Origin of the sequence: Filifactor villosus, assembly GCF_042652965.1 — a bacterium.
Taxonomy (GTDB): Bacteria; Bacillota; Clostridia; order Peptostreptococcales; family Filifactoraceae; genus Filifactor; species Filifactor villosus.
Genome location: NZ_JBHSHL010000005.1, coordinates 1 through 57671 on the forward strand (window position 1 = coordinate 1; position 57671 = coordinate 57671).

Here is a 57671-nt window from a genome sequence, read left to right on the forward strand (position 1 = left end):
GAGCAGTTCATTTGGCATCGATCGTTTTATGGTTAAGATGCCTTGTTTAATTTGTGTAGACACGCTCTAGATCGATTCAGGAATATTTGACGTATGCTACTCAACTTTTTGATCAGTATCAAGAAAAATATCCCCTGGAGAATTACGCACGAAATACATCTCCGGGAAAGATCAATATCAAAATTCGAATCGATCCTTATGACTTCCACCGGATCGAGGAGATCTGTATTAAAGAAAAAATTACGTTATCGCAGTTTATTATTTCCTGCATCAACAAGAAGAAAACTTCTTATAAAATGCTTTCTTTTTTTGAAGAAACGTTCACACAAATTCTTATCCAGTTGCAATTCTTTTTAAGAAGAATCAATTTGTTTGATCAGGAAGAAGAGACCCTCCGGGAGTATATGAAGTTGAAAAATAAATTGCAACTGGAAGTGCAACGATATAAAAAATATGTACTGTAAAAGAGGATCAGGAGGGAGAATATGGCAGTTGTTATTTTGACTCCCAACAAAAAGCCGATGACAAAAAGTAAGTCGTTCGGCATCGGATATATTACAAGAGAAGATAAGGCCTATAAGAGTTTGTTTTTAAATTGCACGAAAGAAAATTACGCTCAAGAGTTCCAGGATCTTTTTGCACTTCGTGAAGTGCAAAGAAAAGATTCAAGGACGTTTTATCACATCAAACAATCTTTTGACGATTCGGATCATGTCGATTATGAAACGGCTTTTTCCATCGCCAAAGAGCTTGCGAAAAAATATTATGAGGAAGGATACCAGGTCGTATGTGCTACACACAAGGATACGGATCATGTGCATAATCATATTATTTTTTCGGCAGTTAATTCCAATACGCTTAAATCTTTTCCGGATACCAAAGAAAATTTAAAAGAGCTTCTGGATCTTCACGATTCGATCATGAAGCGTTATGATTTTAAAACGCAGGAAGACTTGGCCAAGGAAAAACTCCTCTCAAGAAAGGAAGGTATGGAGGAGAATAAATTAAAGGACAGAGGAGTTTTTACAAATAAGGAGCTGATCACGTATGCGATCGATGCCGTGATTGCAGACAAGGAAAAGGTAAAGAATATCTATGATTTTGTAAAGGAGATCAACAAACGTTATAAGATTCACTGCTACTTCCGGGGAAGTTTTATCAATTTCCAGCTTGGAGCAAAAAAATATCGAGGAAAGACACTTGGAGAATCGTATTCCTTGGCTGCCATTAAACGGCGGTGCAGTGGGTCTTATACGAAAAAAGAAGAGATGGAAGATAAGATCAAAACCTTCCTGAAGGAAGCATCCACCAAGGAAGACTTTCTTCAAAAACTCCGGGAGGAAGGGATCGGATTCAAGGAAACTTCTTCCGGATATTACAGGGTCAATCTCAAGTTTTTAGATGATGTTCTAAAAGAAAATGCCCTGAAAAACGATTTCTTTTCGTCGTTAAAAGAATCTTTGACTACGCATCCTTTGAAGAGGGTTTGAAGCGTAGAGGCCGAATTTTCGAAGAAAAATAGGGATCGATTCTTTTAGACGGGATCGACTTTACCGAAAAGGAGATCATAAACGAATTTGGGACAAATTTGTTCTCAAAAGATTACATCGAGGAGAGAATCAAAGAAAATTACGATCATGAATATAAGACAACCACTTCTTTGAAATATCAGTTCAAAGAAGTGTATTTGAATACGCTGAAGGAGAGTCATTCTCTCCAGGAGTTTCAAACAAAACTCCTGGAGAACGATCAGTTTGATTTTAAGTTCGCAGAAGATGCGATTCTTTTCAAAAAAGAGGGGAAGGGCTGGACAAATTCGAAGGAGTATAATTATTATAATTCGAATTTTTATAGTCTTTCTTCCGCAAAGGAATGGATCGAGAAAAGAAATGATTTCGAAAGAAAACAGATGCTTCAGGAGTTTTTCTTCGCATTAAGTCAGTTCTTTCGCCAGGATGACCGCAAACAACAACACCGAAAGGTCAATACGCAAAGTGCAAGCTACTTCAAATATCTTAGGATCCACAGAGAGATGGAGGAGAAGTTCAGACTTTAAAAAAGAACCCGTGAGGTTCTACGGGTTCTTTTACATAGGAGGAGGTTCTACAATTTCATTTGATTTTTTTGAGACTGCACAAAGGGGATCAAGACATCGATCTTCTCTTCGATCTCATCAGGAAGCTTGATGTTATAAAAATCCAGCTTTTTTGCCAAGTACGTGATAGTTTGATATTGCTTTTCCGCCATCGACTTGCTTAAAGTCGCAAGGATTCGTTTAGGAGATTCGCTCGACAAGTTTCTACAGTCTTCCTTCAAGGCTGTGTTAGGAATATAGTAATCATTTACCTTCACAAATCCCATTATAGCAACAGTATTGCCAACTATTTTTTCGGATTGTAATAGAAATCCACTGTTGTTAAAGTCTCCAATCATCTTTGCAGTAGATGCAATATCCATTAGTTGAGGAAGAACGGATAATTTTTTCTCTGTAGTACCATCTTCGTAAATAGAAATATGGTTTTCATTTAATTTTCTATCCAAACAAAGTTCATAGAATTGAGTACTTTTTATAGATGTTTTACTGGCTCCTGTCAAGTGCATAAAGTTATAAGGAAAAAAAGCAGCCTCTATAAATTTCGGATTTCTTGCTTCTCCAAACAAAAAAAGAAGGTTTTTATTGTTCAATTGATTCTCATATTTTTTTGTACATTCATAGATTATTTTAATAGCTTTTTTCTTGTTCATTATATTCCTCCAAGAAGATAGAAATTTAAAGAGGGAGCCTAGACCACCGCAGTGAATCGTACCCCCTCTTAGTGATTGATTTATTATGTTGTCCGCCAACCTGCCGGCTCATTCGTCCGACTGTGCTTTCAAGTTTTTATGTTGCTTGCCAACCTGCCGGCTCATTCGTCCGGCTATGCTTTCGGATTTTAGGTGTCAATCCACCAATAAAAGCAACGGCTTTTATTAATTATAAGCATAGCATATAAAATCGGCATTGTCAATGATATACACCTCTTTGAGGAAATGGAAGAAAAGTTCAGACTTTAAAAAAGAACCCGTGAGGCTCTACGGGTTCTTTTACATAGTGAGGAAATTCTACAATTTCATTTGATTTTTTTGAGACTGCACAAAGGGGATCAAGACATCGATCTTCTCTTCGATCTCATCAGGAAGTTTGATGTTATAAAAATCCAGCTTTTTTGCCAAGTACGTGATAGTTTGATATCGTTCCTCTGTCATTGACTTGCTTAAAATCGCAAGGATTCGTTTGGGAGATTCGCTCGATAAATTTCTACAGTCTTCCTTCAAGGCTGTGTTTGGAATATAGTAACCCTTGTCTTCTACAAATCCGAGGGTAGCTACAGTATTTCCTATCAACTTGTCGGTATGTAGTACCAGTCCACTTTTATTAAACTCTCCGATCATCCTTGCATTAAACGGAATGTCCATCAGTTGAGGAAGGATGGATAGCTTCATAGGTGTAGCTCCATTTTCATAAAGAGAAATGTTCTCTTCATTTAATTTTTTATCTAAACATAGTTTATAGAATCGATTACTGTCTACGGAAACTGAACCAGATCCGGTTAAATGCATAAAGTTACGAGACAAGAAGGCTGTTTCTATATATTGGGGTCTCTTTGTTTCCCCAAACAAAAAAAGAAAGTTCTTGTTGTTTAATTGTCTGTCGTATTTTTCAGCACATTCGGTAATGATTTTAATTGCTTGTCTTTTATCCATTAAACCCTCCAGATATACAATTTAAAGAGGGAGCCTAGACCACCGCAGTGAATCGTACCCCCTCTTAGTGATTGATTTTTCTGTTGTCCGCCAACCGTCCGGCACATTCGTCCGGCAAGGCTTCAAGTTTTTCTGTTGCTTGCCAACCGTCCGGCACATTCGTCCGGCAAGAATTTCGGATTTTAGGTGTCAATCCACCAATAAAAGCAACGGCTTTTATTAATTATAAGTATAGCATATAAAATCGGTGTTGTCAATGATATACACCTCTTTGAGGAAATGGAAGAAAAGTTCAGACTTTAAAAAAAGAATCCGTGAGGCTCTACGGGTTCTTTTACATAGTGAGGAAATTCTACAATTTCATTATATTCCTCCAAGAAGATAGAAATTTAAAGAGGGAGCCTAGACCACCGCAGTGAATCGTACTCCCTCTTAGTGATTGATTTTTCTGTTGTCCGCCAACTTTCGGCACATTCGTCCGAGAACGCTCCAGAGTTTTTCTGTTGCCTGGCAACTTCCGGCACATTCGTCCGGGAACAATTTCGGATTTTAGGTGTCAATCCACCAATAAAAGCAACGGCTTTTATTATTTAAAGCGTAGCATATAAAACCGGTATTGTCAATTTGAGATAAACGATACAGTATTAGCTATTTGCGATAGACTTCTTTTCGATGTCCGACAGTCAAAGCAAGGATAATAAGTGTATCATCATTTATCATACATATAAGGCGGTAGTCTCCTATTCGGTATCTCCATTGACCACTTCTGTTGGATGTCAATCCTTTTCCATGTATACGAGGATCGGATGTATCTACAAGATTCTTATCGATCCATCCTCGTAGGATCTTCTGTGTGTACTTGTCCAGTCGCTTAAATTCTTTCTTAAAACGTTCAGACAGTTCAACCTTATACATTTTCATCCAACTCTCTCCAGAAATCGGCTACAGCAGTAGATTTGTATCCGCTGTCCACATAGTCTTTATAAGCTTCTTCTGCCAGGACAAGGTCATATTCGTCCTCTATACGATCAAATAAAGCCTTCTTAAAAGCCTCTCCTAAGGAAATTGCGTGGACTTTTGCATAACTCTCTGCAAGAGCTTTTTCTTCGCTTGTTAATCGGATGGAAAATGCCATAAGCTCATCTCCTTTCTTAATATAGTACATTGTACTATATTTGGTTCGATCTGTCAATATCTTCGCGGTGGGTTTTAAAACTCCTCTCTAAATTTTGCTCTTCTTCATATTGCCTGATTTTTTCATAAAGCGAAGTTCTGCTTTTATAGCCTGCTAATTGACAAAACTCCGTTGCTTTGATTTCCTTGTTTTTCCATCTTCCATAAAGTTTCCCGAAGTTCGAAGGAAGTTCCTTCTTCTTTCCGCCTTGGTACTTTCCTTTCCTCTTTGCTATTGCGATCCCTTCCGCCTGTCGTTTTTTGATTTTAGCAAGCTCGGTCTCGGCTTGAGTCGATAGCACTTCGATCAAGATATTATTTACCATCTCCATAATCGATTTTTGGAGTTCTCCAAACTCCGAAAAATCCATCATCGTAGTTGGAATATCAAGAATACGAACAAGGATTCCTGCTTGTTTCAATTTCTCCAGCTCCTCCTTGACCTCTTTCTTATTTCGGCCAAGGCGATCGAGCTCGTGAATGTAAAGCTCGTCTCCTTCTCGAAGCTTGTACTTCAACAAAATATAATTCTTTTTCTCCTCCACAGTGCCGGAGATTTTATCCAGGAAGATGTTCCTTCGATCAACCTCATGCTTGAGTAGTTCGTTGATCTGTCTTTCTTCGTTTTGTTCTTCCGTACTTACTCTAATATATCCGAATTTCATCTCATTTCCTTTCTAAAAGTGTTCACTGTTCATATATTTTTTGTGTTCATTTCAAGTATACCCTGTTACGAACAATAAAAAAACCTTTTTTCAGGCTTTTTTATGCTTTTTTATGCAAAAAAAGTGTTCATTTTTAGAAACGACCCTGAATGAACACTTTTAAGCCTAGTTTTCAAACCCACAAAAGGGCGATAGCTCCAAAAGCTACCGTTGTCCAAGTTATAAGCAACAATGGCATCGGCATATCTTGTATCATAAAACTCCTGCTTTTTATTGATCAACCCCGAATTTGTCATTGTTTATGCTTGAGTGTTTCTTTGAATCAATGTGATTAGAGTAAGAAGAAGGTTTTTCATATCATTTCTTCTTTGAGTGAACGATGCTACACCTATAAAAAAAACAAAACTTGATAAGGCAACAAGCATTTCCCCGGATTTTGAATCCAAAAACAAAGCGTTTAGTACCAAAAACAAAAACGGTAGAATAACATTGACAACAGAGAAATTGTAATTATAGTCATAATAGCTATTCATCTCATCTTCAATTTCTTTTATGAGGAACCTTGCTTGTTTTTCAAGAAATAAAGTCTCTGTTTCAAACATAGAAGGACAATGATTTTTAAAAAATTCCATTTTTTCCCGGTAAGTTCTCCTTCCTCCGAAAAATTTCTTTATCTCCTTTTTTTCTTGGATCAACTGATCTAAAAGACCCCGGATCTCGTTTTGAATACGTTCATAGGTTTCTTGATTCATCCTCAGCCTCCTCCATTTGCTTTTTAATCTCTCTCATTTTTTCTCTCACGAAAATTTTTTTATTCTCAAAGAAAAAATAAAAGATTCCGTGTTCTTCCTTGATTTCAAATCCCATCTTTTTTAGAATCTGACAGTTATTTTCTACACTCTTTAAATTCCAATTAAAGAGCTTTTCGTTTCTATGAAGGAGCCAGGTTTTACCGAATTTCTTCGAGGACAAAACCGTTCCCCTTAGGCATCTGCATCGTACTGTAGATGGCTTGACATTATGGATCCTACAGTAATCCTCTATGCTCATAAAATGATTGATGTTCCACATGATCTTTCCTCCTATCGTTTTAATGGGATCCTCATTCCTTCGAGATATTTCCTACAAGTGTTTTTTTCTAAAAATATATTTTGTTCTAACATCAAATCATAACGATCGTCCATCTCTCGTCTCCTTTTCCTATAATTTAAAATGTGTTTGCCGAAACGAGAACAGCTCCGGTTGGATCTCCATCGCCTTATCTAAAATGCGTTCTTTTCGATATCGGAGCATCGTTTTTAAAAACTCTCGATGTAGTTCTGTCGTATAGGGGGTCGAGTCGATGATATGATCGATCTTCTTCATATCAATCTTTTTTGTGATGTTGTGTAACGACTTCAAACATTCCGGGTTCGTTGTGTTGCATAGAAAATGAAAGTAGTTGATCTTTACATGTTCAGAGCGAATGGCAGATGTCGGGAATTTGTAAAGGCGATCGGTAATCTTGTCTTGATCTGTTAAAATCAACCTCATATCCTCATCTGAACTTTGAGGGTAGAGACAAGAGCCACAATCATATACGGGAGCCAATCGTACATCTTGCGTGTCTTCGTTGACTAAAAATCCCCAGTTCCCGTTATGTCGATCAAAGTTGCCAAGAAGTGTATCGACAATAAACATGTCCCAGAATCTTCGTTGCAGCACCTTTTTATCCATGATGTGTTGAGATTCGATGGTCTCTAAAATATCCTCCAGCTCTGTTCCGTATCCGTTTTGTTCGCTATCGATGATTGTGTTTTTCAAAAAGGCGAAATCTTTTAACCGATACCCATCGACTTCAAAATCCTTGCATGCGACCACCACTTTATCCTGATACGTCCCAAGCATCGTGTCTTGAGCTTCAATTCCCAGGGACTTGTAAATCTTACAACTGATGTCTTCGCTGATACAGCTATTTGCATAACTCATCAACGGGTTTAATTTTGCATACGGAGGAAACTTTAACATATAGGTTTCTCCGTTAAAAGAAATCCCTATCTTATTCCCATTTACTCCTCCATACATTTTCAAACGGTTTATCGGACAAGTTGAAAAATCCATAACATCCTCCTATTTTAGACCTAAATATTTTCTTCGCAAATAATCGGCCACTTCTTTTGTAATCTCGTAGCTGTATTGGGCCGAATTGATCGAACCGTATACCTTGCACCACAGTTCATTTGCATCCAAACGATTATTATTTTCCAAGGCTTTCTTTAACTCTTCAATATCCTTTTGAAGATAAGTCGGAAGGGTCCTTTCATCCAAATACATCTTTCCCATCCTTTCCGTGGGGGCAACTTGCCCCCCATCTTTTTATAATTTTTCCATCTTTGAGCCAATCGCTTCTTATCTTCCATAATATAACGATATCGCTGGAATTGCAATGCGAAAATAAGAAAAAACATTGAAATTTCAACAAAAAATCCCCTCATTTTTATTTTCTGGAAGTAATCATATTACTTAATAAAAAAAGTGCTTCAGCACTTTTTCTCCTGTCATACTATTCTCCAATAGAAATATGGATATATTTATTCTGCGATCACGAAAATCCGTTTTATCTTTTATCGGCTACACAACATTTATATCCATAACCCAAAGGAAGAATAGTATGAACCGTAAAACGATCGATGCCAAATGAATTGCTCCAACAAAGCAGGAAACGCACTTTGCATAACGGGTAGCGATCCCTCGAAACTGTTTTAACTTCAAAAAGGTGTTCTCAACAAGGTGGGATACTCATAAAGAGCCTTATCGTACTCCCGTTTCTTCTTTCGATTTCTCTTCGGAGGAATGACCGCTTGAGCCTCCTGTTGATGTAGGTACTCCATAAGGGCATTTGTATCATAAGCACGGTCCGCCATCAGATGTTCCACAGGGATTCCTTCGATCAATTCGATTGCCATTTTGCAATCTGCTCTTGTACCCTCTGTGACAAGAGTTCGCAGTGGCATACCATGCGCATCCACCGCAAGGTGAATCTTGGTATTGAGCCCCCTTTTGTCCTCCCGATTGCTTCGTTTCCTCCCCTTGCTCCGCAAGCATGAGGGTGAACGTTGCAATGGGAGGCATCGATCATCAGCCACTCATAGTCGGGTTCCGTTATGAGTTCTGCAAGGATATATTCCCAAATATGGTTGTCACACCATCGTTTATATCTGCGATGGACCGCATTGAACTTTCCGTATTGAGGAGGGAGATCTCTCCAAGGAGAGCCGGTTCTTACGATCCATAGGCAGGCGTTGATAAACACCCTGTTGTCATTGGCGTTTGATCCACCTCGTTTAGCTTCTTTTTTATCCATCGAATCCTCCAAAGAAGATAAAAATTTAAAGAGGGAGCCTAGACCACCGCAGTGAATCGTACCCCCTCTTAGTGATTGATTTTTCTGTTGTCCGCCAACCGGCCGGCTCATTCGTCCGGCTGTGCTTTCAAGTTTTTCTGTTGCTTGCCAACTGGCCGGCTCATTCGTCCGGCTGTGCTTTCGGATTTTAGGTGTCAATCCACCAACAAAAGCAACGGCTTTTATTGCTTATAAGTATAGCATATTAAGGGGTGTTGTCAATCATATACATATCTTTGACATAATTACAGGATCAACGATACAGTATTAGCTATTTGCGATAGATTTCTTTTCGATGTCCGACAGTCAAAGCAAGGATAATAAGTGTATCATCCTTTATCATACATATAATACTATTTTTCAATAGAAGTATAGATATATCTGTTTTTCAAACCACGAAAAGTCGGTTTATCTTCTATGGGTCACAGATTATTTATATCCATAACTCAAAAGAATAATAGTATAAGGCGGTAGTCTCCTATTCGGTATCTCCATTGACCGCTTCTGTTGGATGTCAATCCTTTTCCATGTATACGAGGATCGGATGTATCTACAAGATTCTTATCGATCCATCCTCGTAGGATCTTCTGTGTGTACTTGTCCAGTCGCTTAAATTCTTTCTTAAAACGTTCAGACAGTTCAACCTTATACATTTTTTTCATCCAACTCTCTCCAGAAATCGGCTACAGCGGTAGATTTGTATCCGCTGTCCACATAGTCTTTATAAGCTTCTTCTGCCAGGACAAGGTCATATTCGTCCTCTATACGGTCAAATAAAGCCTTCTTAAAGGCCTCTCCTAAGGAAATCGCGTGGACTTTTGCATAACTCATCAACGGATTTAATTTTGCATACAGGGGAAACTTTAACATATAGGTTTCTCCGTTAAAAGAAATCCCTATCTTATTTCCATTTACTCCTCCAGACAATTTCAAACGGTTTATCGGACAAGTTGAAAAATCCATAACATCCTTCCTACTCAAGACCCAAGTATTTCTTTCTCAGATAATCGGCCACTTCTTTTGTGATCTCATACCCGTGTTGTGCCGAGTTGATCGAACCGTACACCTCGCACCAAAGTTCATTTGCATCCAAACGATTGTTATTCTTCAACGCCTTTTGATATTCTTCAATATCCCTTTGAAGGTAGGTCGGAAGGGTTCTTTCATCTAAATACATCATTATCTCTCCTTTCTATGGGGCAAGTTGCCTCCGGTGTATTGACATATTGATAGTTATCTTTATTTCTTATCTTGGTTATGAACCAAAAGAGTTTATATCACAGTCGAAATTACTATGAATTTCAACGTGCCGTTGCACCGGCCGTTTAAAAAATGTCCATACTTTTTTTCGATTCGATGATACGACGATAGCAACCAACACAAACAGATAACAGTATAGCTCAGGCAAGCACAAAGCTGAATTTTGATCTCGCTGTTGTCTTATATAGTACAAAAATCTCGTAAAATGAACAATTTCAACAGTTTTATTTTTTGTATGAAAGCGATTGCGCTCTGCTTGTTAGGGGAAACATTGCACAAAGTCCAACTCCTGATCTTCCTTTGAGTTGATAAAATACGAAAATTTGTCATAACAATACTTTCATTCTTTTCATAAAATCTTACGCTGATCTTCCGAATTATGCAACCTTTCCTCGTATAATAAAAGTAAAGTATAACAACATACGTTCTTATCGGATTTCAGGTTCTGTCTGAAACTGTAAAATAAAATTAAAGAACCTTCCCGTCTCTGCCTTATTGATGGATGGCGGACACATAGAAAAACTGGTGATCCGATGTTTGGATCCTCCAACTGGGGAAGGCTCTTGCACGCTCCGTAAGCAGGAGGTCGGAGTCGTTTTCGGGACGGTAGTAGTAGACAAGCTCCACCTGGATGATATGAGAGCCCGGCGCCATCTGAGAGACCACCTGAGAGACAGCCTTGATAGGTGAAGACACCGAGTGTTCTTCGACCGAGGATTTTCGAGGCTGAATATTGATCTTGGTAATATTTAATGCATGGAAGGTATCGTCAAACTGAAAGGTCAAAAAGGCCTCTTCCAGGGGTCTACCCTTATAGAGGGGAGTATAGTAATAAAATTCTCCGTGTTCATCCCTTGAATTGTATTTTAAGGTCATATCCTCATCGGGAAAATACCGTTTAATAAATTTTTCGGTGTATTCAAGATGGTCGGTATCTTCGGTCATTATCATGGCCAGAGGAATAGCCATGGTAAGCTTCTTTCCCTTTTGGACACGGATGTAAGGCCTGAAATCATAGAAGAGATGCGGATAAAGTGTCTCACTGATGTTGAGATAGTTGACTTCGATGGGAGAAATCATATCCTTTTCTTCTACCAAGGTCGTATCCAGCGAAATTTCATGTTGTTTGAGGTAGTTGTGAAAATGCCTGATCATCTCCTCGGAGTAGGTATTGCGAGGTTTGTTTGCCTGAATCTCCATATAGATGCTGTATCCCAAGAGAATATTTACAAGCAGAAGGGCGAGGATCAGGTAGGTCTTAGCTCGGTTCCAGTTCATTTGCGATCACCTCCCCTGTGTAAATATCAATGTAATAATTGCGTCTGTCTATGGTTATCTTATAGCAGGGCAACAGGTCCTTGTTTTCGTTCATAAAATAGGAAACCGTGAAGTCGGCGATCGAGTTGAAGTATGAAGTTGCATCCAGAGAAGGGTTTTTCTTCTTGGAATAGATATAAAGACTTTCCAAGGCATTGAGACCCGGAATGGTCTGAGAGTCGTACTTCAGGTCCAGACCGGAAAAATTGCGTGCCTGGCCGCGGAATTTGTAGACGTCTTCACCGACCAAAGTAACTTCGATGTTGCAGGAGTTGCCTGAGGAGTCGATCTCAAGACCGTTGAACATCCGTTTGAAAATAAATTTCGTGGCATCATTTCCGTGCACTTTGACATACCTGTGTCCGTAAAGGCGTAGAGAAGGGATGTCATAGTTGAGCATCTTGAGAAAATCTACTGCCACATGAAACTGCTCTTTCAGGTCGTATTTTGCCACCTTGAAGTTTTCGTTGGTATATTCCATCATACCGTTCGGAGTTGTCTTAAAGACTTTTTTTCCATAGTTGTAAGAGTAGATATAACGTCCGTCTGTCTCGGTGATCTCACTGAGGAAGTCGAATTGCTGCCCGAACAATCGACGTGCAATTTCCTCGCGGCTGTCGTGACCCAAGGAGCTCTTGGTATTGTAGACGGGGAAGTGGCCGATCTCATCCTGGTTTACAAAGGCGGGGCTGCTGCTTTCAAAGAGGTAGTTTAAGCTGTAATATCCGACGTAGGGAGAACTCTGAATGTTTTCCAGAAGCTGATTGATCTCCCGTTTTTGAATCGAAAACTCGATCAAGCCTTCATCGCCTTCAAAGAAAAGAGGTTTGTTTTGGATGGAGGAGAGGTAGATCCTGGAGACCGTTCTCAGACCTCTCAGCCGCTCCGTATCGTTGAAGATACTCCCCGAGAGAAGTTTGGCATCGACGGAGGGCCGGAAGAGGATCTCTATCCCACGTTCATTTTTGGAAGAAGAAAGCGTTTCTCCCGGATGGAAACTTCCTTTTTCCGAAGAAGAGATGTTTTCACGGATAAGACTGCGAAGTTTGCCGTACGACTCCGCCTTGGTGTCGAACATTTTGGTAATTTTGTTTCCGCCCAGATAACAGATGATGTAGTTGGGTTCCACGGTGTTTTCCCAAGCGTAGTCCAGAGTAATGCTGCGATAAGAGGTGGAACTCTCCATCAGATGAGGGAGATAGTAAAACTTTGTCAACAGCAGAGCAAAGGAGAGGGCGAACAAAAACATCGTGATGAGAGATTTTACAGGTTCTATCGAAAGTTTCATAATATTCACCGATAAGTAGTTTATAATAAAAATATCATGATAAATCTACCATGATATTTTGTTCATACATATATTAGTATATTACGGTTTTCTGATATTTTCCAATGATTTTTTAATATCGGAAATATCGGAATACACCATCTTGCGTGCATCGACGATCCACTCGTTCTTCCTCTGTATCTTCACCAACACAAAAAGCTCTTTGGTAGAGGAACCGAAGGAATTTTTTATAGCGACTTCTTTTGAGAATACGCCTAAAGGACCTAGGGTTACTTCTATAGGTTGCTTATCAAAAACATAATCGTCTTTTACTTTATAATAAAGTTCGATAATGACTTTTTCTTTTTCGCGACCTTTGCCGGAGATAACTATGGTATTGGAAGTTGTGGAAACGTTTAATTCTTCAGGTTTCTTTATAATAGGGCTGTTTTCGGTATCGATATTCTCCAAAATCTGCACAACTTCTTTTTGTGAAAGTGTTTCATTACTTGAAGGATTCGCATAAGAAACGGAAACGGATACAAGCATTAGAGAGAGCAGAAAAACACTGACAAATTTTTTCACCAAATGACACCTCCTTCTTCATAAAATGTCGGTACATTTCCATACAAAACAAGTATGGTTACACCTAAACTCATTATATCCTTCTTATATTACAAAATGATTACATCGCAATTAAATGTAGCTTACATTTCGGACTTATGCACAGGTAAGCTGATCGTGAAACAGGTACCCTGATCCAACTTTGAGACTACCTCGATCGTTCCCTTGTGAGCCTCGATGATGTTCTTGGCTATGGACAGGCCTAACCCTGTTCCTCCCTGCTCTCTGGAGCGTCCCTTATCAACACGGTAGAAGCGTTCAAAGATGTGTGCGAGGTCTTTTTCGGGAATTCCCATCCCCGTATCTTCGATCGAAATATAGACCATGTTATCCACAAGCTTCAGAGAGATATCCACAGTTCCCGATTCCGGAGTATACTTGATCGCATTGGAGAGGATATTGATGATGACCTGTTCCAATTTGGATCGATCCGCCCAGATCAAAAACAAGTTTTCCGGAGCTTCGAGGCGGATGAGCTGGTGCTTTTCTTCATAGAAGAGTTTCATCTTCTCAATGGCATCAGTCAAAAGAGAGTGAATGTCTGTGTATTCGAAGTTCCAAGTCATTTTATTAAAGTCGATGTGAGACAACTGCAGGAGATCGCGGATCAAAGAGGTCATACGATCGGCTTCCTTGACCATGACATTGAGAAAGCTCTTTGCAAGTTCCGGCTCTTCCAAGGCGCCGCTCAACAAGGTCTCGGAATAGCTCTTTATCGTGGTGATTGGAGTTTTGAGCTCATGGGACACGTTGGCGACGAATTCCTTTCGCATATTGTCCAGGTGTTCTCTCTCCGTAATATCCTGAAATAAGATGACATAACCCTTTAGAATTTTTTTGTCATCGCTGAAAAAGGCGGAAGAGAGTTTCAGTGCCTTGTTATTCACCGTGATGACGGGGAGTTTGTTTGTACTTCCCGGGGTGTCCGACATAATCTCTTCGGGAGTCAACTCGTTGTTCTCCAAGGGAAAGATTTCCTGAACGTATTCCTTGTTTCCGACAGGCAGATTCAAAAGAACCTCTGCCGAGGAGTTGTAGTGGATGATTTTTCCGACTTCGTCGACGGCGATCAGGGCATCGTCCATATGTTCGATGATCGCATTGAGTTTATTCTGCTCGGAGGAGATCTCAATCAGGGTCTCGTTGAGCCGTTCCGTCAGGAAGTTGAAGGCGGAAGCAAGCTGACCGATCTCGTCATGAGATTGGATCTGCACTCTTTGGGAGAAATCTCCCTGGGACATCTTCAAGGCCTTGTTTCTCAAATCGTTGATGGGAACCGTGATCGAAATCGCGATTGCATATCCCAGGACGATGGTGACCGCCAACGCGATGAAGGTGGCGTTGAGGAAGATCCCCTTTGCATGGCTGAGGGATTCATCGACCGCCTCCAGAGAAGCCCTGGAGTAGATGATATAGCCTGTATTTTTTTCGCTTCCGTCATCGTAGGTAAAGGCCATATGTTGATACCTTGTTTTGTAAGGACCTTCTTCGACGATGATTTTGTCGATGACGTTGTTTTCACTCGTTTCGAGCATCATCTCAACGCTGAACACATCCATACCCGGTTTGTCGAAAAGGTTGGTATTGGTCGAGGCGACGATGGTACCCGTCGACAGGTCGATGACCGAGATCTCATAGCCTTCGGGAAGGGTTGTCGTATCTAAGATTCTTTGGATGTCGAACCGTTGTTCGGTCACATTGACATGGGAGTCGATGCTTTGGTTGATCAGGTTGTTGGAGACATCCGAAAGTGTCCTCTTGACCGTAGAGAGGTTGTAGCTCTCCAACTGCTGTGTGATAAAGAGACCGACAATCGCCATGGCGACAAACACCAGGATAAAATAAAGGGAGATCAGCTTCCAACGAATACTTTTAAACAAGGATTATTCCCCCTTAAAGAAGTAACCGACGCCCCTCTTGGTCATGATGTAGGAGGGGTTGGACGAGTCATCCTCCACCTTTTCTCTCAATCTTCGCACCGTGACATCCACGGTGCGGATATCCCCATAGTATTCGTATCCCCATACTTGCTTGAGGAGCTGTTCTCGCGAAAAAACCTGATCCTGTTGCATTGCAAGAAACTTGAGCAGTTCATACTCCCGAACCGTCAACTCCAAAGGAACTTCGTTTTTGGTGACTTCGTACTTTACGATGTCGATCATAAGACTCTTGCAACGGATGATGTCTTTTTCGGTCGAATTTTGGCTGGGCATACTGGTCCTTCTTAAGTTCGCTTTTACCCTTGCAATCAATTCACGAAGGCTGAAGGGCTTTGTGATATAGTCATCCGCACCCAATTCAAGGCCCAGGATCTTGTCGACCTCTTCTTCCTTCGCCGTTACCATAATGATGGGAACGGCGGATTTTTCGCGGATCTTTCTGCAAACCTCAAAACCGTCCATGGAAGGCAACATAATGTCGAGAAGGATCAGATCAATGTTTTCGTCCAGACCCTTTTGATAACCGTCGGGACCGTCAAAGGCCGTTACAATATCGTAACCCTCTCTTTCCAAATTGAATTTTACAATGTCGGAGATAGGTTTTTCATCTTCTACGATCAAAATAGTATGTTTCATAGAACATCCTCCTTTTTTGTCTTCGGTCGAAAGATCGAATGAAGTATCTTTTTGCATATCGCAGATCAAAGCGGTATGTATGAAAGGAACAGATGCGATAGAGATTTTCTTTTGAAATTTTCCATCACAGAAAGACAACTTATCTAAGAACTGCACCGCTCTTTGCTGCTAATACATCCATTATACTATGTATTGCACTAAAATGATATCATATAAGGAGAATTTTGTTGATTGGGAAGAGAAACGATATCGGAGGAGACATATCTCATACTTGAAAGATGCGGTATAAAATCGATGTTTCTCCGATCAAAATATTTTCAAAAGTATGGGTTTGCGCGAGCTGTATATCGCAGATACATCTCTTGGATAAAAATACCATCTTCCAAAACCTAAGGACATACCGTATAATTCAAAAAAAACGGCATAAAACCGATGTTATATATGGAGGATAAACGTCTTGAAAATGTTGATGTGACAAACCTTTATCTTTCGTAAACCCAAAGGAAAATCAGGAGTTTGGATTTGGGCGGTGTTTCCCATTGCTGAAACAGATAATAGGATGAAAAGGTAGAAAGAGCCGGTTTGCGTTTATATCGTAATTTTTGTAGTTGTGCAGGCACAAGTGTACGGAGAAGTTTGGACGAGGTAGTTGAAAAATCGTGGAATTATCAAATCACTTATGATATGATAGGGGAAAGTAAACAATAAGGAGGGGAGCGACTTTGAGCAAAAGATATCATCCAGAGAGGACCCTTGTAATCGCAATCGCAAATTCCAAGGGTGGCTCCGGTAAGAGTACGACCGCATCCATGTTGGCGATCGCTCTTGGAGAGCAGGGGTATAAGGCACTGGCTATCGACTGTGACTCACAGATGGATCTTACCAACACCTTGGGGTTCACTGTAGATGAGTCCCTGACGGAATTCGGTCTTCAACTGATCGATTTTAACAAGACAATCTACCAGGCGATTCGACAGAAGCAGGATTTGAGTCATTTTATCACTCCAACGAGGTATGAAAATCTCGACCTTGTCTCCGGAGATGATTATATCAGCAAGATTGAATACGACCTCCATCATGAGTTTCAAAGAGAGTTCCTGCTAAAGAGGATCATCACCCCTCTTTTGGAGAGCAGGAAGTATGATTTTGTCATCTTCGACACATCGACCTATCTCGGAGACTTGGCGGCAAATATTCTCAATGTCTCGGACTATGTGATCATTCCCGTGCCGATGGCAATGTTCGGAATAAGAGGAATCAGAACCTTCCTCGACTTCTATCACCAGTTTTTATCCATGAATGAAAGGCTTGAGATCCTAGGTATCCTGACAACCTTATATAAGCCGAACAACAAGATCATGAATCAGAGAGGGCAGACCTTGATCGAGAATATCTTCGGAAGAGAGATCCTGTTTGAGACGAAAATCAATCTGGATACTTCAGTGGAAAAGGCGCAGTGGAACAGCATAGCGGTGCTGGAATACTCCCCGAACAGCAGGGCGGCGATGCAGTACAAGGAGTTTGCCAAGGAGGTGATCGAGCGTGTCTCAAAGAAAGGTTAAGAACATCGACATAGGCTCCATGACAAGCTTTAAGAACGCTGCGACAAGGGACTATTCCCTGTCACAACAAAAATCAGAACTCCGTGAGATCCCACAGGAGCAGATCGTCAAGATAGAGATCGACAAACTTGAAGCGGCACCTTCGGATTGGAACTTTTATCCTCCTTTGGAAGGAGACGAGTTTGAAAGATTGGTGCGGTCCATCCTGGTCCACGGACTGCTTCATCCCATCGTCGTGGAGCATATCGAGGGAAGAAACAGGATCTTGTCGGGGCATAATCGGGTAAGAGCCTATCGTTATATCCGTGAAGAACTGCAAAAATTGGAACGGGAAGAAGGCAGCAGTCTGGGTGAACTCGAACTCTCGGATGTAAAGAGCGAAGACTTCAGAGAGATCTTCGCCATTGTTAAGGAGAACCTCTCGGACTCGGATGCCAGGGAGATCATCATCGATGCGAACTATGCCCAACGTCAACTCGGCCCGAAGCTTTTGACAAAAAGCATTATAGAGAAGTACAAGATCATCAGAGAAAAAAGAAGAGGAGGATTTGAGGGCTACAAGAACAGAAAGACAAGAGAGATTGTTGCCGAGAGCTTTGAGATGAGCGGAAGGCACATCGACCGCTACCGAAAACTGGAAAGCCTCCGTCCGGAATTGTTGGAGCTCTTCTATAACGGAAAGATCTCTTTGGAGACCGGAGCGAAACTCGCCGTGATGAAACCCGAGATCCAAGAAGAGATTGAAAAAAATTATTTGGACCTTCTCTTGAAATACCCGACGCAGTCGATGAGCTATTTTAAACCGGGGATGACAAAGAGAGACCTTGTCAAGATGAAGGCGGAGATCACACAGGAGAAGCAGAGTTGCAAGGTAAGTTTTTTCCACGAGGGAGTCATGCAGCACGTAGTCTTTCATAAGGAGGAAGAAATTAAAGAATTGATCGACCTTGTACTGAAACTTCAGAAGAGAGAAAAGTAAAAAGGTGGACATCATGTCCACTTTTTCGATAAGAAGTGATTGCAGAAAAAACTCCACAATCCTTCGATCGAAATCCGGAAATATTCGTTTGACTTACCATAAAACAATTAGTTGGAGGTATATAAAAGCACAAATCATCGGGATAATGACGAGATAGAGCATAGCGTAGAAAAAAATATATACCTTGACGGTTAATACTATTACTTGTTTGAAAGGTCAGGTGGATGGAATATACCATTTTCGAAAAACAATTCGGAGGATGACATTCTTCAAGCCGATCAATCTGTCAATGGGAATAGGTTATAATATAATACTATTATTCTTTTGAGTTATGGATATAAACAATCTATCACCCGTAGAGGATAAAGCGAATTTTTGTGGTTGAAAAAAATAGATAGATTCATACTTTTATTGGAGGATAGTACAAAAAAGTATCTTGGAAATTTCTCGGGTCGGGACTTGGGAGTTGCCTTCAAAAAAAGTGAGAACCTTCTGCTGTGCGGGAGTTTTTTAAACAAAGAGATTTTTGATTGAGAACACAAAGGTGGACGTGATGTCCACCTTGAAGAAAGGATAGAATATGAAACTGATTTCTTGGAATGTAAACGGGATAAGAGCAGCCGTCAAAAAGGGCTTTATGGATTTTTTTAAGGAAGTGGATGCGGATGCCTTCTGCCTTCAGGAAACCAAGTTGCAAGAGGGTCAAATTGATCTGGAACTTGAGGGATATCATCAATACTGGAACTATGCAAAGAAGAAGGGCTATTCCGGAACTGCTATCTTCACGAAGAAGGAGCCTTTGTCCGTGTATTACGGGATCGGCATAGAGGAGCATGATCAGGAGGGCAGGGTGATTACCCTGGAGTACGAAGACTACTATCTGATCACAGTATATACGCCCAACTCCAAGACGGAGTTGGAACGTTTGGATTATCGGATGGTTTGGGAAGATGAGTTCAGAGCTTACCTGCTCAAATTGAGAGGGAACAAGCCGGTCATCGTATGCGGAGACCTGAATGTGGCACATACGGAAATCGATCTCAAAAATCCCAAGACCAATACGAAAAACGCAGGCTTTACGATCGAGGAGAGGACAAAGATGACAGCTCTGCTCGACAGCGGGTTTATTGACACCTTCCGATATTTTTATCCCGATACGACCGGGGTTTACAGTTGGTGGTCTTATCGTTTTAAGGCACGAGAGAAAAATGCGGGCTGGAGGATCGATTATTTTGTTGTGTCCGAAGAATTGGAGAAGAACCTCGAAGATGCCAAGATCCATACACAGATCCACGGTTCGGATCATTGTCCCGTAGAGTTGACCGTCAAGGACTTGAGGGCATAGAAGAAGATGAAGATCCGTGTGATAGCGGTAGGAAGACTCAAGGAGGATTACCTGAGGGAGGCGCAGAGGCATTTTTTTCGAAAAATTTCTTTGAAAGTGCCCTTTGATATCGTAGAAGTTGAGGATGAAAAAACCTCCGAGAGAGCTTCTCTCAAGGAAAATGAAAAGACCAAACAGCGAGAAGGCGAAAAAATCCTGGCTTGTCTTCAAAAGAATGAGGAAGTGATTTTGCTTGATGTCGGTGCCAAACAGATGGACAGTAAGCAGTTTACGGAGTTTTTGAAGAAGAGTTGCGACGCAGACAAGCACCTTGCCTTTGTTATAGGCGGAAGTTTGGGCATTGGACAAAATGTGAGGAAGAAGGCCTCGATGTCCATCGGTTTTTCGAACCTGACCTTTCCTCATCAACTCTTTCGGATCGCACTTCTGGAGCAGATCTGCGAGGCGTTCTCAAGGATAAGACCCTAGTTTGGTGTAATAAAGCAGGGAGATGGAAGGCTGTGAATGTAAAGAAGTTGAAAAAACACTTTTCCTGTGCTTGAAACAAAGGTGCTATAGTGGTAAGATAAGAAGTCGTATAGGAACGGAAAGTTTAGAAACCATCATTTGTCAAACTTGGGACTGAGAGTTGAGTTTGAGGAGGTTTTTCTTGACGATATCCGGGATACGTATAGTGTAAACGAGGTTGTATACAAGCCATAGGAGGCTGATTCGAACAGATCCTATGGTTTTGGTTTTGTAAATGAAAGTCGCGGGATCTTGGGGGAAGAAAGACCGCCGATATCGTGCAGATCGGCTTCGAAAGAAGACAGAGAGTTTTATAAGGTGGAGAAGAAAATGAGAATCGTAATAGTTGGAGCAGGAAAAGCGGGAGAGGCATTGATTGAGAATCTCTCCAAAGAAAATCATGATATCGTTGTGATCGATCAAAATTCCAACCTGGTGGAGAAATTGGTTGACAGTTATGACATCATAGGTACCGTGGGGAACGGAGCAGCCTACGATGTACAGATGAATGCGGGAATCAAGGGCTCCGATATGATCATTGCCGTTACCAATGCGGATGAAGTCAATATTTTGTGTTGTATCTTGGCAAAAAGGCTCGGGGTCGAATACACGATAGCAAGGGTGAGAAATCCCGAATATTCGACACAGATGGAGTTTATGAGGGATCAAATCGGTATCAATATGATTATCAATCCCGAGTTTGAGGCTGCAAACGATATGTTCAGGATGTTGCAGTTTCCTGTTGCGGCAAATATAGAAACCTTTGCAAAGGGGAGGGTAAACCTTGTCGAGATAAGGGTTTCACAGGAAAGTGATCTTCAAGGTCTGCCTCTGATGGAGCTTCAAAAAAAGAAGGGGTTGCATATCTTGATCTGTGCGGTGGTTCGCGACGAGGAACTCTTTATTCCCAGAGGAGACTTCGTCCTTCAGGCGGAGGATCGCCTCTTTGTTACAGGAACGACCAAGCAGGTGATGAAGATGATTAAGTACCAGGGTCTGTCTCAAAAAAGGATGAAGGATGTACTGATGATCGGAGGAGGAAGGATCTCTTACTATCTGGCTCAAAAGCTTTTGAAGCACAATATCAATGTGAAGATTATCGAACTTGACAAGGAGAGGTGTAAGGAGCTCAGCAAGAAGCTTCCGAAGGCGAGTATCATCAACAGTGACGGGACTTTGCAGGATGTGCTCGATGAAGAGAGGATTTCTTACTTCGATGCCTGTGTCTCCTTGACCGGAATTGATGAAGAAAATATCATCGTATCGATGCATGCGGCGTCGAAGGGAGTAGCAAAAACCATTACTAAAATCAGTCGGCGAAATCTTCTGGCGATCTTGGAGAGGGTCGGTTTGGAAAGTTGTGTAATCCCCAAGGATATTATGGCAACGAGGATCGTTCGCTATGTGAGAGCCAAGCAAAATTCACAGGGAAGTAATGTGGAGACCTTGTACCGTATCTTGGAAAACCGCGTAGAAGCTTTGGAATTTAATGTGTGTGCGAACTTTTCTCAGCTTGGCGTCACCCTTGAAGAAATGCCGATAAAAAAGAATATTTTGATCGCCTATATCTTGAGGGGCAATGAATTGATCTATCCCAGAGGCATGGATACCATCCGGGAGAAGGACAGGGTGATCGTTGTTACGACACAGAAGTATCTGCGAGATCTAAATGATATTTTGGAAGGGTAGGCGCTATGAACCATAAAATGATTCGTTATATTATAGGTCTGATCGTAAAACTCGAAGGCTTGCTTATGCTTGTGCCGGGATTTGTATCGCTGTTCTATCGCGAAAGGGTCGGATATGTTTTGTTCGGGGTAGCCGTGGCCCTTATTTTGACAGGTTTCCTGCTCTCATATAAGAGACCGGAAGATGCAAGTTTTTATGCGAAGGAAGGGATGGTCATCGTATCGATGGCGTGGATCGTTCTGTCTCTGTTCGGTGCCTTGCCCTTCTATATCAGCAGGGAGATCCCTTCTTATGTCGATGCGTTTTTTGAGACGGTATCGGGGTTTACTACAACGGGTTCGACCATTTTGACCGACATCGAAGTAATGTCCAACGGTCTCCTGTTTTGGAGGAGCTTTACTCACTGGATAGGAGGAATGGGTGTTTTGGTTTTCGCCTTTGCCGTTCTTCCTCAGAATCACAACAACAATATGTATCTGATGAAGGCGGAGGTGCCCGGACATAAGGTGGGAAAGCTGGTATCCAAGATGTCATCGACAGCGAGGATACTCTATGGAATCTACATTACCTTGACGATCATCGAAGTCATCCTCTTAAAAGCGGGGGGAATGAGTTTCTTCGACTCGTGGATCCATGCTTTTTCGACGGCGGGAACGGGAGGTTTTTCCTCCAGAAATGCGAGTATAGCTTATTATAACAGTGCATATATCGAAGGGGTTATCACGGTATTTATGATTTTGTTCGGAGTAAACTTCCAACTCTACTACTTTATTCTGATAGGAAATGTCAAAGAGTTTTTTTCCAGTGAGGAACTTAGGACCTATCTGTTGATCATAGGTGCTGCAATTGCCGTGATCACCTTCAACATCATAGATGTGGTCGGAGGCGTATGGCCCGCCTTTCGGGCATCGGCCTTCCAAGTTGCTTCAATTATTACCACGACGGGCTTTGTCACCGAGAACTATGAGCAGTGGCCTTACCTTTCACAGGGCATCCTTCTGTTGCTGATGTTTATCGGCGCCATGGCGGGCTCTACCGGCGGAGGGATGAAGGTGTCCCGTATCATCCTCTTGGTCAAAAACGCTTATGGAGGAATGAGAAAGATGCTCTCTCCCAACCGTGTAATCAGCATGAGGTTTGAGGAAGGGGTCGTCAGGAAGAAGGTCATTGAAGAAGTCCATGTATATATGAATATCTATGCCTTGGTGTTTGCGGCATCTACCCTTATCCTTCTGAGTCAGGACTTGGATCTGATTACGAGTTTTGCATCGGTATCCTGTTGTTTGAACAATGTGGGGCCGGGTTTGGGAGTAACCAACCCCGTGAGCAACTTCAGCAGTTTGACGGCAATCACCAAGATCGTGCTTTCCTTCAATATGCTCGCAGGAAGGTTGGAATTGTTTCCCGTAGCCGTGATCTTTCTTCCTTCCACCTGGTTTCAGAACTAGAATGAGGGTGGACAAAACGAAAAAATGCGGAGTTGTTTGAGATATCCGCTTGTATGGAACAATAATGTTTCACGTGAAACAATGAGCCTTATTCACTACTTGTGATAAGGCTCATTGTTTTGGATCCGAAAAGCGCGGTAGATCTGTTCCAAGAGAAGTATAGTACGAAGTTCGGGAGAAATGTCAAACGAAGAGAGGTTCAGCTCACAAGCAAAATCTTCGTGGACTTTGTCTGTCAGAAAAACCAGATGGCTGATTCCCTCTCTGTTGTACTTTTCCATCTCTTCGGAGAACTCTTCCGAGGAAGGAGTCTTTTTGCCTGTGCACAGCTGAAGGATCAAACAGTCTTTCTTATTTCTCAAAGAGGGGGAAAGATCTGTAGTAAACGAGAGGTTTGCATAGCGCGAGATCCTCTTTTGGTATTCGGCGATGGCATCCTTGCAAAAAGAAGGGGGCTTTTTGAGTTTTGAGACAATCGTAATTTTCATAGGGGTCCTCCTGTTGGGAAACTGTCTAAAAAAGAGAAGTTGGTGTTATACGCTTCCCCTCTTATACTAAAACCTAAGGTACGGTATACAAAGGAAAACGTTAGGTTTTTTTGAATGTATAAAGCTCGAGAGCTTGTCATAGTAAGATTTGTAGTAATTTCATCCTTCGTATAACACCGATTTTGTGTTGTTTTTTTGAATTATACGGTATCACCCCGGTGCAGTCACATATTGATGCCTATCATTATTTCATCTCTCTGTCATAACACAGACGAGTTTACATCGTAGTTGAAATCAGCGTGAATATCAAAGCGTCAAAACTCCGGATAATATAACGGGTAGTAGTATAGGATGTTTCATCAGCTTCCATTTTTGATTGCAATTAAGATATTTGAACTTATGAAAATCATAGCATAAAAAACGCGGAATTACAAAAAGATGATGCTATAATATAAAAAGGGGATAAGGCTCTGTTGGAAGAAGATGGGCATGAGAGACAAGAATTTTGCCCTTGTAAGAGGAAAGAAGGATTTAAGTATAAAACCCTTAAGATGGAGCATAAAACGAAAAATAAGGGGAAAATTTAAGGACGAAAATTGGAGGTCGGGTATGAAAAAAAAGATAGGGATTGCAGGTTTTTTGGTTGGAACGGCTCAAGATGAAAACGCTCTGACAGGGGTGAGCGTCATCCTTGCACCGGAGGGAGCAACGGCGGGTTGTGATGTCAGAGGCAACGCTCCCGGCACAAGGGAGACGGACTTGCTCAAGAGTGAAAAGACGGTAGATAAGATTCACGCCGTCGTACTTTCCGGGGGTTCGGCCTTCGGTTTGGAAAGTGCTTGTGGAGTCATGGATTATTTGGAAGAAGAAGGGATCGGTTTCGATGTACAGGTGGCAAAGGTACCCATCGTAGCGGGTGCAGTTCTCTTTGATTTGGCGGTGGGGGATCCCAAGGTACGTCCCGACAAGGAGATGGGATATCGTGCGGCGAAGAGTGCAAATACCGAGATCGAGATTGGAAACGTGGGAGGAGGCTGCGGAGCCACTGTCGGAAAACTGAGGGGTTTCGGCTCAGTGATGAAGGGCGGTACGGGCTACTATGAGTTGGAGACGGAAGAGGGCCTTAGGGTTGGAGCTTACGTCTGTGTCAATGCTTGTGGCGAAGTCTATGAAGGCGAGGAAATCTTGGCGGGAGTCTTGAATAAGGAAGGGACAAAAATCCTTCCGGCGAGGGAGCTGATGATGGGGCAGGAGAGGGCTTCTCTGCAGGGAGCCAATACCACGATTGGCTGTATCATCACCAATGCTTGCCTTGCAAAGGCACAGTGCAATAGGGTTGCCCAAACGGCACATAACGGCTACGCCCTCTCCATTCGTCCCGTTCACACGGGCATGGATGGAGATACCATCTTTTGTATGGCGTCCGGAGAAGTCCCGGCGGATGCCGACAAGGTCTCTTATCTTGCACAGGAGGCTATGAAGGAGGCTGTTTTGTCCGCAATCTTATCTGCAGAGAAGGTCGCAGACATAGAGAGCTGCTCCTCGTTAAGACAGAAAAAAGTACGGGGATAAATAAGGCTTTGTCTGTGAAAACAGCACACAAAAACGAGAAACTGTTTTTTCTTTGAAGCTGCAAAATATGGAAGTTTGTCGCACCTCTTGTTTTAATAATTGCACCTCTCATACTATTATCTATTAAGGCGATACCGCAAAATTCGAAAAATCGGCACAAGATCGATTTTGTACAAAAGATGAAATTCTTAAAAAGATTGATATGACAGACTTTTGTGTTTTATAAAATCGAAGAAAAGTCGGAAGTTTGCCTTTGTGCGGTGTTTCCTTAACATTGTCCGGTCGTGAAGTTTGAATTCTACGAGGACTCAAAACGTTTCCGAAAAACATCTATTCTGTTTACCTGATATTTTAAACGGAGAATAGTATCATATAACATTAAGCCCTTGCCGATTTTTGAACCGGTCGACATCAATGATGCGTATCCTATGGTTTTCGAAATGACTTTTTATATTTATAGAGAAAGATATTATCCGCTCTTCGATGGGAGGACAGTGTTTTATACTGTTATTCCCTTGAGTTGTGGATATCCACAATCTGTGCCCCGTAGAAGACACAACAATTTTTCGTGGTCATAAAACAGAGATAACCAGACTTTTATTGGAGAATAGTATAAAACCGGAATTGACTGCATTGTTGAAATCGTAGGTTTGGACTCTATAGAAGATGGAACAAATTCTTGTAGTTACAGATTTTACAGCTCCACATTTCTATCGGAGATAATATCATTATGGGCAGAGCGGAAGTCACATCTTTTAAAGAGTAAATAAGTAACAAAAAAGTAAAACTTTTTAAAAAAAGTGGAATTTTGTATCAAAGAGGAGTATAATGATAACCGGTAAAACAAAATAGGAAGAACGGTATCTCATTGTGAGAACCGGAACAAAGGAGAATAACATGATACAACAGAGAATTCAGCGAAGAGGAATGTCCACAGGTCAGCTTACCTTGGTCGGTATGCTTGGGGCAATTTCAGCGGTACTGGGTTTTACACCCATCGGTTTTATTACCATCGGAGCGATTTCGGTAACGACGATGCATATTCCCGTCATTATCGGAGCGGTTCTTGAAGGTCCTATGATAGGAATGATGACGGGTTTGTTGTTCGGCATCATATCGATGGTCCGGGCATTTATAATACCGCTACCGACATCTTTTATCTTTTGGAATCCGATCGTTGCGATCGTACCGAGAGTGTTATTGGGCTACATCAGTTATCAGGTCTACTACCTTGTAAGGACCAAGCTTAAGAAGGAGAATACGGCAGTTGTCCTGGCAGCCTTTCTGGCAACCTTGGCTCATACCGTAATGGTGCTTGGAAGCGCCTATCTTATCTATCATGATAAGTTGGCTGAAAAGCTGACCTTGTCGGTACAGGGAGTGAAGCTACTGTTTACGGGAATCGCGATCCAGAACGGGATCCCCGAAGCGATCCTTTCCGTTTTTGTGACCGTGGCGGTGTATAAGGCGGCAAAAAAAGTAAGACGAGTCAGATAGCTTATAGATTATAGAAAAAGAACATCGGAGCCGATGTTCTTTTTCTTGTTATACGTATAGGACAGGTAAAAGCACTGATTTTCTACATATTGCCTGTTTCATTGGCCGATGAAACTGTTATCCCTTTAATACTATTCTACGATAGAAGTGCGGTTATGTCTGTCTTGCAACCCACGGAAATTCGTTTTCTCTACTATGGGGTACAAATCGTTGATACCCGTTATTCAAATTGTCCGGTCGTGAAGTTTGCATTCTGGGACTACTCAAAACATTTCCGGTAAATATATATTCTGTATACCTCATATTTAATACTCTTCTACGATAGAAGTGTCGATATATCTATTTATCGATGACAAAAAACCATGTTGTCTTCTATGGGCCACAGATTGTTTATATCCAGTATTCATACTATTCTTCGATAGAAGTATGGTTATATCTGTTTTGCAACCACGAAAATTCGTTTTCTCTTCTATGGAGTGTAAATCGTTGATATCCATTATTCAAAGGAATAATAGTATTAGACGTGTGGCTCCAAAAATATTACACATTTGAACAAGACATAAACACTTGTGTTATACTATTCTCCGTTTGATACTATTTTTCAATAGAAGTGTGGATATATCTATTTTTCGATGACGAAAAACTATGTTGTCTCCTATGGGTCACAGATTGTTTATATCCACTATTCAAAAGAATAGTAGTATCAAAAGAATAGTAGTATAAAAGATAGAATCGTATAAGTTATGGGAATCAAATATCTGTGTTTCACGGTATCCGGAACTGATTTTTGTAGTTGCGGAGAGGGGATTACAAGCGTTCTATCGAAAAATAGTATGAGCTGTGGATATACAGAGTACATCATTTGCAAAAAACAACTTGGATAATGATATGATTCAAAACTCCAACAGGATATAACGGTATTAGTCATCCTGTCAAATCTTTCGGGAGGCTGCTTCTTCCCGGTAAGGGGTGGGGTGTCTTTTTAATAAAGGCAAAAGGATTGCAAGGGCGAGGAGCAAGGTGGTTACTTCAGAGAAGAAGGCGGACAGCCATAGAAGTTTTGGATTTTTGGTCAGAGAAGTTATAAACAATGCAAACCAAATAAAGCCGAAACCTCGGGCCACCGAAATCACAAAGGCCTCCTTTGCTCTTCCTACGGAAGCGAAGTATCCGCTGATTACGGTATTAAACCCGATAAACAGGAACGACGGTGCAAACCAAAATAGAGCTTCCTTGGTATCTCGAAATAAAGAAACCTCGTTGGCGGAAATAAACAAAGAAATAACAGGGTCCGAAATAAAGATGGAACCTCCGTAGAAGAGCAGGGATAGGAACGCGACACCTACAACCGAAAACAGAAGAAACTTGCGATAAATCGCCTGTTCTTTTTTGCCGTAGTAATAACTGACCAGAGGCTGCATTCCTTGAGTCAACCCCACCATTGTCATAAAGACAAACAAGTTGATATAGGATACCACCGTGTAAGAGATAAGTGCTTTTTGGCTCAAAATCTTCAAAATATAATGATTGTACAAAAAGATGGTAAATCCCGTCGAAAATTCCGAAATAAAACTTCCGAATCCGATGGAAAAAATTTTGGGGAATGTTGAAAAAGACCATCTTGTTCGCTTAAAATTCAGTTTGGAATTTCCAAAGATAAAGTGATACAGAAACAACAGAGTAGAAAACATCTGCGCAATCCCTGTTGCCCAGGCGGCACCCGCGATCCCAAAATCGAAAACACCGACAAAAAGATAGTCCAAAACGATGTTGGTAACAGCGCTCGATACGACTCCCAAGGTTGCAAGCTTCGGAAAACCGTCCACCTTGATAAGGACTTCAAAGTGGTAGGATAAGATAAAAAACGGAGAAAACCAAACGATGATATGCAGGTAAGTGTAAACATCCTTAAACAAATAAGTGGTTGCACCCAAAAAGTAGACGATCTCTTCCAAAAAAAGACTGCAAAAGATGGAGAGAAGAACGGATGAGATCAGCTCTGCGGCAACGGTAAGATTGAACAATTCCTCCGCCCGTTCGTAATTCTTTTCTCCCAGGGCGATCCCGACCAGGGTCGAGGTTCCGGTGGCAAATAAGATTGAAATTGCAAACAAAGTGTTTACAAAGGGTAGAGCAAGATTGACCGCGGAGAGAGAACTCTCACCTACATACTTGGATACAAAAAAACCGTCCACCATCGTATAAATGGAAAAAACCCACATTGCGACAATGGAAGGGATGACAAAACTTAAAAACTTCTTCTTTACGGGTGTAATGCTAAAACCTCCTTATAACAATGGACACCGTGCAGGGCAGAAAACGGAAGGAAGAAGATGAAACTGTTTCAAACCATCCTGTTTCATCAACTTCATCAAGTCGGTTTTCCTGCAATGAGAAGTTGTCCAAACAGCTTGGACAACACATCGACCTATAAAACGATTATAGAGGATTTTTTAAGAATTTGCAAACAATTTCTCCTCTATAGCGTCTTTCTGCGTTTCCCCGGAACAAAAAAAGTGGACGTAATGTCCACTTTTTTTAAAGATCTTATTTTTTCCCCAGATACGCTTCCTGAATGGAAGGATCTTTGATCAAGTCGCTTGCCAAACCTTCTTTCGTGATCTGACCTTGCTCCAATACATAAGCCTTGTCAGCGATCGAAAGCGCCTTGAATGCATTTTGCTCAACCAGGAGGATGGTCTTACCCATCTTTTTGATTTCGATAATGATTTCGAAAATCGTATTGATAAGAAGAGGGGCCAGTCCCAAGGAAGGCTCATCCAAAAGGATGATTTCGGGGCGGCACATCAGTCCTCTTCCCATAGCAAGCATCTGTTGCTCTCCTCCGGAAAGCGTTCCGGCAATCTGTTTTTCACGTTCCTTCAAACGAGGAAACAGCTTGTATACATAGTCCATATCATCGGCGATCTTCTTATCGTTTCTGAGGTAGGCACCCATTCTCAAATTCTCGTCAACGGTGAGGTTTGCAAAGATCAGACGTCCTTCGGGAACTTGAACCACTCCCGCTTGAACGACCTTGTGAGACTGTTTTGAGAGAGGCTCACCCTTGAAACGAATATCTCCGGATTGGTACTTGACCGTGCCCGAAATCGAATTCAAAAGAGAAGATTTGCCCGCACCATTGGAGCCGATGATGGTAACGATCTTACCTTGTTCAACATCGATGGATACACCTCTGAGAGCATGAATACCACCGTAATAAACGTTTAGATTTTCTACTTTAAGCATCATGTTCATCATCCACCTTTCCAAGATAAGCTTCCACAACGTGAGGATCGTTCTGGATCTGTTCGGGAGTACCCTCCGCAAGAGGTTTACCGAAGTTCAAAACATAGATCCTGTCACAGACTCCCATAATCAAATCCATATGATGTTCAATGACGAGAACGGTCAGGTTGAAGCGATCCCTTATCTCCCGAATAAGCTCCATCAAACTTATGGTTTCTTCCGGATTCATCCCTGCTGCCGGCTCATCCAAAAGGAGGAGGGCGGGATCCAACGCCAAGGCACGAGCGATTTCAAGTTTACGTTGCAGTCCGTAGGGAAGGTTGGAGGAGACCATATCACGGTACTCCCACAGCCCCATAAGTTCGAGCAAAGAACGGGTCTTTTCTCGAAGCTCCTTCTCCTGAGCACGGAACTTTTTATTTCGAACCAAGGTATCGAAGAAGCCGTAGTTTGCCGAACGATGGCAGGCGGTCAAAACGTTATCGTAAGTCGTCAACTTCTTAAACAAACGAATATTTTGGAAGGTACGGGTAACTCCGAGTTCTGCGATTTGGAAAGGTTTTTTCCCATTCAAGACCTTGTCATGAAACTTGATTTCTCCCTCCGTAATATCATATACACCTGTGATCAGGTTGAAGATCGTTGTTTTTCCGGCACCGTTGGGACCGATCAAGCCGTAGATCTCTCCCTGTTGAATTTCAAAATTTACGGTATCCACCGCCGTCAAACCGCCGAAGCGCTTTGTTACATTTTTAAGAGAAAGTACGGAACTCATTGTGCTTTAACCTCCCCTTTGGATTTGTTTTTCTTCTTGAAGAAATCAGTGATCTCTTTTCCACCCATCAGACCTTGAGGACGGCTGATCATAATAAAGATAACGGCCGCACCGTAGATGACCAAACGCCATTGAGCAAACTGTCTGAGCAACTCCGGAAGAGATTTCAGCAAGATTGCACCGATGACACTGCCGCTGATACTTCCGAGTCCACCGAAGATAACGATGATAGTAAGCTCTTGGGATACCAGCAACTGGAACATAAGAGGACGGATGTAGGTCAGATAGTGAGCCAGAAGACCTCCGGAAATACCGGCGTAGATCGCACTGATTCCCAAAGAAATCATCTTGTACTTGAATGTGTTGATACCGATTGCTTGAGATGCCAACTCTTCTTCGCGGATTGCCACGAAGTTTCTTCCATGTCTGGAATGGATCAGGAAGGCAAGAGCAATTACTCCGATCACATTGACGATAACAACATTCCAGAAGTTTGTATAATAACCGCAGGCCATACCGCGCGCTCCACCGAACCACTGGACGTTATCCAAAAGCAAACGGATAGCTTCCCCGAAACCGAGGGTCGCGATACAGAAGTAGTCTCCCTTCAGATTCAAGGTCAACCTACCGATGATCAAACTTGTCAAACCTGCCGCAATCCCTCCGCACAGAAGTGCCGCGTAGAAGTTGACTCCGCTGTTGGTAAGCATTGCCGCAGTATAGGCTCCGATCGCCATAAAACCTGCGTGTCCGAACGAGAACAGACCGGTGAAGCCCGTCAATAAAGATAGTCCCAAAACAGTCATCAAAAAGATACCGGCAAGGGTCATGATACCAAGTACATATTCTACACTCCACATAATCCAATTCCCCCTTTCTATGCCTTATCTTCAGTGACTTTACCCATCAAACCGGACGGTTTTACAACGAGGATAAAGATCAATAATGTGAACGAAAACAAATCTCTGTACTGAGATGAAAAATAACCCGAGGTAAAGGTCTCGATCAAACCGAGCAGGACCGAACCGATTACGGCACCGGGAAGGGATCCCAGACCGCCAAATACCGCAGCGATAAAAGACTTCAACGTGATAACCCCGATCTGAGGATAAACCGTGTACTTCATTCCGAACAATACACCGGCGATACCCGCCAAAACTCCCCCTATCATAAAGATGGTAAAGATGATGCGGTCAACATTGACACCCATCAAAGTACTCGCGCGACCATTGTAAGAGGTAGCACGAATAGCAAGTCCGACTTTTGTTTTTTCGATTATGTAGACCAGGATGGATAGGCTTATCGCAGAGATAACAAACATCAACAGATCCAATCTTCCGAGAGCGACATTACCCAACATGATCGGCTCTGTCGAGAAGATCGGAGGATAGGTACGAAATGTCGGTCCAATCGTTGCAACAACGATATTTTCCAAAAAGATGGAAGCTCCCATTGCAGAGATAATAAAGTAAAGGAAGGGAGCGTTTCTCTTTCTCAAAGGTCGATATGCGATTCTCTCGCAGGCAACTGCAACCAAACCTGCACCCACTGCCGCCAGAATAAACGACGGGATAAAGGGAAGATGAAGCAGTGTCAATGCGAAGAAGCCGAAATATGCCCCCAACATGATAACCCCTCCGTGAGCAAAGTTGGAGAAGTTTAAGATAGAATAAACCAACGAATAACCAACCGCCATCAAAGCATAAACGCTTCCGATGGAAAGACCGTTGATCAATTGTTGAAGAAACTTGGTCATAGTGTTGTCCTCCATTTCATTGAGAAATAAGTGAAATTTTAGGATCCGCCTCAAAGAGACAAAATCCACGGGAAAATCTTCGGCAAGCAGTCCCCAAAACGGAAGTGCTTCAAACTATAAAAACGATCCTTCAGATCTTCCGACTGTTGTTCATAAAATTGGAATAGGAGCCTTGTGCAAGGCTCCTATTTAATTTCTTAAACATATCCATTTATACTACTGTCTGTTTGAATTGACAGGATAAATGCTTTAAAGTATATGGACTTTCAAACTTTTTTCTGTTCAGCATATACTTGTGCACCTGACATTTCAAACGGAGAATAGTATTAACAAAATACTAGTCGACCTTGATACCGTATTTCTCCTGGAATATATATTGGTCGCCCTCGATTTTTACGATAGCGGCTTCTTTTCCATCAGGGTTGTGGGTTTCGGGATCAATCTTGATATTACCTGTGACCCCTTTAACGGTAACTTCGTTAAGAGCCTGTGTAACTTTAACGGAATTAGGTTCTCCGGCTTTTTCGATTGCAGCCTTCAACAAGAGGAAAGCATCGTTGGCCATATAGGTGTTAAGCTCGGTAGGAGTACCGAATTTCGCTTCATAAGCTTCTTTCAAAGGAACTGCTTCAGGATCAGCATAATCCAAGTGGTTTACAATGATACTTCCCTGAACTGCATTTTGAGCCATTTCCATCAACTGCTCGGACGGCCATCCGTCTCCACCCATCAATACAGCTGTGATTCCAAGATCTCTTGCCTGGTTTGCGGTCAAAGCAACCTCTTTGTAGAAGTAAGGCATAAGAATCACTTCGGGATTTGTTTCTTTGATCTTGCTCAACTGAGGTCTGAAGTCCACGTCTCCGGTCTTGAAACCTTCTTTTGCCACGATGGTTCCGCCGAGTTTGGTGAATGTCTCTTCAAAGTACTGAGTAAATCCCTGAGAATAGTCGGAAGCTACGTCGTACAAGATAGCAGCGGACTTGAAGCCCAACTTCTCATAAGCGTAACCTGCAGCGACCGCCCCTTGGTAGGGGTCGATGAAACATACACGGAAGTTGTAATCTTTTACCTTTCCGCTGTCGTCTACCGTAACCTTCGGGTTCGTAGCAACCGTTGCAATATCGGGAACTTTCGCCTGCTCCAATGTACCTGCGATCGCAATCGCCTGGTCGCTGGCATTGGGTCCGATAATACCGATAACGTTATCCTGAGTAGTCAAACGCTTGGTCGCATTCACCGCCTCGGTAACATCCCCGCGGGTGTCATAAGCAACCAATTCCACTTGCTTTCCAAGGATACCTCCATCCGCGTTCGTTTGCTCAATCAACATCTCGAGAGTTTGTTTTTCAGCAGTTCCCCAAACGGCCTGATCGCCTGTAACGGCACCGATCCAACCGATTTTGATGGTATCTGCACTCGTATTTCCTTCTCCGCCGCCGGGAGCTGCAGCACCGCCGCCGTCGCCGTTTCCACAACCGCTCAACAAAGTGGCAGCGAGCATGGTCGTAGCCACAATCGTTGCAAAAATCTTCTTCATAATAGTCCCTCCTATGTATTTTAGATATGCTCCTTTCTTCAAAGAACACTGTTATTATACCACAAGAAAAAAAATAAGGGAATAGCAATTTTCAGTAAATAAAATAAAATCAAAAAACGAGTAAATGCAAATTGACAAAAAAATAAATAAAGATAACGTTGAAAAGCGTCAAAAAATATGAAAAGAATTCGGCAGAGAAGACGAATAATAGACCGACGAATAGGGATGAAGAGGTTTTTCAAAAAGGCAAACAGGGAAGAAGAAACAAAAAGCGACAGAGGAAGATCACAAAAATGTACATGTAAGGATTTTTTTACAAGGTGAGGTTTAAGCGATGGATAAGGGGGGTAATATAATTGACCGTTGGAAAAAATTTCGGCATTCATATCATTTCTTTAGGTGGAATTTTTATCGAAAACCGCTATTATCGCCGTACACCGCTCTCAAAAAGAGCAAACTGAAAGGACATGGGATTGAAACAAAAACAACACATTTTTCACATAAAAAATAATTGTATAGAATCTGTTTAAATGAGTGGAAAATAAGGAATAAATTTAAAATAGAGAGAAAAAAACGGTATCCGTTCCTATGGGAAAAGGAAGAATTTTCAACAAACAAAAGCAATACTTAATTTTTTAACGGCGATGATCAAAATCGCAGATGATCACGATATGGTTCACTTCGGCGGGTTTATGAAAGTTTACAATTTTGTTACGAAAGGCGGAAAGCCTTTGGAATTTGTAGACACGAACCGTGGATAGTGATACTATATAGACGGGGGATTTTACATGAGTTTAGGTATTTTTACACTTCAAGTGTAAAAATACAGACAGGAAAAAGACAAAAAACTTTTCTATTTTCGATGTGATGGAGTTAAGAAAGGAGGGGAAGCAAAAGAGTCAAAACGAAGGATATCCCGAAACTGCAATTATAGGCAAAATCAATCAAACAGGGAATATCGTTCGGGTTTTAAACTATGACATCACTTGACAGTTCCGAACCTTTCTTATTTTTCGCATGGTATTTCAGCCAAATTATCGACAGGGTTTTCATTTTTGCAAGCCGGAGGGCGTGATTTCGCTCAGGAATATTTTTGCGTACAAAAGCTCTGCTTATCGGAATAGAAAGGGGCATGAGTTTGAAAAATGAAGTTTTTTGAGAGGGGTATGTCATCCGGTTATAACATCCGAGTCAACAGACCTTCAGAATCAAACTGTTTTGCGAAAAGCGCTTATGTAAACTCTACTAAAATTATAAAGGAGGAAAAAATTTGTTTAGCAAACAGAAAAAATGGTTTAGCTGGTTGTTGGTAGTTACCATGTTGATTACCATCTTCCCGGTTCATAACCTTGTCTTTGCTGCACCGGGACAAAATCAAAGTCTTAACGATGCCATGGCGACAGTGGCCAACAAAACCGGTATTCTTGCTCCGTTACAAGGCAAAGATATTGTCGGAGAAGTACATCTTCAAGACATCAGACAAGAATTTGCTAATGCTACGGCGCTCAATCTTTCGGACAACTTTATTACAAAGTTGGAAGAAGATGCTGTCCCTGCCTTTACTAACATAAGAAAGGATGGGAACTTGCTGACGGCAGATCAGCGTAAGATCAGTTGGTCGGGTACGATCGAAAGGCTAAAATACAATCCTCAGGAAATCGATGTGGCAGCTGCCTACTCCGATATGATGGTGGCAGGTAAGCCGGGAGTTACCTTGAGAACCTTGATCGACAAGGGACTTATCGAGGAGTTGTCTGTAGGTTTTGCAACCCCGGGTGCTCCGGCAGCTACAATTTATCCGGAAACGAACTTGGGAGATGCGAAGGTGTTACCTGCAACGATCGGTGCTCTAGCAGCCGGTACGCATACCCTCAATCTTATTGTAAAGTATAAAGGACTTCCCAACGAACCGGAAATTTTCAGAAAAACAGTTGAGGTAAAAGGATTGCAAAGACTGGAAATCGAAAATCTTTCGGATGGAGACACAGTTCAACCGAATACGGATGTTACGGTGTTGGTGTCTAAAAAAGGTGCCAATGGAGAAGATGTTCCGTTTGATGCAGCCAACTTGACTGAGTTGACTGTAACTGCAGATCCAAGCATGGGTTATACCCAAGTCGGTGCTACTACACTTCAAGGAGATAAGGCGCAAGTTACATTTAAATTCTCACAAGAATTTACAAGCAAGCCTTTGACCTTTGCTTTGGCGGCACATGGAGTGAGTTTGGTCAGAAACATTTCATCTCAGGCAGTTAGATTGGAATCTATTACATTGATAGATAAACAATCTGGTGCTGACGTTCCGGTAGCAACTGTAACAGTCAATAACACAACTCCCGAGAAGACACAGAATGTATTTGTCTTCGGAGGAACCAATGTTTCTTCTTTTGACAGCAACATATTGCCTCAAAGAGAGACCGGTCTTTTGGAAGGAAAATATTATATCAAGGTAAAAGAGGCCGGAAAACCGGAAGCAGACTTGCTGGATCCCAGTTGGTTGGAAGTAGAACAACCTGCAGGGGGGAAGGTCGCTTATGAGCTTAAAAAGGATGCGGACGGAAAGGTTTATCTCTCTGTATCTGCTCAGTTTGAAGCTCAGGGTGGAAATGATGATATGCTGACAGTAAAACCGAAAGCATTTGGACCCATTCTTTCAAATTTAAAAGTTAAACTCTTCCCGGTAGTAAGCCAAAAGGCCCCGGAAGCCTACTATATTTATGAAATCGAAGATGTAGGAGTGGACGAGAATGAGATCCAGGCTCTTGCAGACGAAGACGTAACTATGGTAGCGGGTCAAAACTATGGTGAAACAGTAACTTCTAAGGCTAAGGTCTACAGAGTGCCCTTAAGCCATACGCAACAGGACGGAAAGACTGAATTTGCGGTTAAAGAAGGCAAAAAGAAACTCTACTATCCTGTAGCAGCTTATAACGTTATACAAAACGGACAAGCAAAAGAAGTAAGAAAGATGGTACCCATTCCCGTAAAGAAAACTTGGTACCAAAAAGAAAAGATACTGAACAATGCGTTCACAGGAAATCCCTATCCGTTTGAAGCGGTGCCTCCTTATCCGGGAGTTCCTTTTGTAGGAGTAAGAGCTGCATCTTCGGGATTGATCATAGAAGCGAAGCCCAAGGCGAATGCGACTGTAGGGGATATCGGTAATGTGTCCTTGGCTATGCACCACTTTAACAACAACGGACTTTGGTTTGAAGTGAAGTGGGAACCCAAGGTAGTACAAAACTATGTGCTTATTGGAACCGACCATCAGCTAACAACAGCAAAGCCGCTTTCAGAATACAATATGGAAGATCCTGCAGATAAACAAGCGGTTATCGACGAAGTCAAGCGTGCTACCGGCGATATGACCTATACAGGTTTTGATGAGAAGGCAACGGTTAAAGTGCCCATTGGAACCGATAAAACCTTTAAGGTATTGGCGATCTACGACAATGGAAGCATTGAAGAGGTTGGTAACACAAACGCATTGAATCCCGAAATTCCAAACATCGTTGAAGCGACGGGTAATCCGAAGGACGACGATGATGTGAGGGTCGAGGGAAGTAATGGGGTTACTTTGAAACTTATTGGAACTCCAAAAGGCGGAAAGAAAGACGGTCCTTCCGGAAAACCGACTGATGCTAAAGTAGGAAACTATGGAATGTTAAGTCTAGACATGAAGGAAATTGCAAAAGTAGCACTTTCTCTTTCTCATATTACGGGAGTGGATACCTTTGCTTATGACAACCTTCGTCTTACGGCAAACGATGACCTGACTTCGGGAGAGATCAAGGGAACATGGAAGGAAGGAAACAGTGCACAGATCTTCCAAGGGGATGGTAGCGGACAGGTAGCACTACAGACAAAATTCTACCTTGTTCCTGTGTTTACCAACATCGACTTAAATGAAGTCAAATTGAATGAATTACAAGCAGGAACTCAGAATGAAGACCTGGTCAAAAAGTTTGCCTTCGAAAAGGACTATTGGAAGTATGAGATTAATCCGACTGCACCTGTAGGAACACCGAAGGGCATCAGTATCAGTGCTACAACGGGACAGTCCGATTTCAAAATCACAACTGCCGGAGAACCTGACCAGATGAACAATACGGGCACTTCATCCGAGATTGAGTGGACACTTGGTAACACTGCAGGACCTACTCCGGACCTCTACAAAAACCATGAGGTAAAACTTCCTTTAACCCATAAAGAAACCACCCAGGTTGACATTCTGGAGCCAATCTATGACAGAATCGGAGCTTTTGCGGAAACCGATGGCGGAAAGAAAGATGAGGACTTCGATGAGGCTACAACCACCTTGAAGATGGCATTGGAGGAGACCAAGCATATTCGTATCAAGCTTACAAACTCGAATTTTGGCTCTCTTGCTCCAATAGGAGATATCATTAGACCTGAGTTGTTTACAAATGGAGTTTACTTCTTCGGTTCGGATGAACCTGATCCGGCAGATCCGACGGCGATGAAGTATCCAATTTCGAGCTATCAACCACCGCAACCTAAGCCGGAAGACAATGCACCCGGCAGAACCTTCTCAGACCTCTATATGTTGTACCTGGTTTCCGGTCAAAAAGCTGGTTTGACACCGGTAGCCTATGTAAATCATGCAGATGTATATGGAGGGCAGGAAGCAGGAAGAGAAGCGGCTCTTCAAGCCGAACAACAAAAAATCGTACCGAAAGTATATCAGAAGAAAAACGGCGTATATGAACTGGTAGATCCTGTAACTGCTAAATTGAAGATTACCGCAGGACAGGTTCCCGGAGTATATGATATTAAGGCGGAGGGAAGAGGAGAATTTAGAATCGTCTTCTTCGCAAATCATGAAGGAACAGAAAGTCCGCTTCTTAACATAGGAGAGGATTATCTGCCGGGCAAAAACTTGTATCATATTGATGTGAACATCACCCAAGCTCCTATCAAGAAAGTATACTACTATATTCCTGAGGTAGAAGGAATATCGCTGCAAAGTGAAAATGACAAAGAAAAAGTTCATATCAATGCTCTTTCCGTAAGCGAAAACCAGAAGATCTTCAAGGTATACCCGGTTGCTGCCGATGCGACCTTCGAAGCTTCATTGCCTACAGGAACAACAATGCCTCGAAATCTTGAGGAACTCAAGAGATATGCGACAAGCAAGGGCAAAACTTTGGAAGATTTGCTCGGAGATCCCGAAAGCGGACTCTCCTATATGAAGGAAGCAGACTTTGATCTTCAAACTCTTGCAAGCAGATGGATGGAGCAAGACTTTAAAAATGTTGTGGTTTCTCAAGCGGATACGGAAGCGGATGGAAGATTCTTTATCAAGCTCTTTGTACAAAAAGCAGACCTTACTGATGGACAGACCAATGCAGGGTTTGACTTTGTAGCAACTGACTTCGACAAAGATCCGAATGATCCTGCCGCTCCCGCTCCGACATTGCTTAAACCGACAGGAAAGTTCCTGCCAGCAGTGCAAGCTATTACTATAGAGCGTATCGACATTATTCAGGAACTTCAGGATTGGATCCACGATATCAACCCCACTCCTCTTAGAAATCCGACCGTGATCCAAAGAGGAGACAGTATGCCCTTTGGAGTCACCTATATTATGGCTAGAGGGGTTGAGAGAAATCTCACAAGAGGCGAGATTCTGGGAACGGAACCTACGAAACTTGTTATCACAGGTGATGCTGCTAACCCGGAGCCTATGGATGACGTAACCATAACCAAGAGTGAGGCTATGAGCGGACAGCCTGCGATTGTGAAATTCGCACCTTCCAAGGTAGGAACCTATAAGTTCTATTTGTCTGCCACCAATGAAAAGGGGCAACCTGTTCCTGCGATCGGACAGACGAGGGTAGTAGAATTTAAGGTAGAGCCCTTTATTAAAGGCGAGTATGACCTCTACTACGGACAGTCTCTTCCGATCGAAGTGGATGCAGGTGATGACAGCGATAACTTGTCCTTTGTTCCCAGAACAGCCGGAGTATTGGATGCAAATATCCTGGCAAGCAGAAAACTTACCATGGATATGGGATGGGCAGGAGTTCAAGTTCCAAATAGCGAAGCCGATCCAACGGATGTCTATGTAGATGTTATGTTGAACGGAACTAAAGTTGGAGAGTTCTTAGTTCACGTTCATCCTAGAGCACTTGATCCAAATATGGGACACCAATTGTTGCCGGTAAGCTCTAATGCAAATCCGTATCTTGTAAACAATGGAGACAATGTCACGCTTCGTGTAAGAAGATTCTTTACAGACGGAACCTTCGATATGGTAGATATTCAAAGTGTAGAGTTTATCAGCGGATACAACACTGACCTGACAGAAACCTTAGACAATGAAGCACAGTCCTTTGTTGCTATCAACTCGGCAACTCCGGCCAACTTATCGATAAGACCGGTTACCGGAAAAGACGATACCAAGGATTGGTATGCAGAGTATAAGGTAAAAACTGTAGACGGATGGGAAGGAATCTTCTATATTCAGAAGAATAATGACCCTGTAAACAGACCGATTCCTGCTTACAAGTTCTATCGACTGGAACCGAATGGTAACGTAACCCCTGTAATTTCAGATATCAATATCTTTGAACAACAGATGACACCGGAAACGCTGTTTGTTATAGATGAGAGTGATCCGAGCGATCTTCAACTGGTATCCGATTATATCTTGGGCGTTATTCCTCCGGGAATGGTAGCACATCAGAGATTCGGAGATATGACAACTTCGTCCTCGATCACCATATCGGATCTTCAAGCAAATCCGAACGGATATGCTCGTCTCAAATTCAGCCCGCTTCGTGCTGGTAATGTAAGCTTTAAGGCGAAAGATACATTGGATATGACAGAAGCGGTTGCAAACTATATCATCCGTCAGGGACAGCCTTTGAGTGTAAGGATCCTTGGACCTTTGAACCGAAGTGTCAATGAAGGAGATACTTTGAACATCCTTGCAGAAGTATTGGGTGGAGTCAATCCTATTCTTCAGTGGGAAGAAAGTATGGATGGAACAACCTGGACTCCAATAGCAGGACAAAACGCACCGAGATTGACGATCCCGAATGTAGATATGTCGATGGATCAAAAAATGTATCGTCTTAAAGTAATGGATGCTTTTGAACAGAAAATAACCGAAACGGTTGTTGTTGACGTAATCGGACAAAATGTTCCGCAGACGATAGAGGGAAGAATCATTCCGGCGGAACATCGTAAACAAGTTGGAGAAAGTGCAACATTTACACTGCAATTGACCGGAGTACCTTCCGGAGCGGTCATTAACTATCAGTGGAGAGTTCGTACTTCTAACGGATGGGTAACACCGGGTGTAACCACGGATACCTTTACGATTCCCTCTGTAACGGCAGAGATGCATAACAATCAATATGCTTGTATTGTTACGGTCAACGGAATTCCTGTGGATGGAATCAACAGGGGAGTACTCATTGTAGTAGATGCAAACGGAAATCCGATCCAAAATACTCATAGAGTAACTTTCTCGGCAGGAGCTCATGGAAGCTTACAAGGTCACGGAGCATCCTATTCGTTAACCGTCGTTGAAGGTCAATCTATCTTGGCTACCGATGTACCTGTTGTACTACCTCATAGTGGATATCAGTTCACCGGCTGGGTGCCTGCAAATCCCGCAGGAACTGTAGTAACAGGACCTATGACCTTTGTTGCTCAATACGGTTCGACTCCGAGTGGCGGAGGTGGACCCGGCGGCGGAGGCGGTCCTGCACCGACACCGCAACCACAACCGATACCGCAGCCTCAACCGACACCACAGCCTCAACCTGAACGTCCTAAAACTCCTGTTCTTCAATTGAACAAGAACTTCAAAGGGGCTTATATTGCCGGATATCCGGACGGAACGGTAAGACCGTCTTCTCAGATTACAAGAGCGGAAGTATCTGCGATCTTTGCAAGAATCATGTTGGAGCAAATGATAGATGGAAAAGCCTATCCTTCTCAATTCAAGGATGTAGCAGGTGGCAAGTGGTATAGTGACTATATCGGATTCCTTCAAGATTTCAGTGTTCTTTCGGGATATCCGGACGGAAGCTTTAAACCGAATAATAAGATCACAAGAGCGGAATTTGCCGTTATCGTATCCAAGTTCTTTGAACTTAAGACCACAAACAACAAGTTTGCGGATGTTAAAGAAAACCATTGGGCGAAGAAATATATTGATGCTGCTGTAGCCAATGCTTTGATGGGCGGATATCCGGACGGAACCTTCAAACCGGATCAACCTATTACCAGAGCGGAAGTTGTAACTGTTATCAATAAAGCGCTTGAGCGTACACCGAACAAGGCGGACATCGATGCAAATTCGGCGAATGCAAAACGTTTCAAAGATTTGAAACCTGCTCACTGGGCTTATTATGATATGATTGAGGCATCTACGGACCATACGAAATAGATCCTCAAAAATAAATTTAATTTTTCAATAAGTTACTTGACAGCTTAAGTACAGACTTTAAGAGATATGGGGGCTTTGTTTACAAACAGAGAACAAAGTTCCCCGTATCTATTACTTCTCTGCCTGTTCTTATCTCGAGACGATCTGAATTTATTCCGTTTTTTATGCACCGACAAAAAAGAAGATGAGTAACAATAAGGGAAGATAATATGATTTTCAAATCAATACTTCTTATCAAATAAGAAGAAATTATGAAAGGAGGATTTAATGAACCTCAAAAAAGTAAAAAACACAGTGACTTCGTCGCTGGGCAAGAGAATTCTTGCAGGGGTCTTAAGTACCTTAATGGTATTTGGGGGCAATATTCCAGCTTCTTATGCAGCAAGTCCTTTTGATGGAACAGACTTGAATATCGTAGTTGTTGCGGGAAAAGAGCATAGACCGATTATCCAAATGTTTAATAAGAAGAATAACAATGGTAAATATCAGTATGGTGAGAGTAACGGTTTTCAAATGGTTACAGGTCAGGCAATTGAAAAGGACCAAAACAATAGACCGAAACCACCAGTAGATCCTGCGACTGAGCCTGGGTTTAGTGACTTGACACAGGAAGAGCAAGCCGAGAAAATAGAACTCTATCAAGAGGCACTTGCAAAATATCCGGGAGAGGTTGCCGATTACTTTAGGGATCGTAACAGCTGGAAGCAGCCAGGGATTGATTTCGGAGGAACGACCTTTACACAGGGTAAATTAAAAGATTTTACTGTTGCAGCGGGTCTTACAACAGCAGCTTCTCAGACGGCATTGGATCTTTTTGCCGCTCCTCCCACAGTACAAAACGGTGCCAACGGTTCGGGTTATATTACTCTTAAAGGAAAGGCGAAAGCCAATCCTGCCCTTGATTTGGAAGTAATCTTTGAGGTCATCGATCGTCAGGATGCGGCTGCCGATGATCCCACAAACTTTACTACCCTAAAGGACAGGGCAAACTATATTGTTAAGGTAACCAACCCTCTTCCTGATTCATTGCAAGGAAAGGATCAGTTTACACAAGCAGACTTGACAGCATTAAATGATTTGAAGGCAGAAGTCTTCGGTCTTTCTTGGAACGTGGATACCTATATTATGACTGTTGACTCTGCACCTTTCTTTGGAAAAGGGATTAACCAGTTCTCAACAGCAAATGTAACGATTGGATTTCCTACAAATATTACAAACAACTTGAGTAATGACCAAAAGAAAGCGTTGTTTGGTGTAGATGATAGCGGAAACGGAAAAGATCCGCATAACGACAATATTCCGGAATACCTTTATGCATCTAACTATACTCAAGGACAAAATCCTGCGGATTTGCGTGTAGCGATTATCTATCCTCAGGCTAATGCGTCCAAAACCATTAAAAATATTACCAATAAGGGAAAACCGGCTCTTAATTCTTCGGGAAAACCCTTTATCGGAACAGCCGGTGACGAAGATGCAAAGTATTGGGAGGTACCGAACTACTTCGGAATGGGAGCCTATGATCCGATTCACAGTACTTCAAATGTAATGCACTACTTCTGGCATGCTGATACTAACCAGGGTAGTGGAGATAGTGGTCATATTGTAAGATACGACCCCAAGGTTGTTCTGCCGGGTGAGACCCTCTACTTTGGTGTCACCTACGGTAATGCCAGTGTGGATACCAAGAATCCCAACGGTCCCTACCTTTTAAAGAACAACCCGGATACCGACGTTACCGTATCCAACAACGAATATGGAACCTTTGGTCTCGACCTTCGTTACGGAAATACGGGAGCGGCCGTTTACAATGCGGAAGTAGTAATGTATCTGCCGAAGGAATATATCGTGGCGGATCCTTCTATGGAAACCTCGGATATCACTTCGGAAAAGTGGATCAAATCAGACACTACTGTTGTTAAGAATGTAAACAATAAAGATGTTGAGTGCTATGTATGGAGAAGAAAAGTAGGCACTTTAAATCCTGGTGAAAGTTCGATTACCAAGCCGGTTGTCCTTAGAGGATATCCTCAGAGGGGCAATCGTAATGACGGACAACGACAATTCCCTGATGGCAACGGAGTTATTCCTGCCTATGCCTTTGAACTGGAATATGCAACAGTTGAAGGAGGTCCTCTTAAAGTTCCTGTTAAGGGAGAGCCTGAATACACCTATACCCATAAGGATGTAGGAATTCGTCTGCCCTACCTTGCTCCGGTGAACCTTAGAGGAACCATCTGGAGAGACCTTGACGGTAACGGCCAGTTGATTCCAAAAGAAGGACTTTTGAATGTAGTTGCAAAAATTGAAAATGAGCCGAATAAGCCGCTCACTCAAAAGACGGAAGTCGGAGGAGTGTTCAAGTTTGTTAACGGCTATGCTTCGGATACCAATCCGGAATATACCGTCTCGTTTAATTTGGATCCTCCAAATGATGCGAGAATGGAGAAGTATATCTGGACCTTTGATAAGGACTACACCTTTGAGAAGTCCAAGGCATCTCTGAAGGAGCAGTATGCGGATAATGATAAACCTCTGGTCGATTCTATGGTGGAAGACGGTCACTACTATGCCGGAAATCCGGAAGATAAGATCAACGGTCTTAATATTATTAAGACAAGACCTCATGCACCAAGTATCTTTGAGAAGTTTGAACCGGGTGAAGACGCCCTAGGTAATGTGACTTTCACTTTTAAGTTGGATCCGGCACAGTATGACGGAAGTCTAATCGACTTTAGAGTCAAGGAAGTGTTGGCAGGAAAGGTTAACATTTATCCCTACTTGGATCAAAATAATGATCACCAATATCAACCGACGGATAGCTATATTAAGAAGGGACTGTACAAACTGACGGGACCTTCCGCAAACAAACAGGGAGAGGCGACCAATGAAGATGACAAGCATAAGATTAAACTCCCTGCGTTTGATAACTACAAGTTGGCCTATAGTGCACCTTACGGTTTTAGAACGATCGACGGTTTAAGGATTAAGGACGTTAATATCCAAAATCTGGAGTCCCTATTCCAAAAACCGAACGGAACCGATGTTCCCATCGAGTTGATTGCCAAAGATATCCGTTTTGCTGACTCTGTAGGTAATGACGCGGAATACCCCAATATGGTCAAAGAGCCTAAGGGAACTCTTCAGGCAAATGGAGAACTGGTAGTAAAATTGGATTCTCAGGCAGCCCCTGTGGAGCACACTTTGTTGTTCAATGCATGGAACGGAGCGGATTCACAACAAAAACCGCTGCTGATCGATCCTGCGACTTTGGATAGAGCAGGTCAGTTTAACTGGGAATTGACATCGGATACCGGTATCCTTGAATCCGGTCATGATCAAGGAAAATTGTCCAGTGACGGTAAGATCACTCTCAAGGCGGATGCTTCGGGAGAAGCTAAGATTAAGGTCAGCTGGAAAGATAATCCGAATATCTTCGATATCGTAACCGTTAAGGTCAAAAAACCTCAACCTCCAATCGAACAACCCGGAGAGCAGATTTTAGACTTTGTCGTTGAACCTGATGTATCAGTTGCAGTTGGAAGAAAGAGTCCTCTTCTTACGCTTAAGGCAAAAGTTAGAACGGTTGATGGTAGAGAAGAACTAAGAGAGGTTCATCCCGATCAATTGGAGGAATTCACCTCTGCGGGAGCAAATGAGTTTGAGATCCTACCTCCTCAAGGAGATAGTAAGAAATTCCAAGTAAAAGGCTTGGGAGCCGGCGGACCGTATAACTACCATATCAAATATGGTAACCAAGACTATACACCGACCGGAACTGTTAAGGTAACACCTCATAACTTTACACCACAAAGTCACCGTCTGGAACTGACACCGGAGATTGTACGTGTAAAAGTAAGCGAGACTCTTGATGTTGCTTACAAGTTAGCTTCTCTAGTCGATCCTCAATACGACCAAGCAAATGCAGAGACCTTATTGACCCAATCCGACTTCTTAGAGCCTAAAGCTGAGTTTGAAGGTGGAGTGAAGACAAGGATCAAAGGTCTTATAGTAGGAACAACGACACTCAAGCTTGCAGTAGGAAACATTACCAAGGATGTAACTGTTATCGTCTACGATGACAATACACCTCCTCCTGCAGATGGAAAGATCGGATTTGAAGAGATCGCACCTAAGAAAAACGGTCTTTTGAAACCGAATGAAGAAGCGAAATACAAACTTTTCCTCGACACCAACGGCGATGGAATCAAACAGCCGAATGAAGAGTATTTGAAAAACAGCGATCAGGTAGATTTAAGTCCTCAAGGGGCTCATGTAACTGTAGCACCTGCACCGGGTTCGCCTAATTCTCCTTTGGTTGCCGTTGTAACCGGAGTTACTCCGGGAGCGGATGCTCTTAAGGCTAAGGTCAACCTTCCTTCCGGTAGGGTCTACGAGGGTGAAGAACCTCTAACCGTTGTTCCGGATGCTTCAGCCTTGAATGAATTGAAGCTTGAACCTGAGCAAATTATTATTAAACAAGGTGAAACAAATGAACAAATAATTGTCAAAGCCGATTATCAGCCACCTACAGGTGAAGTGGAACTGGATAGAAACCTGTATAACCTGAACTTTGCGCCGAACGGAATCGCAAGCGAATACGGAGACAAGACCGGTAAGAATATCCGAATCAAGGGAGATAACGTTGGTATCACGGATGTAAAAGCGACCTTTGAAGGCAAAGAAGTAGCCGGAAAAGTCATTGTTATTCCGGCTGATACCAAGCTTGTGATCAAAGATGAACCTATTTGGGTGAAGAAAAATGAAAATAAAACACCTGAAATCGAGTTTGTAAGCAACGGTCAACCTCTGCCTCAAGAGTTACAGGATGTATTGAAGCCCCTTGTAAGGCTAGAGTCTGAAGATCCAAGTGTTGCGGCTGCAACTCCTACCAAGGAGCTGAATGGAGCGGAAATCGGAAGAACAAAAATTACTGCGAGCCTACCGAATTTCCCTGGTATCAAAGATACGAAAGATGTCTTTGTATACGATGACGGAGCTTTAAAGATTCCTGATACCGAACTTGTAACCAACCAGATCAAATCTGTTCCGGTACAGCTGGTAAATGGCACTCAAATCACTCCGGTCCCTGCAAAATATGTAAGATTGAAAGTGGTTGATCCTACCATTGCAGATCTTGATATCAATTCAGTCAATACAATGATTCCTCCGACTGCCGAAGGAAGAGTGGTAAGAGGAGATCTTGCAAAGGTAAAAGGAATCTCTACAGTAGGTACTCGTGATACCAAACTTATCGCGACTATTCCTTCCGAAAATCTAACTGCTGAAGGGAATATAAGGGTTCTTGCAGGATATACCTTTGAAGGACCTCTTACAGTACAACCGAACCGTGTAGATCTGTGGAATGAGGACGACAAGGTAGAACTTGTTGTAAAAGACAAGAACGGCCGTGAAGTACCTCCGGATCTTTTGACAGGCTTGGTACCTGTAGATCCTACAAAGAACGAGGTTCTTGTGGAAGACGGAAGAATCTTTGTTAAGAAGAAACCGGGAACGACTACGGAACCCAACAGCTTGACAATAGGTTTGACCGGAGATGCGAATCCCCCGGCAAGCGTAACTATTGTCAACCACGATGCAAATACCCAAGGACAAGAGCATATTTTGGAAGTTCCTGATTTTGCAATGGCTGTATCAGAAACCAAAGATCTGAGATTTGATCAGATTATGGTAAGACCCAAGACAGGTGGAGCAGCCAAGCCTCTGAGAGACTATATTACGGACAGAACAAATGTCTTTGTTCAACCGAACAACCAGCTTTTGAATGGTAAGGTTTCTATTGCGGATCCGGATACTACAACTCCAAACGCAGCTGATATTGTAAAAGTATTTACGGGAGTTGTACCGGGAGCATCCTCCTACAAGGTTACAGTTACACTTCCCGGAACAGGAGAGATCCTATCTGCGGAAGGAAAACTTGCAATTCATAAGGATATGCAAAGAACTAAGAAACTTGTAGTAGTGAAATCCGTATTCAATCCGTCTACAGGCCTTATGGATGCAGTGCCTTTGCAACCGGGAGAAGAAGTACCGGTTAATACACCGCTTAGTGTTCAACTGCACTTGACGGATCCTTATGATCCGAGTGATGTTCAGGTCGTATCCGGAGCGGCTCTGCCATACTTTGTAGATGATTTGAAACCGGCTGTGGGATCTAACTTCAAGATCAGCACGGTGGGAGAGCTTATCCAAAAAGTACCGACAAACGGAGCAGATATTCAAGTAACAGGAACTTTGGTAGATCCTCATGGACCTGCTTTGGAAGATTCTCAACCGTTTAAACTTTCAGGAGTACAACCGATCGCACCGAAACCGGGACCGATCAAGGTTGAACCGAAACAACTCCTGATCCCCGTAAACGGAACAGGAACCATTACAGGTATCACCTATGCGGACGGAACACCTGTACCTGCAAATAAGATCAGTATCAGACCTGCGAATCCGGCGATTGCGGACAACGGAGCTACTCCGAATACCATCGACGGAAAGACGCCGGGAGATACGGAAGTCTATGTAGTGGTAGAAGGATATCCGCCGGTAAAAGTACCTGTAAAAGTATATGATGAAACCAATGCAAATGTCGGAGTAAATCCGGATCCGAATGATCCGAACATCGGAGCAAATCCGAATGATCCGAACTATCCGGGAGGCTTCCCTGTACCGAATGAGATCGTAATGGTACCGGTCAGAGGAGAAGTACCCTTTGTTTTGGATATCAACGGTGTACCTGTATCTGCCGATGAGTTTGATGTAGTAGTGAACTCCGGCGGTATGACGACACACAGTGCTATCGACATGAGCACAGGTAAGATTTCAGGTATCACAGCGGGTACGGATACAGCGGAATTTACGTTGAAATCGAATCCGAATATCAAGAAAGTTCTAAAAATCGTTGTATTTGATCCGAATGTAGCTACCGTACCTTCGATTCGAATCACGGATAAACCGATTGTATTCAGACAAAATGGAGACTCCAATGTTATGATTAACGCGGTCGTTGATTTGAACGGAGCACCGAATGCTACCGTAATGTGGATCGTTGAGGATGTCGGAGTTGCCTCATTTGCAGGTACGAATTCATTGACAGAACCATCGTCTTCGAATCCGGCTCACAGCGTATCCTTGAATTGGGAGACCACTGCTCCCAGAACAACCAAACTGACAGCCATTGTTTTGGAAAGTGGAAAACTTGATACAACGATTCTGTCAGGAAAAGAAATTGAAGTGGATTATATCGACTATATCGCACCGAAGCCTTTGGAAGCGGAAAAAGACGTTCCGAAGTCCTTGGATGCTATGGGACCGTTTAATATCAAGATGTATGATAACAACGGAAACGAATATCCTCTGTCGATCGCTGACTTTGATGTAGTAGGTGCGGACGGACCGATCACCTTGAGCGGACCTGATAACAGAATTATCACCGCTACAGGCGTAGGACCGAAAACATTGAAACTTCGTCATAAGACAAGCGGAAAAGAAATTGAAGTACCGGTAAGTATTCCGGAAGATGCTACTGCAAACCAAGCAGTCATCACCTTTGATCCCAATGGAGGAACCTTAACAGGTCCTGCAACTCAAATGGTAGAAAAAGGAAGACCTGCTAACTTGCCGACACCGACAAGACCGGGATATACCTTTGACGGATGGTACGATGCAAGCGGACGTAGATATGACAGCTCTACACCGATTACAGCTGATGTTGCCCTAACTGCACGTTGGACTCAATCCGGCGGCGGAAGTTCAGGTGGCGGCGGCGGAGGCGGCGGTGGAGGTGGCGGAGGCCAACCTTCTGCACCGAAACCGGCTCCTACACCTACTCCTACACCTGCTCCGGTACCCACTCCTACACCGGGTCCGAGTGGAGATGACAAGGGTTATATCGAGTTGAACAAAAATGCGAAGTTTGCTTATATCACAGGATATCCCGACAAGACCGTGAAAGCGGGAGCTCCGATTACCAGAGCTGAGGTATCCGCAATCTTTGCAAGATTGATGAAGAGTGCGATCCTTATGGATGAAAACTATCGTTCTCAATTTGGCGATGTAAGATCGGGCGTATGGTACACGAACTACATCGGATACCTGGAAGGATTCAACATCTTAACAGGATACCCCGATGGAAGTTTCCGACCGAACAACCATATTACAAGAGCTGAGTTTGCAGTAATCATCTCCAAGTTTGCACAGTTGAAGACAGATACACCTTCCAAGTTCAAAGATGTCAACGATTCTCACTGGGCTAAGAAATACGTGGATAACGCGGTAGCTCAAGGATGGATGGGCGGATATCCGGATGGAAGCTTCAAGCCGAACCAGCCGATCACAAGAGCGGAAGTTGTTACTGTAGTAAACAAAATGATTGAAAGATCTCCACAAAAAGACTCCTTGTCCAAGTCAGACAGATACAAAGACTTGAAACAAGATTACTGGGCTTATGCGGACGTACTTGAAGCAAGTACCGACCATACCGTAGGATCGAACCACAAGTAAGATTCGAGTATCTTTTCGAAGAAATCTTTTGACAAAGAAAATCCCCCTGCACTATGCGGGGGGATTTTTTTCTTGCAAGGAAAGATATTTTGTGATAAACTAATTAAGTATGAAATTTCAATTCCATGTTGAAGTGATACATCTTTCTGCTCGAAAGAGCCGTTATAGTCCAAAGGGAGGTGAAGAGAAATGAGAAATTATGAACTGATCTATATTCTTAAACCGAATGTAGAAGAAGATGTGAAGGAAGCGGTGTTGGCAAAGGTAAAATCCGTAATCGAAGAAGGCAAGGGCGAGATCGACAAGGTTGATGTTTGGGGAAATCGCAAAATGGCTTACGAGATTGAAGATTTTACAGACGGATACTACGTATTGGTAGTATTCAAGGCGGATATCGATGTTCCGAAGGAAGTTGAGCGTAACTTGAAGATCAACGACAAAGTAATTCGTCAAATGATCGTTCATGTGGAAGCGTAAGAAAAGGATGGTTTGAGATGAATATTGCGATATTGATCGGACGATTGACCAGAGACCCTGAACTTCGCTATATTCCGTCTACCGGAAAGGCAGTATCCACATTTTCGATTGCGGTGGATCGAACCTATACTTCCAAAACGGGAGAGAAGATGACGGATTTTTTCAATATTGTCGTTTGGGGAAAAACAGCGGAAAACTGTGCCAACTACCTTGCAAAAGGAAGGCTTGTCGCTGTGAAGGGTTCCATTGAAAACAGAAGCTACGAGACACAAACCGGAGAAAAACGTTATGTGACCGAAATCGTAGCGGAAAACGTTCAGTTCCTTGAATGGGGCGATAGAAACCAAAGAAGTAACACACAGACCGGAGCGTCGTATCAGGAATATCAAGGTGGTCCTCAGAATGTATTCGAGCCGACAGGGTTCGCAGGAGCAGGTGCATCCGCACCGGCGACCTATCAGCCCAAGGGTCTGGATGAGGACGGATACCGAGAACTGGAAGACGATGACGTACCGTTCTAAGTAAAGGAGGGAAAATCATGGCATTCCAAAAAGGAAATGTAAGAAAGAGAAGAAAAGCGGATCCGTTTGCAGGAGATAAGATCAACCTTATCGACTACAAAGATGTTGCACTTTTGAGAAAATATATCTCCGAAAGAGGTAAAATTCTTCCCAGAAGAGTGACGGGAACATCTGCAAAAGCTCAAAGAAAGCTGACTCTAGCGATCAAACGTGCAAGAAACATTGCACTTTTGCCATATACAGTAGACTAGAAACAAGGTCTCAAAGGTCGATTGGCCTTTGAGATTTTTTATATGGAAGGATGGATTTTGAGGAGGGTAACGATGTACCAAAAAATTGGAGATGAAGTTTTGGATTCCGTTGAAGTAGCGAAAAAAATCGAAGAGAATACCCCTTTTCGCCTGATCAATGATTTGACCGGAGCAACGGGAAGAGAGGACGCCATAGGACTGCGTCTCGCTTGCAAAATCCGAGCGATTCCCGGTTTTGAGTCAAAAGCTCAACCGGATGAAGAAACTGTCAATGCAGCCATGGAAGCACTGGATGAATTTAGCTACATGGAATTAAAAAAGGTGTTGTATAACCGCTATGCCTATATGAGTTTCGCCTACGGTTATAATGAGGTTGAAGAGGACATCCTCTTTGTACTTGTTCTTATGCTTCGAGAGATCAAAGAAGCAAAACTGAAGGATGTTGTTAATCGACTCCTAAAACTTTAAAAACATTCCTAACCTCTAATAATTATCAGTTGATAATAAATATCGCAAAATAAAGTGTTTTAAAAAGAGTTGAGAGGGTATATAAAACACTGGAATACAAACGGTAATATGAAACATTGAAAAAAACATACAGCAAAAATACAAAAAAAGATTTTTTCACTTGACATTGTAATGATTTCATATTAAAATTGGTTCCAAGGGGATAGTTTGTTAATACTATGATTCGATGGAACTGCCGTATCTATGTAACGACCGATATAGTTTTGATGGGAAAAAGGTTACATCATAGGACAGTTTAAACGAAGAATAGGATAAAATGATTAGAGGGGGAATTGAAATGGAACTGAAAGGAATCAAGGAATTAAAAGGAACAAAAACTGAGCAAAACCTATGGAATGCGTTTGCAGGAGAATCTCAAGCGAGAAACAAATATACTTATTTTGCGTCTGCTGCAAGAAAAGAAGGATACAACCAAATTGCCGCTATTTTCGAAGAGACCGCAGGAAACGAGAGAGAGCATGCGAAGATGTGGTTCAAACTTCTTGACGGAATCAGCGAAGATACAAAGACCAACCTTTTAGCGGCAGCTGCAGGCGAGCATTACGAGTGGACGGATATGTATCCGACCATGGCGGAAGAAGCGGAAGCGGAAGGATTCAAGGATATTGCGAGAATGTTCCGCCAAGTAGCTGACATTGAAAAGACACACGAAGAACGATACAACACCTTGGCAAAGAATGTGGAAGAAGGAAAGGTATTTAAGAAAGAAGAGAAAATCAAGTGGCACTGTGCAAACTGCGGATTTATCTTTGAGGGAGCAAAAGCACCTGAGAGATGTCCTGTTTGTCAGCATCCGAAGGCATACTTTGAAGAATTGGCTACAAATTACCTATAAGAAAGAAGAGAGAACCGCCTTTATACAGGCGGTTTTTTTGTATCTTCCGGAAACGATATAATAAATCCGTCTTTTGTGATAAAATAGAACTGCAACGTGGTATAACAAAAAGTAGGAAGGTTTTATGACAACATAGTGAGCCTTGGATATAGATGAGGAAGATCGGGAGGAGAGCAGAGATGCATATGAGCTTGGAAGAGAGGAAGAGGATTTATCGAACGGGTGTTATCGTTCTTTGTTTGATATTTTTTGTAATAGGGATTTTTTATTCCGGAGTGGACTTTTTTGCCGATGTGGTTTGGTTTAGAACAGTCGGACATTTGGATACCTTTATACGTCGTTTTTTTGCACGTTTGTATTTGGGAGTTCCCATTCTACTTGTCCTTTTTGTGCTTTTTTCAGCCTACCTTATTCGCTCCTACAAACAGGGAGTGAAGTTATTCGGTTTTTTGATTGATAGCCGTGAAGAGAAGAATACACGAAAGTTCATCCTTTTTCTTTCGTTTTTTTTGGCACTGATTTTCAGCAATGGCATCAGTGCGGGAAACTGGAAGAAGATGTTGGAATTTTTACATTCCGTTCCCTTCGGGGTCAGTGATCCCGTGTTTCATCATGACATCGGTTTCTACATCTTCAAACTTCCGTTTTTGACCGAACTCTTTTCCTTTGCCTTAAATATGGTCATCATTGTGGGCTTTGTCAGTTTTTTCGGTATCTTTTGGTTGGGGCTGACTCATTCTTCACAATGGGAGAGGACCGAAGATGACGGAATCCGAACGTTATTTCCCAAGACAGGCAATATGGTGCTCAAGGATAAGATGATGGAGTTTTTGCAGTTGAAAGGTAGACGCTTTGTTGCGGTGTTCTTCCTCGCTTTTGCGATCAAAAACGTTTTGGGACAGTACAACCTCTTGTATTCCCCTCGGGGAGCGGTCTTCGGTGCGGGTTATACCGATGTTGCGGTCACTCTTTGGGTCTATCGGATCTCCGCTGTCCTTTCGACACTGATTGCGCTCTTCTTCCTGTTTAAAAAGAAGAACTTCAAGAAGGCGATCGCTCTGATGCTTTCGATTGTGATCCTGGTCAATCTCAGCGGCAAGATTATAGAAGAGGCGGTCCAGAGCATTGTCGTTTCGCCGAATGAATTGACGAAGGAACGACCCTATATCGAATATGCGATTGAATACACCAACAGGGCATATAACCTTGATAAAATCGAGGTTCGAGAGTTTGATCTGGAGGAGGATCTCGATGCAAAGAAGATCAACGACAATAAGGAAACCGTTCAGAATGTCAGCTTAAACGATTACCGCCCTACCAAGGAGGCCTTCAATCAGCTTCAGGGATTGAGGGGGTATTATTCCTTCCACGATGTCGATATCGACCGCTATGAACTCGACGGCAACCTCACCCAGGTTTTTCTGTCCGTTCGTGAGATGGATAAGACGAGGTTGGAGAACAAGGCTCAAAACTGGATCAACAGCAAGTTGAAATATACACACGGATACGGAATGGCGATGGCACCGGTCAACAAGCTCACTTCTTCGGGACAACCGCAGATGATTATGAAGAATGTTCCGGTCCATTCGCAGTACGAACAGCTCAAACTTGAGAAGCCTCAAGTATATTTCGGGGAGCTTACAAACGATTATGTTATCGTCAACACCAAGGAGAGTGAGTTTGACTATCCCAAGGGTGAGAGCAACGAGATGACCAAGTATGACGGAAGAGGAGGCATTTCTCTGGGATTTTGGAATCGTCTGCTCTTTTCGATCAAGGAGAGAGACTTCAAGTTGTTGATCTCCGGGAATATCAACACGGAGAGCAAGATCCTTGTCCATCGCAATGTCCTACAAAGAGTGGAGAAGATTGCTCCGTTTTTGGAGTTTGATGAAGATATCTATCCTGTTGTTCACAAGGGAAGGATCTACTATATCGTTGACGGATATACGGCATCTTCCAATTATCCGTACTCCGATACCTTTTCGCGTTTGAAGGAAGGAGAAGGAGCGGCTCGCCCCCTCGGCAAGGTCAAGCATGTCAACTATGCACGCAATTCCTTCAAGGTCGTCGTGGATACCTATGACGGAACCGTGGACTTCTACCTTGTCGATGAGAAGGACCCCATGGTGAGGACCTATGCCGAGATCTTCCCCAAACTGTTTAAGCCCATGACGGAGATGCCTGAGGAGATCAAAGCGCACCTTCGCTATCCGCAGACCCTCTTCGACATCCAGTCTCAGGTCTATGCGACCTACCATATGAAGGATCCCCAAGTCTTCTACAACAGAGAGGATAAGTGGGATATTCCCATGGAGGAGTATTCGGGGGAGACGAGGATGATGGAGTCCATTTACAGCACTTACCGCATCCCAAAGGAGGAGAGGGCGGAGTTTCTGCTCAGCATCCCCTATACACCGAAGTTTAAGCAGAACCTAACGGGGCTTTTGATCGCTCGAAACGACGGCGAAAATTACGGCAAACTCCTCCTCTACAAGATGCCGAAGGACAAAATCGTCATAGGACCTCAGCAGATGGAGGGCAAGTTCAACAACAACGATAAGATCTCCAAAGATCTCTCTCTTTGGAATTCGAGAGGCTCGGAGGTATTGAGGGGTCATATCCTGACCGTTCCGATCGACAATTCTCTCCTCTATATCGAACCGCTCTACATCAGGGCGGCAGGGGAGAATGCGATTCCCGAGGTAAAGAGGATCCTGATCGGATACAAGGATAAGATCGTGATGGAAGAGACCTTGGATAAAGCTTTGAAGGCCATCTTCGATGAGGACGCAGAAGGGCAAGAGATCTCTCTTCCCGAGGAGGTCCGGGAAGCAGAAGTTCAAACTCCTCCTCAGTCTTCGGATGAGGTCATAAGCAGTGCACTACGAGCCTATGAAGAGGCGCAGGCGGCTTTGCAGGAGGGCTCTCTTGCCGAGTATCAGAAGAAAGTCGATGAAATGGGTGAGCTCTTGAAGAGTTTGGAATACAGATAGAAGGAGAATGATATGCAAACGAGGATATTGACGATATTGGAAGAAGTGTTGGACAGGGAGGAGATTCTTCAGGACGAGTCTATGAAGCTGCACACCTCCTTTCATATCGGAGGCAAGGCGGACTACTTTGTATCTCCGTCCTGTGAAGAGAAGGTCAGAACATTGATCTTGAGACTGAAGGAAGAAGGGATCCCCTATCTTGTGATGGGTAACGGCAGCAATCTCCTGGTAAGAGACAAGGGAATCCGCGGAGTGGTAGTGCGGATCGGTCAGAACCTGAGCAGCTACTCCATAGAGGGGGAAGAGGTCTATGCAGAGGCGGGACTTCTCCTCTCCGGCCTTTCCAAGCACATTCTTGCAGAGAGTCTTGAGGGCTTCGAGTTTGCAAGCGGAATACCGGGGACGGTAGGAGGAGCAATGACGATGAACGCCGGAGCTTACGGCGGAGAGATGAAAGATATTGTGAAGGCGGTACGCGTCTTGGATTCAAACGGAGAGATTCGAGAGATCCCCGGAGAAGATATGAAATTCGGCTATCGAAGGAGCAGGGTAATAGAAGACGGTCTTGTCGTTTTGGGAACGCGATTTCTTTTGAAGAAGGGAAGCTATGAGCAGATCCGTTCCAAGATAGAGGACTTTACTCACAGGAGAAATACCAAACAACCGGTAGCGGACTATTCTGCAGGCTCGACCTTTAAGCGGCCGGAGG

General features: G+C 42.8%; 43 protein-coding genes and 1 pseudogene (1 of these 44 running past the window's edge). 19 read left to right on the plus strand and 25 right to left on the minus strand.

Annotation, left to right across the window (positions count from 1 at the left end):
• The first annotated feature begins 485 nt into the window (after nucleotides 1-485).
• Nucleotides 486-1490 carry a relaxase/mobilization nuclease domain-containing protein gene (locus tag ACFO4R_RS01565; protein WP_379787218.1) on the plus strand — a complete coding sequence of 335 codons (1005 nt, stop codon included), beginning with the start codon at nucleotides 486-488 and terminating at the stop codon, nucleotides 1488-1490.
• 98 nt (nucleotides 1491-1588) lie between these two features.
• Nucleotides 1589-2056: a hypothetical protein gene (locus ACFO4R_RS01570; RefSeq protein WP_379787219.1), complete on the plus strand. Its 468-nt coding sequence runs from the start codon at nucleotides 1589-1591 to the stop codon at nucleotides 2054-2056.
• 47 nt (nucleotides 2057-2103) lie between these two features.
• On the opposite strand, the gene ACFO4R_RS01575 is transcribed toward ACFO4R_RS01570, so the two are convergent.
• The 18 genes and pseudogenes from ACFO4R_RS01575 to ACFO4R_RS01660 form a co-directional block, all read right to left on the minus strand.
• Nucleotides 2104-2745: a PBECR4 domain-containing protein gene (locus ACFO4R_RS01575; protein WP_379787220.1), complete on the minus strand. Its 642-nt coding sequence runs from the start codon at nucleotides 2743-2745 to the stop codon at nucleotides 2104-2106.
• 357 nt (nucleotides 2746-3102) lie between these two features.
• On the minus strand, nucleotides 3103-3744 hold the full coding sequence (locus ACFO4R_RS01580) for a PBECR4 domain-containing protein (RefSeq protein WP_379787221.1): 642 nt from the start codon (nucleotides 3742-3744) through the stop codon (nucleotides 3103-3105).
• A 648-nt stretch (nucleotides 3745-4392) separates the two neighbouring features.
• Nucleotides 4393-4665 carry a type II toxin-antitoxin system RelE family toxin gene (locus ACFO4R_RS01585; RefSeq protein ID WP_379787222.1) on the minus strand — a complete coding sequence of 91 codons (273 nt, stop codon included), beginning with the start codon at nucleotides 4663-4665 and terminating at the stop codon, nucleotides 4393-4395.
• Nucleotides 4652-4879 (minus strand): type II toxin-antitoxin system RelB family antitoxin, encoded by a 228-nt coding sequence (gene relB / locus ACFO4R_RS01590; RefSeq protein ID WP_379787223.1) that lies wholly within the window; start codon nucleotides 4877-4879, stop codon nucleotides 4652-4654. Before relB (ACFO4R_RS01590) ends, ACFO4R_RS01585 begins: the two co-directional genes overlap by 14 nt.
• A gap of 34 nt (nucleotides 4880-4913) precedes the next feature.
• Complete coding sequence (locus ACFO4R_RS01595) at nucleotides 4914-5582, minus strand: recombinase family protein (RefSeq protein ID WP_379787224.1); 669 nt, start codon at nucleotides 5580-5582, stop codon at nucleotides 4914-4916.
• Nucleotides 5583-5881: 299 nt separating this feature from the next.
• Nucleotides 5882-6334 (minus strand): hypothetical protein, encoded by a 453-nt coding sequence (locus tag ACFO4R_RS01600; RefSeq protein ID WP_379787225.1) that lies wholly within the window; start codon nucleotides 6332-6334, stop codon nucleotides 5882-5884.
• Nucleotides 6315-6653 carry a hypothetical protein gene (locus ACFO4R_RS01605; protein ID WP_379787226.1) on the minus strand — a complete coding sequence of 113 codons (339 nt, stop codon included), beginning with the start codon at nucleotides 6651-6653 and terminating at the stop codon, nucleotides 6315-6317. The genes ACFO4R_RS01600 and ACFO4R_RS01605 overlap by 20 nt, the downstream gene beginning before the upstream one ends.
• A 129-nt stretch (nucleotides 6654-6782) precedes the next feature.
• Nucleotides 6783-7682, minus strand: coding sequence for a HipA domain-containing protein (locus tag ACFO4R_RS01610; protein WP_379787228.1), 900 nt, complete (start codon nucleotides 7680-7682; stop codon nucleotides 6783-6785).
• A gap of 9 nt (nucleotides 7683-7691) precedes the next feature.
• Entirely contained in the window at nucleotides 7692-7895 is a 204-nt protein-coding gene (locus tag ACFO4R_RS01615) for a hypothetical protein (protein ID WP_379787229.1), read from the minus strand.
• Nucleotides 7896-8192: 297 nt separating this feature from the next.
• Nucleotides 8193-8925: pseudogene (locus ACFO4R_RS01620) on the minus strand (IS5 family transposase).
• Between the two features lie 485 nt (nucleotides 8926-9410).
• Nucleotides 9411-9626: a type II toxin-antitoxin system RelE family toxin gene (locus ACFO4R_RS01625; protein WP_379787230.1), complete on the minus strand. Its 216-nt coding sequence runs from the start codon at nucleotides 9624-9626 to the stop codon at nucleotides 9411-9413.
• The gene (gene relB, locus ACFO4R_RS01630) at nucleotides 9610-9927 is read right to left on the minus strand and encodes a type II toxin-antitoxin system RelB family antitoxin (protein ID WP_379787232.1); all 318 of its coding nucleotides are present in this window, start codon (nucleotides 9925-9927) and stop codon (nucleotides 9610-9612) included. The genes ACFO4R_RS01625 and relB (ACFO4R_RS01630) overlap by 17 nt, the downstream gene beginning before the upstream one ends.
• 10 nt (nucleotides 9928-9937) lie before the next feature.
• Complete coding sequence (locus ACFO4R_RS01635) at nucleotides 9938-10144, minus strand: hypothetical protein (protein WP_379787233.1); 207 nt, start codon at nucleotides 10142-10144, stop codon at nucleotides 9938-9940.
• A gap of 572 nt (nucleotides 10145-10716) precedes the next feature.
• A complete protein-coding gene (gene yycI / locus ACFO4R_RS01640) occupies nucleotides 10717-11502 on the minus strand; it encodes a two-component system regulatory protein YycI (protein ID WP_379787234.1) in 786 nt (261 codons plus the stop codon).
• On the minus strand, nucleotides 11483-12829 hold the full coding sequence (locus ACFO4R_RS01645) for a hypothetical protein (RefSeq protein WP_379787235.1): 1347 nt from the start codon (nucleotides 12827-12829) through the stop codon (nucleotides 11483-11485). Before ACFO4R_RS01645 ends, yycI begins: the two co-directional genes overlap by 20 nt.
• An 81-nt stretch (nucleotides 12830-12910) precedes the next feature.
• The gene (locus ACFO4R_RS01650; protein WP_379787236.1) at nucleotides 12911-13396 is read right to left on the minus strand and encodes a hypothetical protein; all 486 of its coding nucleotides are present in this window, start codon (nucleotides 13394-13396) and stop codon (nucleotides 12911-12913) included.
• A 119-nt stretch (nucleotides 13397-13515) separates the two neighbouring features.
• Complete coding sequence (locus ACFO4R_RS01655) at nucleotides 13516-15312, minus strand: ATP-binding protein (protein ID WP_379787237.1); 1797 nt, start codon at nucleotides 15310-15312, stop codon at nucleotides 13516-13518.
• Between the two features lie 3 nt (nucleotides 15313-15315).
• Complete coding sequence (locus ACFO4R_RS01660; protein WP_379787238.1) at nucleotides 15316-16008, minus strand: response regulator; 693 nt, start codon at nucleotides 16006-16008, stop codon at nucleotides 15316-15318.
• A 722-nt stretch (nucleotides 16009-16730) separates the two neighbouring features.
• On the opposite strand from ACFO4R_RS01660, the gene ACFO4R_RS01665 reads away from it, so the two are divergent.
• From ACFO4R_RS01665 to ACFO4R_RS01690, 6 genes are all read left to right on the plus strand, one after another.
• Nucleotides 16731-17570 carry a ParA family protein gene (locus ACFO4R_RS01665; protein ID WP_379787239.1) on the plus strand — a complete coding sequence of 280 codons (840 nt, stop codon included), beginning with the start codon at nucleotides 16731-16733 and terminating at the stop codon, nucleotides 17568-17570.
• Nucleotides 17551-18549 carry a ParB/RepB/Spo0J family partition protein gene (locus ACFO4R_RS01670; RefSeq protein WP_379787240.1) on the plus strand — a complete coding sequence of 333 codons (999 nt, stop codon included), beginning with the start codon at nucleotides 17551-17553 and terminating at the stop codon, nucleotides 18547-18549. The genes ACFO4R_RS01665 and ACFO4R_RS01670 overlap by 20 nt, the downstream gene beginning before the upstream one ends.
• Nucleotides 18550-19129: 580 nt before the next feature.
• Nucleotides 19130-19894 carry an exodeoxyribonuclease III gene (locus ACFO4R_RS01675; protein ID WP_379787242.1) on the plus strand — a complete coding sequence of 255 codons (765 nt, stop codon included), beginning with the start codon at nucleotides 19130-19132 and terminating at the stop codon, nucleotides 19892-19894.
• 6 nt (nucleotides 19895-19900) lie between these two features.
• Nucleotides 19901-20362 carry a 23S rRNA (pseudouridine(1915)-N(3))-methyltransferase RlmH gene (locus ACFO4R_RS01680; RefSeq protein ID WP_379787243.1) on the plus strand — a complete coding sequence of 154 codons (462 nt, stop codon included), beginning with the start codon at nucleotides 19901-19903 and terminating at the stop codon, nucleotides 20360-20362.
• A 369-nt stretch (nucleotides 20363-20731) separates the two neighbouring features.
• Entirely contained in the window at nucleotides 20732-22090 is a 1359-nt protein-coding gene (gene trkA / locus ACFO4R_RS01685; protein ID WP_379787244.1) for a Trk system potassium transporter TrkA, read from the plus strand.
• A 5-nt stretch (nucleotides 22091-22095) separates the two neighbouring features.
• Nucleotides 22096-23538, plus strand: coding sequence for a TrkH family potassium uptake protein (locus ACFO4R_RS01690; protein ID WP_379787246.1), 1443 nt, complete (start codon nucleotides 22096-22098; stop codon nucleotides 23536-23538).
• A gap of 95 nt (nucleotides 23539-23633) precedes the next feature.
• On the opposite strand, the gene ACFO4R_RS01695 is transcribed toward ACFO4R_RS01690, so the two are convergent.
• A complete protein-coding gene (locus tag ACFO4R_RS01695; RefSeq protein WP_379787247.1) occupies nucleotides 23634-24026 on the minus strand; it encodes a 23S rRNA (pseudouridine(1915)-N(3))-methyltransferase RlmH in 393 nt (130 codons plus the stop codon).
• A 609-nt stretch (nucleotides 24027-24635) separates the two neighbouring features.
• Here ACFO4R_RS01695 and ACFO4R_RS01700 point away from each other — a divergent pair.
• Together ACFO4R_RS01700 and ACFO4R_RS01705 are read left to right on the plus strand one after the other, a co-directional pair.
• Nucleotides 24636-25598, plus strand: coding sequence for a P1 family peptidase (locus ACFO4R_RS01700; RefSeq protein ID WP_379787248.1), 963 nt, complete (start codon nucleotides 24636-24638; stop codon nucleotides 25596-25598).
• An 897-nt stretch (nucleotides 25599-26495) separates the two neighbouring features.
• Nucleotides 26496-27095 (plus strand): ECF transporter S component, encoded by a 600-nt coding sequence (locus tag ACFO4R_RS01705; protein WP_379787249.1) that lies wholly within the window; start codon nucleotides 26496-26498, stop codon nucleotides 27093-27095.
• A gap of 932 nt (nucleotides 27096-28027) precedes the next feature.
• Here ACFO4R_RS01705 and ACFO4R_RS01710 read toward each other — a convergent pair.
• The 6 genes from ACFO4R_RS01710 to ACFO4R_RS01735 form a co-directional block, all read right to left on the minus strand.
• The gene (locus ACFO4R_RS01710) at nucleotides 28028-29371 is read right to left on the minus strand and encodes an MATE family efflux transporter (protein WP_379787306.1); all 1344 of its coding nucleotides are present in this window, start codon (nucleotides 29369-29371) and stop codon (nucleotides 28028-28030) included.
• 271 nt (nucleotides 29372-29642) lie between these two features.
• On the minus strand, nucleotides 29643-30347 hold the full coding sequence (locus ACFO4R_RS01715) for an ABC transporter ATP-binding protein (RefSeq protein ID WP_465254254.1): 705 nt from the start codon (nucleotides 30345-30347) through the stop codon (nucleotides 29643-29645).
• On the minus strand, nucleotides 30337-31119 hold the full coding sequence (locus ACFO4R_RS01720) for an ABC transporter ATP-binding protein (RefSeq protein WP_379787250.1): 783 nt from the start codon (nucleotides 31117-31119) through the stop codon (nucleotides 30337-30339). The genes ACFO4R_RS01715 and ACFO4R_RS01720 overlap by 11 nt, the downstream gene beginning before the upstream one ends.
• Nucleotides 31116-31979 carry a branched-chain amino acid ABC transporter permease gene (locus tag ACFO4R_RS01725; protein ID WP_379787251.1) on the minus strand — a complete coding sequence of 288 codons (864 nt, stop codon included), beginning with the start codon at nucleotides 31977-31979 and terminating at the stop codon, nucleotides 31116-31118. The genes ACFO4R_RS01720 and ACFO4R_RS01725 overlap by 4 nt, the downstream gene beginning before the upstream one ends.
• Before the next feature lie 17 nt (nucleotides 31980-31996).
• The gene (locus ACFO4R_RS01730) at nucleotides 31997-32875 is read right to left on the minus strand and encodes a branched-chain amino acid ABC transporter permease (RefSeq protein ID WP_379787253.1); all 879 of its coding nucleotides are present in this window, start codon (nucleotides 32873-32875) and stop codon (nucleotides 31997-31999) included.
• A 337-nt stretch (nucleotides 32876-33212) separates the two neighbouring features.
• Entirely contained in the window at nucleotides 33213-34415 is a 1203-nt protein-coding gene (locus ACFO4R_RS01735) for an ABC transporter substrate-binding protein (RefSeq protein ID WP_379787255.1), read from the minus strand.
• 1270 nt (nucleotides 34416-35685) lie between these two features.
• Between ACFO4R_RS01735 and ACFO4R_RS01740 the strand changes: the two genes are divergently transcribed.
• The 9 genes from ACFO4R_RS01740 to murB form a co-directional block, all read left to right on the plus strand.
• Nucleotides 35686-42840 (plus strand): S-layer homology domain-containing protein, encoded by a 7155-nt coding sequence (locus tag ACFO4R_RS01740; protein ID WP_379787256.1) that lies wholly within the window; start codon nucleotides 35686-35688, stop codon nucleotides 42838-42840.
• A gap of 267 nt (nucleotides 42841-43107) precedes the next feature.
• Nucleotides 43108-51354, plus strand: coding sequence for an S-layer homology domain-containing protein (locus ACFO4R_RS01745; RefSeq protein WP_379787257.1), 8247 nt, complete (start codon nucleotides 43108-43110; stop codon nucleotides 51352-51354).
• Nucleotides 51355-51543: 189 nt separating this feature from the next.
• Nucleotides 51544-51831, plus strand: coding sequence for a 30S ribosomal protein S6 (gene rpsF / locus ACFO4R_RS01750; RefSeq protein WP_379787258.1), 288 nt, complete (start codon nucleotides 51544-51546; stop codon nucleotides 51829-51831).
• Nucleotides 51832-51848: 17 nt separating this feature from the next.
• Nucleotides 51849-52352 (plus strand): single-stranded DNA-binding protein, encoded by a 504-nt coding sequence (locus ACFO4R_RS01755; RefSeq protein ID WP_379787260.1) that lies wholly within the window; start codon nucleotides 51849-51851, stop codon nucleotides 52350-52352.
• Nucleotides 52353-52369: 17 nt separating this feature from the next.
• Entirely contained in the window at nucleotides 52370-52603 is a 234-nt protein-coding gene (rpsR, locus tag ACFO4R_RS01760; protein ID WP_379787261.1) for a 30S ribosomal protein S18, read from the plus strand.
• Between the two features lie 72 nt (nucleotides 52604-52675).
• Nucleotides 52676-53071, plus strand: coding sequence for a hypothetical protein (locus tag ACFO4R_RS01765; protein WP_379787262.1), 396 nt, complete (start codon nucleotides 52676-52678; stop codon nucleotides 53069-53071).
• Nucleotides 53072-53408: 337 nt separating this feature from the next.
• Nucleotides 53409-53966: a rubrerythrin gene (rbr, locus tag ACFO4R_RS01770; protein WP_379787263.1), complete on the plus strand. Its 558-nt coding sequence runs from the start codon at nucleotides 53409-53411 to the stop codon at nucleotides 53964-53966.
• A 179-nt stretch (nucleotides 53967-54145) separates the two neighbouring features.
• On the plus strand, nucleotides 54146-56962 hold the full coding sequence (locus ACFO4R_RS01775; protein WP_379787264.1) for a UPF0182 family membrane protein: 2817 nt from the start codon (nucleotides 54146-54148) through the stop codon (nucleotides 56960-56962).
• Between the two features lie 12 nt (nucleotides 56963-56974).
• A protein-coding gene (murB, locus tag ACFO4R_RS01780) for a UDP-N-acetylmuramate dehydrogenase (RefSeq protein ID WP_379787265.1) crosses the window boundary here: on the plus strand, nucleotides 56975-57671 show its 5' portion. It continues 215 nt past the right edge of the window; 697 of the gene's 912 nt are visible here — the first part of the coding sequence; its start codon is at nucleotides 56975-56977; the stop codon falls past the right edge of the window.

What these genes read in the sequence shown, in the direction of transcription:
- ACFO4R_RS01565 (WP_379787218.1), top strand. Translation starts at nt 486, where the DNA reads ATGGCAGTTGTTATTTTGACTCCCAACAAAAAGCCGATGACAAAAAGT.
- ACFO4R_RS01575 (WP_379787220.1), bottom strand. Translation starts at nt 2,745, where the DNA reads ATGAACAAGAAAAAAGCTATTAAAATAATCTATGAATGTACAAAAAAA.
- ACFO4R_RS01580 (WP_379787221.1), bottom strand. Translation starts at nt 3,744, where the DNA reads ATGGATAAAAGACAAGCAATTAAAATCATTACCGAATGTGCTGAAAAA.
- ACFO4R_RS01585 (WP_379787222.1), bottom strand. Translation starts at nt 4,665, where the DNA reads ATGAAAATGTATAAGGTTGAACTGTCTGAACGTTTTAAGAAAGAATTT.
- relB (WP_379787223.1), bottom strand. Translation starts at nt 4,879, where the DNA reads ATGGCATTTTCCATCCGATTAACAAGCGAAGAAAAAGCTCTTGCAGAG.
- ACFO4R_RS01595 (WP_379787224.1), bottom strand. Translation starts at nt 5,582, where the DNA reads ATGAAATTCGGATATATTAGAGTAAGTACGGAAGAACAAAACGAAGAA.
- ACFO4R_RS01600 (WP_379787225.1), bottom strand. Translation starts at nt 6,334, where the DNA reads ATGAATCAAGAAACCTATGAACGTATTCAAAACGAGATCCGGGGTCTT.
- ACFO4R_RS01605 (WP_379787226.1), bottom strand. Translation starts at nt 6,653, where the DNA reads ATGTGGAACATCAATCATTTTATGAGCATAGAGGATTACTGTAGGATC.
- ACFO4R_RS01610 (WP_379787228.1), bottom strand. Translation starts at nt 7,682, where the DNA reads ATGGATTTTTCAACTTGTCCGATAAACCGTTTGAAAATGTATGGAGGA.
- ACFO4R_RS01615 (WP_379787229.1), bottom strand. Translation starts at nt 7,895, where the DNA reads ATGTATTTGGATGAAAGGACCCTTCCGACTTATCTTCAAAAGGATATT.
- ACFO4R_RS01625 (WP_379787230.1), bottom strand. Translation starts at nt 9,626, where the DNA reads ATGAAAAAAATGTATAAGGTTGAACTGTCTGAACGTTTTAAGAAAGAA.
- relB (WP_379787232.1), bottom strand. Translation starts at nt 9,927, where the DNA reads ATGGATTTTTCAACTTGTCCGATAAACCGTTTGAAATTGTCTGGAGGA.
- ACFO4R_RS01635 (WP_379787233.1), bottom strand. Translation starts at nt 10,144, where the DNA reads ATGATGTATTTAGATGAAAGAACCCTTCCGACCTACCTTCAAAGGGAT.
- yycI (WP_379787234.1), bottom strand. Translation starts at nt 11,502, where the DNA reads ATGAACTGGAACCGAGCTAAGACCTACCTGATCCTCGCCCTTCTGCTT.
- ACFO4R_RS01645 (WP_379787235.1), bottom strand. Translation starts at nt 12,829, where the DNA reads ATGAAACTTTCGATAGAACCTGTAAAATCTCTCATCACGATGTTTTTG.
- ACFO4R_RS01660 (WP_379787238.1), bottom strand. Translation starts at nt 16,008, where the DNA reads ATGAAACATACTATTTTGATCGTAGAAGATGAAAAACCTATCTCCGAC.
- ACFO4R_RS01675 (WP_379787242.1), top strand. Translation starts at nt 19,130, where the DNA reads ATGAAACTGATTTCTTGGAATGTAAACGGGATAAGAGCAGCCGTCAAA.
- ACFO4R_RS01680 (WP_379787243.1), top strand. Translation starts at nt 19,901, where the DNA reads ATGAAGATCCGTGTGATAGCGGTAGGAAGACTCAAGGAGGATTACCTG.
- trkA (WP_379787244.1), top strand. Translation starts at nt 20,732, where the DNA reads ATGAGAATCGTAATAGTTGGAGCAGGAAAAGCGGGAGAGGCATTGATT.
- ACFO4R_RS01690 (WP_379787246.1), top strand. Translation starts at nt 22,096, where the DNA reads ATGAACCATAAAATGATTCGTTATATTATAGGTCTGATCGTAAAACTC.
- ACFO4R_RS01695 (WP_379787247.1), bottom strand. Translation starts at nt 24,026, where the DNA reads ATGAAAATTACGATTGTCTCAAAACTCAAAAAGCCCCCTTCTTTTTGC.
- ACFO4R_RS01700 (WP_379787248.1), top strand. Translation starts at nt 24,636, where the DNA reads ATGAAAAAAAAGATAGGGATTGCAGGTTTTTTGGTTGGAACGGCTCAA.
- ACFO4R_RS01705 (WP_379787249.1), top strand. Translation starts at nt 26,496, where the DNA reads ATGATACAACAGAGAATTCAGCGAAGAGGAATGTCCACAGGTCAGCTT.
- ACFO4R_RS01715 (WP_465254254.1), bottom strand. Translation starts at nt 30,347, where the DNA reads ATGATGCTTAAAGTAGAAAATCTAAACGTTTATTACGGTGGTATTCAT.
- ACFO4R_RS01720 (WP_379787250.1), bottom strand. Translation starts at nt 31,119, where the DNA reads ATGAGTTCCGTACTTTCTCTTAAAAATGTAACAAAGCGCTTCGGCGGT.
- ACFO4R_RS01725 (WP_379787251.1), bottom strand. Translation starts at nt 31,979, where the DNA reads ATGTGGAGTGTAGAATATGTACTTGGTATCATGACCCTTGCCGGTATC.
- ACFO4R_RS01730 (WP_379787253.1), bottom strand. Translation starts at nt 32,875, where the DNA reads ATGACCAAGTTTCTTCAACAATTGATCAACGGTCTTTCCATCGGAAGC.
- ACFO4R_RS01735 (WP_379787255.1), bottom strand. Translation starts at nt 34,415, where the DNA reads ATGAAGAAGATTTTTGCAACGATTGTGGCTACGACCATGCTCGCTGCC.
- ACFO4R_RS01745 (WP_379787257.1), top strand. Translation starts at nt 43,108, where the DNA reads ATGAACCTCAAAAAAGTAAAAAACACAGTGACTTCGTCGCTGGGCAAG.
- rpsF (WP_379787258.1), top strand. Translation starts at nt 51,544, where the DNA reads ATGAGAAATTATGAACTGATCTATATTCTTAAACCGAATGTAGAAGAA.
- ACFO4R_RS01755 (WP_379787260.1), top strand. Translation starts at nt 51,849, where the DNA reads ATGAATATTGCGATATTGATCGGACGATTGACCAGAGACCCTGAACTT.
- rpsR (WP_379787261.1), top strand. Translation starts at nt 52,370, where the DNA reads ATGGCATTCCAAAAAGGAAATGTAAGAAAGAGAAGAAAAGCGGATCCG.
- ACFO4R_RS01765 (WP_379787262.1), top strand. Translation starts at nt 52,676, where the DNA reads ATGTACCAAAAAATTGGAGATGAAGTTTTGGATTCCGTTGAAGTAGCG.
- rbr (WP_379787263.1), top strand. Translation starts at nt 53,409, where the DNA reads ATGGAACTGAAAGGAATCAAGGAATTAAAAGGAACAAAAACTGAGCAA.
- ACFO4R_RS01775 (WP_379787264.1), top strand. Translation starts at nt 54,146, where the DNA reads ATGCATATGAGCTTGGAAGAGAGGAAGAGGATTTATCGAACGGGTGTT.